Source organism: Actinomadura rifamycini DSM 43936 (assembly GCF_000425065.1).
GTDB lineage: Bacteria > Actinomycetota > Actinomycetes > Streptosporangiales > Streptosporangiaceae > Spirillospora > Spirillospora rifamycini.
In genome coordinates, this window is the sequence record NZ_AULB01000003.1 from 570671 (window position 1) to 625788 (window position 55118).

Here is a 55118-nt window from a genome sequence, read left to right on the forward strand (position 1 = left end):
CGACAGGCCCGTCCACCACAGCTGCCGCAGCGGCAGTTCGGGCTCGCTGTCGGCGTGCCGGGCGACGAACTCCTCGAACCGCCGGGGCGGGGCCTCCCGCCTGCGCACCGCCGTCGAGGGGCACCGGAACGACCGCTCCCACGGCCGTGCCGCCGGGCGGCTCCCGCCGGGCCGCCCGAATGGCGAATCGGGCATGTCCCCTCCCCCGCTGCGAAATCGACCAGGTACTACCCGGACCCGTTCGCGGGAACTCCCCGAAGCCCAACAATTTGCAGACGTTTGGCGGCATAACAGCACGACGCGCCGCCCCCTTTCGGGGACGGCGCGCCGCGTCGGGCCGTCAGATCTGGCCGGCCTTCTCCAGGGCCTCGCAGCAGGTGCCCGTGATCAGCCGCGCCACCACGTACGGGTCCACGTTGGCGTTCGGGCGGCGGTCCTCGATGTACCCCCGCTTGTCCACCTCGACCTGCCACGGGATCCGCACCGACGCGCCGCGGTTCGACACGCCGTAGCTGAACTCGCTCCACGGCGCCGTCTCGTGCATCCCGGTCAGCCGCCGCTCGATGTCCGCGCCGTAGCCCTCGACGTGCGCCTGCGCCCGGGCGCCCAGCGCCTCGCAGGCCGTGACGATCGCGTCGTACCCCTCCCGCATCGCCTTCGTCGAGAAGTTCGTGTGCGCGCCCGCGCCGTTCCAGTCGCCCTCCACCGGCTTCGGGTCGAGCGTCGCCGACACTCCGTAGTCCTCCGCGATGCGGTAGAGCAGCCACCGCGCCACCCACAGGTGGTCGCCGACCTCGACCGGCCCCGCCGGCCCGATCTGGAACTCCCACTGGCCGGGCATGACCTCCGCGTTGATGCCCGAGATCTTCAGCCCCGCCGCGAGGCACGCGTCCAGGTGCGCCTCGACGATCTCCCGGCCGAACACCTCGTCCGCGCCGACACCGCAGTAGTAGAACCCCTGCGGCGCGGGGAAGCCCCGCTCCGGGAACCCGAGCGGGCGCCCGTCCTTGAAGAACGTGTACTCCTGCTCGATCCCGTACCAGGAGTCCTGCACCTCGTACTTCTCCGCGACGGGACGCAGCTCGGCGCGCGTGTTCGTCTTGTGCGGCGTCCCGTCCACCAGGTACACCTCGGACAGGACGAGCTTGTGGTCGCCGCCGCGGATCGGGTCGGGGCACACGAACACGGGCTTGAGCACGCAGTCCGAGCTGTCACCGGGAGCCTGGTTGGTGCTGGACCCGTCGAACCCCCAGTCGGGCAGGTCCGCGCCGTCCGGAAGGATCTTGGTCTTGGACCGCAGCCGGGCGGTCGGCTCGGTGCCGTCGATCCAGATGTACTCGGCCTTGTAGCTCACGTCGGTCCCTCCGCAGGTGTCGGACTTCCACGAACGTGCCAACCAGCCGTTTCACATCCATTGCTCATTTGTGAACGACGTGTAAAACGCGGAACGTCGGTGACGTTTGCCATACTCCGGCTCCATGAGTCACGAGCCGGTCGCAACATCCCCCCACCACCACGTCCGCTTTCTCACGGCCCTCGGCCGCCACGACTTCGAATCCGTCGTCCGCCAATGCACCGGCCTCCTCGGCGACGACGCCCGCGGCGCCGTCGCCGACGCGTTCGCCGCGCACCTCGCCGACCAGGCGACGTGGCCCGACGACCTCGACACCGACCGCCTGCAGCGCGCGTTCCGCGAACTGGACACGTCCGGCATCGTCGCCCGCCTCGACCACGCCTGCTGCCAGAACTGCGGCCTCGCCGAGCTCGGCGGCGAGGTCGCCGCGGGCGACGAGCCCCGCGGCTACGTCTTCGCCCACCGCCAGGACATGGAGGCCGCCGTCGACGACGGGATCCTCACCCTCGCCTACGGCTTCTTCCACGAGGACACGCAACCCCCGGAAGCCCAGGCCGCCATCGGCGAGGACGTCGCCGCCGCCCTCCGCCGCCACGGCCTCTCCGTCGACTGGAACGGCGACCCCCGCCGCCGCATCGACGTCCGCCTCACCTGGCGCCGCCGCCGCTACACCCGCCTGGCCGCCTACCCCGGCTCCCCGCCCCCGACCGGCGGCCCGGTCACCGTCTCCTACGAGAACGGCCCGTCCGGTGGCGGCCAGTCCGAAGACCTCCCCGTGACCCCCGCCGAAGCACGGGACCTCCTCCTCACCCTCACCCCCTACAAGGGCAACTTCATCAACTTCATCACCCCGACGAAGTCCCTGATCGCCACCTACGACCCGGGCCCCCGCCTCAAGTTCGAAATCCCCGACCCCGCGAACCGCTGCTACCACAGCCGCCACGTGACCATCGAAGAAGCCGAACAGATCGTCACCGTCCTCGCCACCGAAGACCGCCAAACCCTCACCGACAACCTGACCACCGAACCCTGGGCCTGACAGCCGCCCCACCCCAAACCGCGCAATCACTCGGGCGATGGACGCCAAGGCCAGCGACCCGGGATGACGACGGGACGGCCGGAGGGCTCGCGCTCGTGGGCTATTGGCACGCTAATGGCACGAAGACCCCGTCTCCATGATCCGGAGCGGGGTCTTTCTGCTGGTGGGCGCGGACGGTTTCGAACCGCCGACTCCTCGCTTGTAAGGCATAGTCACGCGGTGTCTGATCTCCACTATGGGTGCTCGCGCTCAGGTGCCATCGTCCCCCGACATCCGTGGACGTCCCTCCAGGCTCGGGGTCGCTGTCACTCAGTTGGTCACCCACGCGAGTCCCTCCAATAGGACATCGGCAAAGCCCTGGTCATCCTTGCGGTGACCGGGGCTTTTTGTTTGCTTCAAGCCAGGAAGCCCGAACCACGAGGTCTTGGCCCGCTACAGGTACCCAAGAACTGCCGCACCGTTGGCCATGTATCTCCAGGCAGACGCATATCCAGCGGGAACCACACTCCGCGTCTGTCCCTTCCGAAGCCCTCGTGTACAGCTCTCAGACTGTGATGGGCCACTCGTGCGCGCGCCGGCGCGCCGCTGCACGCAGTGCTGTCAGCCGAGCATGGAAGGCGTTGTGCCGGTTCTGGTGCAGGTTCAGTGGCAGATCCAGCTTCGCGAGCAGGGACGATCTCACGTGGCGCGCCAGTTGCCAGCAACCTTGCGCGGGGGACAGTAGGGCGGGACACGGGTTGCAAGGTGCCGCAAGATGCGCGATGGCCTGCGACATGGGCGTGTAGTGGCTACCCTGTCCCCACGTCTGACCACCGCAGCTAGCCCCCCTCATGCGGAATCGACTTTTCCCCTGAACGGCACAGCGCACCCAGGAGCAGCTAGCTGCTTGCTCAAACATTCCGGTAACGCGGAGCAAAAAGCGATAGAAAAGTTGGCTTCGCCAACGACAAACGCCATAACGGGAGAAAATTCTATGTCCACCATTGAACGCACAACAAACAAGCGTCGACGCTGGCCCGCCTGGTCGGGTTCGATCTCAGAACTTCGTCGAATAAGTGTGATATTTGAAGGCCTGTGTGAAGCACGCAGGGCCGCTTTCTTGGCTGCATTCGACAACGAGACCCTTGAAATATTGGAAAATATAGACGACGCCATTGAACGCGATGTCAAACAACACACGAGAGCGCGTCAGCGAGAGGAGATAACACGGTCCCTTCTCGTGATAGCGACGATCGTAGACGGCGATGACAAGGTAGCAGGCCCCGTAGCCGAGATTCTGGAAGAAATAGATCGCCGCACAGTTCAGACAGTTGCTTTTTCACTGAAAAGTGCCAGCCATGAACTTCGAAGAGAAGATGTGTCAATCACGTTTACTCGTTCCGAGACATCCTGGCGTTCAGGCGTTTCTTTGGAAGTACAATCCACCGATCAAGGCTGGGGACGTCAAGTATTTGCCGGCCTCAGTGAGGAGATCGAAAAGGGAGTTCCAGCTTGGTCGTGGGTGCAGACGACCGGCGGGAGCATCGTCATATTTACGCTTATGTGCGCCTCCCTTATTGCCGGATCGTCTCTGTGTCTAATTCCGATCATTTGGCCTCCCAAAGAAGTTTCGCAGGTACTTGCCATCTCAATAGGAATATCATTGATGTCCGTTTACCCAAGCATGTTCCTGTCGGGACACAAGGTTCGCACTTGGCTATGCCCGCAATTCGAACTGCTAGGGGAAACCGGTGGAGCTTCGCAAGTCAGGCGCCTGACATTCTTGACGACAATTGCCATTCCTATTCCGATCGGAATTCTCATCAATCTGATCACCTGAAGCGGTTCCTGTGTGCGCAAGATGCCCGTACGGCTTGAGATTTAATGAAGAAGACGTGGAGCTGGGCACGCCCGCCTGTCGACATTACTAGTCGTGAAGCTTCAACGATGCCACTGCAAGTCGACAGGGGAACCAGCGGCGCGAGCATGACGAACTCACCCCTTGGCCTGAGCCACTCTTCGAGCTGCCCGCTCCCATCCCTGCGCCACCCGTCCGAGACTGTCGCGCACCTGCTGTCGATGCCTTGACGAGGCCAGGGGTGACGGCAGCGATTGCGGGCCCAACTTGCTGCCTACCCCGATGATCTACCGAGGGCGCGCCACCTCTGATCGTTGCCCACGATAGGCTGGACCGCGCCTGTGTAATAGGAGAAACTTGGAGCATGGCCAAGCTCACCATGACATCAAGCCGATGGGACGAACTCACCGCGCTGCTGGAGGATGAGCAGAGACTCCAGGTCGAATACCCCAAGGTGGCCGAGTACCTGGACATGGCCGCACGGCTAGCGGGCACCGGCGACGCGCAGGCCGACGCACAGTTCGACTTGCGCTTTGTTCACTACATGACCGGCGGAAGCACCGTAAGCGCGAACCCGTACTGGGACATCGTGGAACCGCTAGTGACCCAACATGATGGCCGACGAGTAGTGAATGGTGGCCAGCCACAAGGAAGCGCGCGCCTCGCTTTTGCGCAGACACTATTGCAGGCAACCTACGCATACGCGATACCCGCCCCAGAAACAATCGAATGGATGGCACGTCTCTGTTCCGGCCTCCCCATCGTGGAACTCGGAGCCGGACGGGGGTATTGGGCTGCACAGTTGGCCAACTCCGGGCTCACCGTGGACGCGTACGACTCCGAGCCGCCCAACAAGACGAAGAACGTCTCATTCCCCGGGACGGCTGGCCAAGTAGACGTCTGGCATCCGGTAGGAGATTTGGCCGAGTTTGCAACCAATATCCACCCGGCGAACTACGTACTGTTCCTCTGCTGGCCTCCCGGCTGGGGAGACCCAATGTCTTCCGAGGCACTCACACTGTTTGAAGAATCCGGAGGCGAGCGACTCATCTACATCGGAGAGCCTAAAGGCGGTAAGACAGGCAACGATGCCTTCTTTGACGCCCTATCAGCTCGCTGGACAGTAGACTCGACAGACCAAAATTTCGTCTCGTGGTGGACAGACGCGGACATCGCACAGGCGTGGGTTAGAAACTGATCCTGGACACAAAAAGGGGGCGCCGAACTGTTCGGCGCCCCCTTTGCTGTCCCCTACTTGAGGGCCATCCGGAACACGAACGCGTCGTACCGGTCCCTCGGGTACGACACGTCAGAGATCATGACGATGCGATCGTCAGCGGCGATGAACCGCTGGTGGACCGTCTTGACGAGATCGCCGGGCGTGGTCCGGAGCCACTCAGCGTGCACCGCCGACGGCAGCTTGTCGGAGATCGTCTCTTCCAGGAACGCGGCCCCGGAGATGTCGACGACGTCCAGCGGGTGGTAGGTGTCTGAGATCGAGATCGGCCGCCCGCCCTCGGTGGTTCGCGTGAGGACGTGACTGATCTCCTCGCCGGCCGAGATGCCGAGAGCCTCCGCGAGTTCGTTCGTTGCGGGGAGCTGCTGGACCTCACGTTCCACTCGGACCTGCTGATCGGTCTCGTTCTGGAACGAGCGCTCCGCGGTCTCCAACTGGCGCTCCGGCGACACCCGGATGAGGTTGGGGCGGTCAGCGACGAAGATGCCCCGGCGCCGTACGGACCGGGTGAGTCCCTGGCTCTGGAGGAGTTCGAGGGCCTTCCGGACCACGATGTCCGAGACCCCGTTCTGCTGAGCGATCTCGGCATAGCTCGGAAGTTGCGTACCGGGTGCGAGTTTCCCGTCGCGGATGCGTCGTGCGTACTCGCCCGCGATGCGGACGTAGGCCGGTTCTGCCACTGCGCGATCAACCCCTTCGAGTGCTTCGGTGGCGTCTCCACCAGCGTATACGCAGCATCGTATACCTAGGACTTGTGCGTATACGAAGTTACGTATACGCTGCCCCCTGTGACCCACCCCGTCCGGGTGAGTCCCTCGCAGTACGTAGACGTCACAACTGAACACGGCATCGCTGGTCGGAGCCCTGGTGTGTCTGGGTTGACGAGTCACGAGGTCCCTGGATCGGTGCTGGTCAGGCGATGCCCTCTCGTTTCGTAGCGCTTGCGCTGCCTGTCCTGTGCAGGTCGTCGGCTCGGTGATCCGGGCGCGTCGGTCCGTGCGGGGCGGGGAAGGCAAGAGCCACCCCTGGAGGGTCCACTCATGCGGCACAACGGTCAGCCGGTCATCCTCGCCAGCAAGCTGCCCCCGAACCTGATCAGCCTTTCGGAACGCAGTTGCGCGCTCGTTGCGTGCCCGTCCTGCGGTGCCTGGAAGTCGATCAAGCGCGGCATGATCTCCGCGCACCGCGGCCCGCACGTGCCGGGCGCGGACGCGTGGCCGGCCGAGTTCCGGCCGTCGCCGCCGCGGTGCCCGGGAAGCGGGCATCGGGTTCGGGTCGACCTCACGGTCGACGAGCACCGTGAACGGCTCGCGGAGGCGTGCCGCGATGCCGGTCGCCGCCGCGGCACGAAGGTGATGCCGCGTCCCAAGCCCCCGGTCGCTCCGCCGGTGACGCGCTTGGCCGCTGCACGGACCTGAGCGCTTCCGCCCCCGTTCTTCGGCGCCCCCGCCTGCACGACGGCGGGGGCGCCGTCGTCTGTCCGTCCACCCATGCCCGGCCCGGCCGGGCGGGGAGAGAGAGGAGCAACGAACCCGATGATGTTCCGTTTCCACGACGCCCACGACTGTGAACGCGCGTCGGACGGTGTGAGCAGGTACGGCGTGTACCTGCGGCAGAACGTGAGCCGGTTCGCCGACTGGGACGACCTGGTGACCACGGACCCGGCGATGTTCGCGCGGGCCGCGTGGCAGGTCGCGACGTCGCCGGTGATGGCGCCGCCGTACCTGGACTGGACGGCCGAGCGCGTCCAGTCGGTGACGCCGGCGCTCAGCGAGCACGACGAGTCGCTGATCGCGCAGGTTCAGGTGGCGGTGCCGCGCCCGGCCGCGCTGGCCGAGGTGCGGGGATTCGCCGAGTGGGCCCGCGGCAACTGCCGCAACCCCGGCTACCACACCCCCTACGACGACGCGGTGGCGCGGCGCCCGGCGATGCTGACCAGCACGACGCTGGTGTTCGCGATCGAGCCGGGCGAGTTGTACCGGCCGCAGGACGCGCCGGAGCTGACCGTTCGGGACGCCAAGCGGGCGGTGAAGCGGCTGGCCGCGCTGCTGGACGAGCGGGTGGCCCCGATCGTGGCCGCCCTCGACGCCCCGGTCGGGGCGGCGCGGTGAGCGGTCCGCGGCTGCGTCTGGTCAAGGTCCGTCTGTCCGGCGACGCCGACGACGTGACCGAGCTGGCCGAGCTGCTGGCCGGGTTGACCGGTGATGGTTGCGCGGTCGGCTCCCCGTCGGCGCCCTACGCCAACCGGCGTGACGACGGGGTCCGCCGTTACCTCGACGTCGTCCTGACCGGCCCCGCCCCGGACGACTCCACCGACCCCGAATCCACGTAGTACGTGCGGACCCGGGACGCCGACGCCGGCAAGCAGTGACGTCCCGGGGCCCCTCCTTCAGGAAGGAACCTCCCACGATGGCCGACAAGCCCGCGAACGACAAGTCCATCACCTGGCCCAACGGCGAGCCCAAGTGCGTCCGGGACGCCTACGACGCCATGTCCAGCAAGAAGAAGAAGTAGCCCGCCCCCTCACCCCCGAGCGGCCCCGGCTCCGGTCCCGACCATGCGGGACGGGCCGGGGCCGCCGCGCGCTGGAAGGAAGACGCCCTCATGTCGATCTCCTACGCCCGGCCGCGTCCCGCCGTCCGGCGGGCGGCCCCGGCCAAGCACTGCCCGAGCTGCCGCACGCTGCTGGACGGCGGCCCGGTCCTGTTCCGCTGCCCCTGCTGCCAGCGCGCGGTGCAGGCCGCCGACGTGCCCAGCGAGGTGCCCGCCCGCCGCCCGGCGGTGACCGCGTGACCGCCCCGGCCGACACCCGCCCCCGCCCGGCCACTGGCCAGACCACCGGCCGGGCCGGGGGCGCGGCGGGGTACTACGTGGCGGTGCGGACCGGGGAACGGCTCGGCCGCACCGCGCTGGCCCTGGGCCCGTTCTCCTGCCCCGACGCTGCGCTGGCCGAGGTCGACCGGGTTCGCCGGTTCGTCGCCGACCGGTTCGGCGACGGCGGGTGGTGGGGGTTCGACACCGCCCGCGTCCCGGCGCGGCCCGGTCGGCCGCTGCCCGCGGGGACGCTTAACGACGTGCTGTCGGCCGGGTAGGCCGCGATGGCGCGCCGCAGTAACGCCGTGTTCTTCGACCCGTGCGGGACCCGGTACGGCATCCCGACCTACCCGTGGCGGATGGCGCCGCCGCACCTGGCCACCCGCCGCCAGCTCGCCGCCGCCGGGCTCCGCCCCGGCGGGCAGGACGTCGCCGCGCAAGTGCTGTGGCGCCGGTGGCGCGGGCTCGGGGTGGCCTACCTCTACGACACCCGTCGCGCCCTGCCCAAGCGCGTCCCGTCTGCTGCGCAGCGGGCCGCGCTGGCCAAGGCGCTGGCCGCGCGGCGCACCTGCCCGCGCTGCCGCACCGACGTCGGCTACGTCCTGCCGCGGCGGCTGGGCTGCTGCCTGGAGTGCGCGAGCGATTGGGAACGCGCCGCCGCGTGATCTGCGGTTCTGCCCGGCTCCGGAACGCATGCGTCCGGGGCGGGACAGAGCTTCAGACCTGTCCATCTCCCCTTGAACGAAAGGCATCGTCATGGCCGCCAACCCGACCACCGCCACCGCTGCCCCGGTCGTCGTCTCCGGCTCCGGATACGGGCAGTGGGTGCTGCCCGAGGACGGGATCGTCGACGAGATCGCGATCGAGATCGCCGCCGCCGGAACCCGCCCGGTCGCCCTCACCTCCACCGAGCGGGTGCTAGCCGCGGCCCGCATCCTCGCCGCCGGCGGCACCCGCAACGACATCGCCGCCCGGCTCCACGTGTCCGGCACGACCGCCGCGACCCTCGCCCGCCAGGCCCGCGCCGTCCAGCACGACGGCGACGGCGCCCGCCGGGCCGCCTGACCCGTCCCTCCCCTTGCAAAGGAGCCGTTCATGACCGAATCCCCCGCCCCCCTCACGCTGATCGGTGGCACCGCCGCCGCTGACGCCGCCGACCTGGAGTTGCTGCACCGGCAGGCGCGGCGGCACCGCATCGTCCGCGGCGGGCTCGCCGCCGGGTTCGCGCTGATCTCCACCGCGCTGGCCGCGCCCGGCATCGCGGCTGCGCCGCCCTGGTTGCTGGCCGCGGTGCTGCTGGTGGTGCTGGCCGTGGTCGGCGCCGTCCGGCTCGTCCAGGAGGCCGCGCACTGGCTCCGCGCCCGCTACCTGCCGGTCGTGCCGGGCCCGTGGCGGGTGTGGCGGTGGCGGATCGTGCGCCGCTGGTACGCCCCCGGCGCGGTCGTCTGGCGCGCCCGCGGCGCCGACGTCGCGCCCCTGCACGCCGGGCCGCTGTCGGTGCTGGGCTGGCACCACGACCCGGCATGCCGGGAACGGTGGGTGCTGGTCTACGACGGCACCCCGCTGATGTCGGGCGGCGGCGCGCTGTGGCTGCCGCTGACCGGCCTCACCTCGACCCCGCCCGCCTCCCGGACCGGTGCGGGGGGTGGCCGCTGATGTGGGCCCGATGGTGGACCCGGCTGGCCCTGATCGACGTGCTGTTGCTGGCCGGGATCGCCGCCGCCGCGGTGTGGCTGGGGTGCCGGCACCTGACCGCGATGCGGCCCGCCGCGGCGGTGCTGCTGTCGGTGCTGGCCGCCGTCGCCGCGTTCAGCATGCTCGCCCGGCACCGGCGCCCCTGACCCTCGGGGGCCGCGTTTCCCTGTTCACCGATCCCGCACCCCGCCCCCGCACCGACCGGCCGCGGGGGCGGGGTGCGGTCGTTCGAAGGAGACCCTGATGAACACCCACCCCGCGCATGCGGGTGAGCGTTCACCGGCCTAGCCCGAGGCGTTCACCGCGTTCACGGGCGACCGGCGTTCGGTGAACGGGCTCATCGGCGCGATGAGCGAAGAACAGATCCGTTCATCCGAGCGGATGCTGTCGGCCGGGACGTGGCTGATCGTGTGCGGCGCGATGCTGTACTCGGTGCTGACCGTCACCCCGCTGATGCGCGCCCACACCCCCGAAGGCTGGACCTGGACGGCGCCGATCCTGCCCGCGGTGGTGGACGCCGCGGTGCTGATCGTGGTCCGCCTCGACGCGGTGCTGTCCCGCCTGGGCCACGACGGGGGCCGCTGGCCGGTCGTGCTGCGCTGGATGACCGGCATCATGACCCTGTCCCTCAACGTCGCCGATTCGGCGCTGAAAGGCGACCTGGTGGGCGTGGCGCTGCACGCTGTGGCGCCGCTGCTGTTGATCGTGACCGCCGAAACCGGGCTGGCCTACCGCCGCGCCATCACCGCCGCCCTAACCGCCCAAGAGGAACGCCGGCAGGCCGCGCTGGCCGAGCGGGAACGCGCCGCCCGCGAACGCGCCGCGGCCGAGGCCGAGCGGGAGCGGGAAGAGCGCGAGCATCAGGCCCGCCTCGCCCGCGAGCAACGCGAGCACGAGGCCGCCCTCGCGCGCGAGGAAGCCGAACGACGCGAACGCCTGGCGCGTGAGGAACGCGAGCGCGCCGAACGCGCTGAACGCGAACGGCAGGCCGAGCGTGAACGGGCCGAGCGCGAGCGTGAACGGCGCGAGCGTGAACAACGCCTCGAACGCGAACGGGCCGAGGCGCGTGAACGCGAACGTGAACAGGCCCGCCGCCGGGCCGAGCGTGAACAGGCCGAGCGTGCCGAGCGGCAGCGGCAGGCGTTGCTCGCCGCCGGACCGGCCCCGGGCAAGCTGCCCGAACCGCAGGCCCGCCAGATCGTGACCGCCGCCTACCTCGCCGGGCTGTCGGTCCGCCGCGCCGCCGAACGGTGCGGCTGGTCCGTCGGCTGGGTCTCGGGCCGCTACCAGGAACTGCGCGACGCGCACGCCGACGGCAGCGACGACTTGAGCACGCGGCCCCTGGCCGAACTTCCCCAAGGCGCCTGACCGGCCCTTCCGGTCCGTCTCTCGGATCCCGCCCACACCCCCGCCCGGACGGCGCCGCCGTGCCGGGGCGGGGGTGTGGGCGGGGTCGGCGGTACGGACCGCCGGAACCCGCCCGCTTCCCCCTTTTGGAAGGGATGATCCCCATGATTCTGCTGGCGCTGCTGACCGGCGGGCTCATCATTCTGGTCTGGGCCCGCCAGGTCTCCTACATGCTGGTGTTCCTGCTGTGCTCGTGGGGGCTGCTGGCCGCCTCCACCCCCTTCGGAGGCAAGCTCGTCGACGGGCTGAACTCCCTGTCCAGCGCGATCGACGGGCTGTTCGTATGAGCACCCGCGACGCCCGCGAGAACGCCGTCTCGGCCCGGCCCGCCGCCCCCGCGCGGCGGGCGGGCCGGGCCCGGCCCGTGATGCACCAGATGTGGGTCAACCGGCCGTCGCTGGGGACGGTGGCGTGCCTGCTGGCCGTCCCCGGCACCGCCAACGTGCTGCTGGGCTGGCCCCTGTGGCCCACCGCAGCCGCACAGTGCTCGCTGTGGCTGCTGCTGATGGTGGCCGTCTCCGTCCACGAAGTACGCCACCAGGCCCCGGCCGCCCCGCAGCACGACGAACCCGACGCCTCCGGCGGGCACGAGGTGCCGACCCGGTGGGGAACCGGTGAGGAGGAGGGCCGGTGATCGAGCTGCTGTTCCTGGGATCGGCCGCGTTCGCCGGCGGCGCCCACGCCGTCCGCCGCTCCCGCGCCCGCACCCCCGCCCGAGGCAACACCCGCCCCCGGCGCGATTCGCTGCTGGTCAAGGCGTGGAACTCCTCCGGCGCCCCGCACACCAACGAATCGATGCTCGGTGACGCGCTGGCCGACCTGACCGGCCGCGCCATCGGGACGACGGTACGGCGCACCGCGCCCCGCGCCCGCAACCGCGGCCGGGCCGCCCGCGCGCGGGCCGAATCCCGCTGGCAACGCCGCAGAGACGAGGGCCGCACCGTGACGATCTTCCGCCGCCGCAACCGCCCCGGCCAGGACCCCGGAAAAGGGTCCGGCCAGGGTTCCGGCGGCCCCAAGCCCGACGGCAACGGCGGGGCGGGGAAACGGCCGCAGAACGCGCCGCCGCTGCCGCTACCGAACCGTCCGGCGCCCCACCCCAGCAGAGGCCCCGGCGGCGCCGCCCCCGGCTCGCCCGGCTCGGGGGCACCCACCCCGCCGCCATCGCCCCCGACGGCCCCGGCACCGCCGCGTCCCGCCTCGCACGGGTCCGCCCCGTCCGGGGGTGCGGCCGGTGGCTGGGGCCGTATCCCCGCCGGGCGCGGCCGAGGCGGTTCACCCGCCGGTTCGCCCGCACGGCGGGCCGGGGCGCGGCGGGCTCGGGCCCGGATGCGGATGGCCGCGCCGCTGAACCTGGAATCGCCCGACACCGATGTGGAGTTCCTGGACTCCTGCGCCGACCTGCTCCACGTGCTGCGCGGCATCGGGGTGGCGATCGAGGACTTCAACGACGAACTGGACACCCGCCGCCTGCCGCGGATCGTCACCGGCCCGCTGGAACACGTCCACGAAGGGCTGGTGGAGGGCGCCGCCACCGTGGTGCTGGCCACGGTGCTGTTCGAGAACGCGTTCGCCGAGGCCCGCGAGATCGCCGCCGCCGGGATCGAGTTCACCGGCGACGACCCCGAATAGCCCCGCACCCCGCCATCCCATGTCCGAGGGAGAACCCGACGATGCACCACCCAAGCCCACGCAACCCCGGCGGGCGGCGCCACGGCCGCTACACCGTCGAGTTCGACGCGCCCGACTCCGACGGCGAGTTCATCGCCACCGCGCTGGCCATCGCCGCGCTGATGGGCGCGATGGCCGACGCGGTCGACGCCTGGGCCGACGACCTGGCCGCCAAAGGCATGCCGCCCGCGATCGTCCTGCAGTTCCAGCAGACCGCCGACAGCCTGTGGGACGCCGAAGACGCCGCGCGCCGGTCGGCGGGCAACTTCGCCGACTACTTCGAGGACGCCCGCACCATCGCCGCGCGCGGCATCCGGATCGTCGGCACCCGGCACCGCCGCCGCGCCGCCTGACACCCGCAACCCCTGCGAGAACGGCCGCACCCCCACCCCGGGTCACCCGGGGGTCGGGGGGCGGCCGTTCTTCGTGTTCGACCTGGCCAAGGAGTACCCGCACATGCTGAACCGTCCCGCCGGCCGCGGCTTCGGCCGCCCGCAACGCCGTACCTCCGCCCGCAAGACCTTCGGGGCCCGCACCGGTGGCCGCACGGGCCGGATGGGCGGGCGCCGCCGCGGCGGCTACACCGACGCCGACATGATCGACCCGCTGATGACCGCGCTCATCGCCGACCACATGGGCGGGCGCGCGGCCCCCCGCCGCTCGGCCGCGGGCCCGGTGGCCCGCGCGGCGGCGCGCGGCTATGTCCGCTGGGTGATGGCCTCGCCCGACACCCGCGGGCTCGGCACCGGCCTGGCCGCCCTCTACCCCGCCGGGCACCTCGCCCACGAGTACGCCCCCGGCGACGTCCTGCTGCTGGGCGCGTTCGCGCCGCCGGCCGCGCTGGCCGCATGGGTCGCCACCTACAAGACCCACGGATCCCCCCGCTACTCCGGCGCCGTCGCCGCGATCGTGTCCGGGATCCCGGTGTGGCTGGCCACCGCCGCCGCGACCGGCATCACCAACCTGCCCACCCTGCTGGGCTACACCGTCACCGCGTCGGCCGCATGGTCGGCCTACACCTGGTCCGACGTCCTCAAAGAGCGCCGCCGCGCCGCCGAGGTGCAGGCCAAGTGGGAGACGATCGCCGGGCTGGCCGGGCTGGAAGGGTCCCGGCTGCTGCGCACCGAACGCACCCGCACCGGCGTCAAGTTCAAGGTCGACCTCGGGGTCGAGGGCCCGTCGGCGTCCCGGCTCGAACGCGGCGACCTGGCCGAACAGATCGCCCGCTGCTACGGCATCGGCGCCGATCAGGTCCGCGTCAACGCCCACCGCAAAAACGCCCGCATCGCCTGGATCACCATCCAGCTGGTGGACCTGTGGTCGCAGATCGTCCCGCACCCCGCCATCGCCGACGGCGCCCCCGCCCCCGAGGCGGCCGGGAAGGGTCACCGGTCGATCCTGGACGGCCCCTACATCATCGGCACCGACCCCGAGAACGGCGCCGACCTGGAACTGGTCGTCTTCGACGACGGCGGCGCCCGCCACGTCGACATCGTCGGCTCCAACGGCGGCGGCAAGTCCAACGTGCTGTCCAACATCGTCCAGCAGGGCGCCGAATGCCGCGACGTCCTCACCATCGCGATCGACCTCGGCAAGGGCGTCATCCCCTCCCTGTGGAAGGAGCACCTGCACGACCACGCCGGCGTCGGTGAGGAGGACAAGGCCCTGACGATCCTGGCGTGGGTCGACGCGCTGCTGGACGAACGCGCCATCGCGCTCGGGGGCGCCACCCTGACCCCCTCGCCCACCTCACCGGTCGTGCAGGTGATCGTGGACGAACAGGACACCGCGACCGGGTTCCAGTCGTCCGTCGCCGACGCCTTCAAGCCCGTCATGGACAAGATCCACCGCCGGGGCCGCTCCCTCGGGGTGGTGCTCATCACGGCCAAGCAGCGCGACGTGGTCCAGCACACCGGCTCCAAGGAGGGCAAGGCCAACGCCTACACCACCATCGTCGGCCGCGTCGCCAACACCAAGGAGATGTCCAAGGCACTGCCCGACTGGGAGACCATCGGCTGCCCCGACATGTCCACCTACGGCGGCGACGCCCAAGGCGTCGTGCTGCTGGTCCGCCAGGGCGGCATCTGGCAGGCAGGCCGCACCCGCGCACTGTTCGACGACAAGCCCGTGCAGGCGCTGGCCGCCGCCTACGGCCCGGCCGACGCGCACCTGGAACCGCACATCGCCGCCGCGCTGCCCGGCTACGCCGACCACCACCGCGTCCCCACCACCACCGCGGCACCCACCCACGGGGCTCCGCCGCGGCACGCCCCCGGCGGGCGGCCCGCCCCGCCCGACGACCGCCGGACCGCGCCCGGCCCGCCGCCACAGACCGGCCCCGACAGCCTCAACGGCCCCGACGGCGCGGACGGCGACGGCGGGTGGGGATTCGACCCCACCGACGACGCCGCCGTCGACACCGCGGCCAAGGGGCTAGTGGAGCAACTGGACGAGTTCATCGCCGAAATCGTCCCGCCGCCCGAACAGCCCACCCGGCTGGACGACCTCAACGGCGCCCGGCGGCAGATCAACGACACCACCGTCCCCGAAGCGGTCATCAGCGCCGTCACCGGCCTGCTGGCCGAACGCGGACCCAAAGGGGCCCGCCGCACCGAACTGGTGGAGCACCTGAAGATCGGCACCTCCACCGTCGGCAAGTACCTCGGCGCCATGCGCGCGGCCGGGCTCATCACCTCGGCCGGCAGCGGCAAGGCAGCCCGGTACTACCTGCCCGACCACGCCCCGGACGAACACGCAACGTAACCGAAACGGGCGGGCGAACCGTCTACCGAACTGTCTACCAACTGTCTACGCCGAACTGTCTATCCAGCCCATACACGCGCGCACGTGGACGCGGCGCCACCCGCGTAGACGGTTGCGTAGACAGTTCCGCGAGACGGTTCCCCGCTGCACGCTGAGTAACTCCCGCCCGGCCCCGCTCCGGGCCGCGCGGGGGTCTCCGCGGGCCCACCCCCTTCCCTCTTCCGCACCGTCTTGTGGAGGCCCCATGCCGCCAGCACCCACGCCCACACCCGAGATCGCCGTCAGCATCACCCCCACCCCCGCGCCGACCCCGGCCCCGTCCGCCGACGGCGACGGCACCGGCCTGACGGTGCTGCTCATCCTCGCCGCACTGGTGTGGGCCATCGGCTACGCCATCTCGATCAACCTGCACCCGCTGCGCACCTGCCGCGCCTGCAACGGCACCGGCCTGCACCGCGGCGGCATCTTCACCGGCTCCATGCGCGTCTGCCGCCGCTGCGGAGGCACCCGCCGCGAACGCCGCCCCGGCGCCCGCTCCTGAACCGCCACCCACCGCACCACCGACGCACCCCGGCCCGTCTCGGTCCGGGGTGCTTCGCGCTGCCGACGACATCCCGTCCCGCCCAAGGGGGGCACCTCCGTGAGCTACCACCCGGACCACTTCCCGCCCATCGACCAATGGCCCACCGTCCACGAACCCGACTGCCCCACCTGCCAGGCCGCCACCGAGGTGACGTACATCGGCCCGGCCACCTACGCCGACGGCACCGAGGTCACCACCTGGCACTGCCGCCCGTGCCGCACCGACTGGGCCATCCCGGTCACCCACTGGCCGGTGCTGAACGGCCCCGACTGCCCGATCTGCCAGACCCCCGGCACGTTCTGGGCCACCATCGCCGCCGACCACCACGGCGACCTGTGGATCTGCCCCCGCGACCACGAATTCGTCCTCACCCGCGAGGGCCTGATCGTCCTGCCCGAGGACGCAGCATGAGCCATCGGCGGCATCCCATGTCCGTCGCCGTTGTGGAGGGGTTCGCCGGCGCCGGGGGGCTTTCGGAAGGGGCCCAGATGATCGGGCTCGGTCCGGCGCTGGGGTTCGAGGTCAACGCCGACGCGTGCGCCACCGCCCACGCCGCCGGACACCCCCGCGTGCTCGCCGACGTCCGCGCCCTCGACCACGCGGAGTTCGCCGACGCCCAGGGTTGGGTATCGGGGCCGCCCTGCCCCACCTACTCCGCCAGCGGCAAACGCACCGGCCACGTCGACTACCGCACCGTCCTGGACGCGGTCACGGCCCTCGCCGACGCCGACGACCCGCCCGCCGTCCTAGACCACATCACCGCGTCGGTGACCGATCCGCGGACCGCGCTCGTGTTGCTGACCCTCGACCTGGCGCTGTCGCTGCCGAACCTGCGGTGGATCGTGGCCGAGCAAGTCCCGGCCGTGGCCGGGATCTGGCAGGAGTTCGCGGCCGAGCTGGCCGCGATGCACCGGTGGAACTACTGCACCGTCCTGACGCTGCGCGCGGACGACTTCGGCGCCGCCACCCGACGCCGGCGCGTGTTCCTGATCGCCACCCGCGACCACGCCCCCGACCTCGACGGGCTGCCGTACCGGGCCCGGTGGGACTGCGACCGGTTCGGCCCCGGGCCCGTCGAGCACCCGCCCAACCCCATCAGCCCGTTCCCGCTCACCACGATGGCCGCCGCCCTCGACTGGCCGCCCAGCGTGCTGGTCAACACCCGCGGCAACCGCCGCACGTCCGGCGGCAACACCTTCCCCGCCGACCGGCCCGCCCCGTCCCTGACCGGGCGGGCCCGGTCCTGGTACCGCACCGACCTCGGCCCCGGCGGCGGGCACCTCACCCCGCAACAGGCCGGCGTGTTGCAGACCTTCCCGCCCGGCTACCCGTGGCAGGGGTCGCGGACCGCGCGGTTCCAGCAGCTCGCCGACGCCGTCCCGCCCGTGATGGCCGCCGCCGTGCTCGGCGCCGCCACCGGCCGCCCCTGGCACACAGCCGTCCACGACCGCCTCGCCGCCATCTACGGCACCCGCCGCGGCACCGGTGAACGGTTGTGCGGCGACCGGCCTGGCGCGACGCAACTCGACCTGTTCGCCCTGCAACCCGAGGAAGGACAGCAGCATGACCGACCCCGCCCCACCTCCCGGACCGTCGCGGCCTGACGCCGGTGTGCTGGTGCGGTACGCGCTGGCCGCCGCCGCCCGCGGCTGGCACGTCTTCCCCGTCGCGCCCGGCGACAAGGAACCGCCCCGCGGCGTGCGGTGGAGCAAGGTCGCCACCACCGACCCCGACAAGATCCGGCGCATGTGGGCCCACCGCCCCTACAACATCGGGATCGCCTGCGGACCGTCCGGCCTGCTGGTGATCGACCTGGACGTCCCCAAGCCCGGCGAGCGTCCGCCGGACCGGTGGACGCTGCCCGGCGTCAACGACGGCGCCGACGTGTTCGCCGTGGTGTGCGAGCAGGCCGGACAGCCGATGCCGACCGAGACCTTCCAGGTGCGGACCCGGCGCGGCGGGTTCCACCTGTACTTCGCCGCACCCGACGGGATCCGGCTCACCAACACCTCCGCCGACCGCGGCAACGGGCTCGGCTGGAAGGTCGACACCCGCGGCGACGGCGGATACGTCGTCGGCCCCGGATCCTTCGTCGACCTGCCGGACGGCACCGGCACCTATCAGCCGATCCACACCCCCGACCCGGCGCCGCTGCCCGGCTGGCTGGCCGAACGCCTCCGCCCCGCGCCGCTGCCGCCCCAACAGCCCGTGACGGTGCTGCTGGCCACCGGCCGTCGCGGCGCCTACCTGGACAAGGCGGTCACCGCCAGCCTGGACGCCATCGCCGCCGCGCGCGAGGGCAACCGCAACTCCACCCTGTACGGCGCCGCCGTCGCCCTCGGCCAGCTCGTGGCCGGGGGCGCGCTGGACCCCGACAACACCGAGCAACTGCTGACCGCTGCCGCCGTGCGCACCGGGCTGGCCGAGGGCCCCGCCCGCCGGACCATCGCGTCCGGGTTCCGCGCCGGCACTCAACGCCCCAGGAGGGTGCCAACATGACCGACCTGCCACGCCTGCAAGCCGGATCCGGTCCCGAAGCAATCCGCGTGCTCAAGGCCGCGCTGGCCAAGGGGACCCTGCCCGACACCTACGTCTGCGACGGGTCGCTGGTGCACATGGAGACGGTTTCGGGTGGGCAGGCGTCCCCGGCCGCCGACGAAGACTCGCCGCTGCCGGTGACCGCGAGCCCGGTCACCCCGGCCACCCTGGCCGGGCTGCTGGCCGAACACGCCTACGTCTACCGGCTCCGGTCCCGCAAGAACGGCAAGAACGGCAAGGCCGAACTCTACGAAGAAGAGGTCACCCCGCCCCGAGACATCTTGGCCTCGGTGCTGGCCGGCAAGACCTGGCCCGACCTGGCCCCGCTGCGCGGCGTGATCGGCGCCCCGGTGCTGCGCCGGGACGGCACCCTGCTGCAACGCCCCGGCTACGACCCCGCCACCGGCCTGTATCTGGCGTCGAAAGTCGCGCTGCCGACCGTCCCGGACGAGCCCACCCGCGAAGAGGTCGACACCGCCCGCGACTTCATCCTGAACCGGTTCCTGCGAGACTTCCCCTGGGCCAGCCCGGCCGACCGGGCGAACTACCTCGCGCTACTGGTCACGCCGATCCTTCGCCACTTCACCCGGTCGCTGACGCCGTTCGCGCTGATCGACGCGACCATGCCCGCGTCCGGCAAAAGCATCCTGACCGGCGGGCCCGGCATGCTCTACGGCCAGCGCGTCATCCCCTGGGCCTACACCGAAGAGGAACTACGCAAGTCCATCACCGCCGTCCTGGCCGAACAGGTCGGCGTGGTCGTGTGGGACAACCTCGCCGAAGGCACCGTGATCGACTCGGCCACCCTCGCCCTGCTGGTCACCGCCGGGGTGTGGTCCGACCGGCAGTTGGGCGCGTCGCGCAACGTCGCCACCGTCAACGACCGGCTGTGGATGGCCACCGGCAACAACCTGCAAGTCGGCGGGGACATGGCCTCCCGCACCGTCCGGGTGCACCTGGACCCCAACATGCCCCGCCCCGAGCAACGCGACCAAAGCCGGTTCGGCATCCCGCACCTGGACCAGTGGATCACCGTCCCCCGCAACCAGCTCACCGTGCTGTGGCACCTGCTGGTCCTGGTCCTGGACTGGACCGGCAACGGCGCCCCGCGCGCCGACACCGTCTCGATGCGGCAGTTCACCCCCTGGGCGCAAGCCCTCGGCGGGTTCCTGGCCCACCACGGCATCGACGGGTTCCTGGCCAACGCCGCCGACGTCCGCGGCATCGACGAGGACGAAACCCGCTGGCGCGCGTTCCTGGCCTGCTGGCACGACCTGCACGGCTCCACCCCCATGACCGCCGCCGAACTACGCAAGTCCGGCGAGCCCGACCGCATCGGGCTGGACGAACACGACCGCTGGGAAGGCCAGTTCATCACCACCCACACCGGCCGCCCACCCAACGTGCTCGGCCTCGGCCGTCTGCTCACCGGCCAGGTCGGACGCTGGCGCGGGGACTACGTCGTCCGCTCCTCCAAGAACCACCGCGGCGACCGGAACGTGTTCTGGGTCGAACACCACGACGCCGAGCCGGGCGAGGGAGAACCCCATGAGTGAAGCGGCCCGGAAAAGCGCTGAAACATCTCCGCAACGCCGCAACGCCGCACAACCAAGCCCTGACCTGCGGCGTTGGACTGCGGAGATAGCACACATCAGCGGAAAGCCATCTCCGCATCTCCGCACCCGCTGCGGAGATGACCCCCCGAATGCGGAGATGGCCCGAGCCCCACCACTTCCAACTCCGCACCCATCAACGCAGGTCAGGGCCACAAATGCGGAGATGCGGCGTTGCGGAGATGTTTCAGCCCCCTCCCGTACAGCACACCGGCCGCGGTCCCACACCAGGGACCGCGGCCGGTCGTCGTTCACCCCGAAACCAGCCGGCCCCGGCGGACACACCACCACGCACACCCGCCGGGGCCGCTACCTCGTGAAGGAGGCACGACCATCATGACCGCCGACACCCTCCCCGTCCCGGCAACGCTCCGACTCTTCAAGGTCGAAGAGGCCATGGCCCTGCTGTCGCTGGGACGCAACACCATCTTCGAAGAGATCCGCGCCGGCCGCCTCCGGTCGGTCACCATCGGCCGAGCCCGCCGCATCCCCGGCACCGCCATCGCCGACTACATCGCCCTCCTCGAACAGGAAGCCGTGCGGTGAGTCAACAGTCCAGCCCCTCGGACGACTCAAGGAAGGACGAATGACCAAACGACGCGGACGCGGTGAAGGCGGCCTGCACTGGGACGAGAAGCGACAGCGATGGATCGCCTCCGTCACCATCGGATATACGCCCGCCGGAAAGCGCATAGTGCGCAAGGCGAGCGACAAATCCAAGACCAAGGCGCGCGACAAGCTCCGGAAGAAACTCCGTGAGTACGAGGATGGCGTCACGCCCGGGCCCGACAACTACACGGTCGCCGATGCCGTGGACTATTGGCTGAGAAACGGACTCCGCGGCAGGTCAGAGAAGACCGTCGAGATGAACACGACCTACGCCAATAACCATGTCATCCCAGACCTGGGGGCGCGAAAGCTCCGAGATCTCACCGCGGAGGACGTGGACAAGTGGCTCGCAGACAAGGCCTCTGATCTCAGCACGAGGTCCCTGCAGATCATCCACTCCATCCTGCGCCGCTCGGTTCGAAGCGCTATGGCGCGCGACAAGGTGCGAAGGAACGTCGTGGACCTCTGCGAGGTCCCAGAGGGCAGGGCGGGGCGGCCGTCGAAATCCCTGACGCTTGACCAGGCGGAAGCGGTGCTCACCGCTGCGGAGGGCGCAGCGCTCCACGCGTACGTGGTGATGTCGGTGCTGATCGGAGCGCGCACGGAAGAATTGCGCGCTCTCACGTGGTCCCACGTGGACCTGGAGGGCAGGCCCGATGAGAACCCGCCCGTTCCTCCGTCCGTCGCGGTCTGGCGATCAGTGCGCAAGAAGGGGGACACAAAGACTCGGCGCTCTCGCCGGACGCTGGCGATGCCGATGCGATGCGTGGAAGCTCTACGGGCCCACAAAGCGCGGCAGGACGTCATCCGAGAGAAGGCCGGCGAGAGCTGGCAGGACACAGGGTTGGTCTTCGCAACGCGAACCGGCACGGCCCTGAGCGCCGCCAACGTCCGCCGGGACGTCCGGAAGATCTTCGACCGGGCCGGCCTCAACGGCGCGGAGTGGACTCCGCGGGAGATGCGGCACAGCTTCGTATCCCTGCTGTCCGACTCAGGCGTCCCCATCGAGCACATCGCGCGGCTGGTCGGGCACCGAGGGACGGCGGTCACCGAGACGGTGTACCGGCTCCAGATTCGGCCGGTCATCCAGGAGGGTGCCATGGCCATGGATCGCATCTTTCCGGCCAACGCCGAAGAGCCCTAGTCACCCAATTAGTCACTCAGGGGCCGGTCTCTGGATCGAGACCGGCCCCTGACCTGGTGGGCGCGGACGGTTTCGAACCGCCGACTCCTCGCTTGTAAGGCGAGTGCTCTACCCCTGAGCTACGCGCCCGCGTGCTCGCCGGGAAAGCGTACCCCGACCCCGGGGACGATCGCGAAACGGTATCTCGGGGCGGCGGTGGGGGCAGATGTCCGTGAGGTCGGTCGACGGGTGGACCGCATGGGGCCTGCGAACGGACGAGCTCGGGCGGTGGCCCGCGGAGCGTCCGGGGGACGTCCGGGCGGCGGGAGTGCGGCTTCGGCGGCTCTGTGCCGTGGGCCGGACATAGGGGGCGGTTCGGTGGTGCGCGGGGGCGTCGATACGCTGGCGGGGTATGTGTGGGCGTTCGCGGGGATCGGTGAGGGTGCTGTGGGCGCTCGCGCTCGTTCTCGGTGTGCTGCTGATGCACGGGGTGCAGGCGTCCGGGAGTCCGGTGGACGCCGCGGGCATCGCCGTCGCACAGCACCATCCGGCGCCCGACCACGACGGCGGTGAGCACCATCCCGGCGGGCAGGTGTGCCTGGCGTTCCTGAGCGTGCTGCTGCTGGGGTTCGCGCTCGTGCTCGTTCGGTGGCGCCTGCCGGCGGTGCGGGACGTGCGGGGCCGGGGCCACCGGGTCGCGTTTCGCGGCGGGCGCTCTCCCCCGTGCCCGACGCCCTTCCAGTTGGCCGTGCTGCGGCTGTAGAGGTCCGCGCACCTCGACGGCAACGGCACGACAACGGAAGGTTCGATGATGAAGCGTGTTCTCGGGACGATCCTGCTGCCGGCCCTCGCGATCGGGCTGGGGGCCTGCGGGGACGGTGGTTCGGCGGGGCCCGCGCCGGCGAGCGCGGCGTCGTCCGCCGCGCACAACGCGCAGGACGTCATGTTCGCGCAGATGATGATCCCGCACCACCGGCAGGCGGTCGAGATGGCCGGGCTCGCGGCGACGCGGGCGGGGTCGCCGGAGGTGAAGGAGCTGGCCGTGCAGATCGAGAAGGCCCAGGGGCCGGAGATCCGGACGATGGCCGGGTGGCTGCGGTCCTGGGGCGAGCCCGAGTCGGCCGGGCACATGGGGCACGGCATGGACGGGATGATGTCCGACGGGCAGATGGCCGAGCTGAAGGGGCTGTCCGGCGCGGCGTTCGACCGCGCGTTCCTCGAGATGATGATCGAGCATCACGAGGGGGCCGTCACGATGGCGCGGGAGGAGCAGGCGGGCGGCGGGTCCCCGGACGCGAAGGCGATGGCGGGCGCGATCGTCCGCACGCAGCGGGCGGAGATCGCCGCGATGCGGGAGCTGCTCGACGGGATGTAGCCGGTCAGCGGCGGGTCGCGGCGCGGGTCAGGTGCCGGTTGAACCAGTCGGCGGCCTGCGTCGTGACCTCCTCGAGGGCGCCGGGCTCGTCGAACGCGTGCGCGGCGCCGTCGACGACGTGGATCTCGGCGGTGTCGAGGGTCCGGGCGGCGCGTTCGGTCAGGTCGCGGACGGGCGTGTCGGCGCCGCCGACGATCAGCAGGACGGGCGCCCGGACGCGGGGCAGCGACGGGCCCGCGAGGTCGGCGCGGCCGCCGCGCGACGCGACCGCGGCGACGCGGGGGCGGGCGGCCGCGGCGGCCAGCGCGGCGGCGGCGCCGGTGCCCGCGCCGAACAGCCCGACGGGCAGCCCGGCGGTGTGGGGGGCGGCCTCCAGGCCGTCGGTGAGCCGGTCGATCGCGCCGATCAGCCGGAGAGTCAGCAGTTCGAGGTCGGAGCGGAGCGCGGCGGTGACGCGGTCGAGCTCCTCCTCGTGCCCGGTGAGCAGGTCGAGCACGACGGTGCCGAGGCCCGCCGCGTTCAGCCCGCGCGCGACGGTGCGGTCGCGGGCGCCGTCGCCGGTGTGGACGACGAGCACGATGCCGGTCGGTTCGTCCGGGATGTCGAGCTCCGCGTCGAGGGCGGTGTCGGCGAGGTCGAGCCGGACGATGCTCATGTGTTCGGCGGCTCGGCGCTGATGTCGGCGAGGACCGAGTGGTCGTCCCGCTGGATCGCGAGGTCGCCGATGGACACCATGCCGACGGGCCGGTCCCCGTCCATGACGGGCACCCGGCGGACGGCGTGCTCGCTCATCAGCCGGACGGCCGTGTCGGCGGCCGAGCCCGCCGGGACCGTGATCACCCGGGTGCTGCAGATCTCGCCGACGGCGGTCGCGGCGGCGTCGCGGCGCAGGGCGACGCCGCGGACGACGATGTCGCGGTCGGTCACCAGCCCCCGCAGGCGGCCCTCGTCCACGACGAGGACGTCCCCGATGCCGTGCTCGCGCATCAGCTCGCCGACCCGCGCCAGCGGCGTGTCCGGGGACACCGTGACCGGCGCGGGCGTCATCACCTCGTTCACCGTCATACCGTGGGTCATGTCGCGCCTCCCCTCTCGGGGGCTCGCGTACCCAGGCGCCCGGCGGGCATGCGCGTCAGGGCGAGGCGTCCGGCCCGTCCTGCTCGGCGAGGAAGCGCTCGAACTGGGCGCCGAGCTCGTCGGCGGTCGGCATGTCCTGCGACTCGGCGAGCAGGTTGTCGCGCTGCGCCGCGCCCGCGAACGCGTCGTACTGCTGCTCCAGCGCGCGGACGACCTTCTCCACCTCGTCGTTGCCCTCGACCTGCTCGGCGATCTCGGCGTCGGTGGCGGCGGCCGCGGTGCGGACGGCGTCCACCGGCAGCGCGAGGCCGGTCGCGGCGACGATCGCTTCCAGGGTCGCGACGGCCGCCGCCGGGTACGCGGACTGCGAGAGGTAGTGCGGGACGTGCACCGCCAGCCCGACCGCGTCGTGCCCGGCTTCGCCGAGCCTCAGCTCCAGCAGCCCGGCGGCGCTGCCGGGCACCTGCACCTTGTCGAACCAGGTCCCGCGGTCGATCAGCTCGGGCCGGGTCGCGTGCGAGGTGATCCCGACCGGACGGGTGTGCGGCACGCCCATCGGGATGCCGTGGAAGCCCACGACGAGCTTCACCCCGAGCCGCTTGACCAGGTGCAGGACGGACGCGGTGAAGCCCTCCCAGAGCCGGTCGGGTTCGGGGCCGGTGAGCAGCAGGAACGGCGTGCCGGTCTCGTCCTCGACGAGCCGGACGACCAGTTCGGGCGCCTCGTAGGAGGCCCAGTGGTCGCGGTCGAACGTCATCGGCGGCCGGCGGGCCCGGTAGTCGATCAGCGAGTCGACGTCGAAGCGGGCGATGACCCGGTGGTCCAGCGCGTCCAGGATGTGCTCGCGCACGAGCTGCCCGGTGGACCCGGCGTCCACGAAGCCGTCGAGGCTGTGCAGCAGCACCGGCCCGGTCAGCGCCGGCAGATCGGTGTCGAGCTCGTACAGATCCTCAGGGTTCAGCAACTTCTCCCCCACATCATCATGTCGATGTTCTCAACACTAGGACATGCGGGGGTCATCCCTCCGGCACGAGTCGGTCGCTCCCCGGGCGGGGCGGCGGGTCAGCCGAACACGCGGCTGGCGAGGAAGTCCTCGGGGCGGAGGGTGGTGAGATCGGCGCGGCCGACCTCGCCGGGGCGGTCGAGGAGGCGGGCGGCGTGCCGCAGGCGGGCGCGCTCGATGGCGTTGCGGACGGAGCGGGCGTTCGCGAACCGGGGGCGGGCGCGGCGGCGGTCAAGGTAGTCGCGGAAGACGGGTTCGGCGTCGGGGGCGAGGACGTAGCCCTCGCGCCGCAGCATCAGGTGCCCGATGGCCTCCAGTTCGTCCGGTTCGTAGTCGGGGAAGTCGACGTGGTGGGCGATGCGGGAGCTCATGCCGGGGTTGGACGCGAAGAAGGAGTCCATGCGGTCCTTGTAGCCGGCGAGGACGACGACGAGGTCGTCGCGCCGGTTCTCCATCACCTGGAGCAGGATCTCGATGGCCTCCTGGCCGTAGTCGCGCTCGTTCTCGGCCCGGTACAGGTAGTACGCCTCGTCGATGAACAGGACGCCGCCCATCGCGCGCTTGAGGACCTCCTTGGTCTTGGGCGCGGTGTGCCCGACGTACTGGCCGACGAGGTCGTCGCGGGTGACGGAGACCAGGTGGCCGCGGCGGACGCGGCCGAGGCGGTGCAGGAGTTCGGCGAGCCGGACGGCGACGGACGTCTTGCCGGTGCCGGGGGCGCCGGTGAAGCACATGTGCAGGTTGGGGCGGCCGGAGTCGATGCCGAAGCGGGCGCGGGCGCGGTCGACGAGGAGCAGCGCGGCGATCTCCCGGACGCGGGTCTTGACGGGCGCGAGGCCGACGAGGTCGGCGTCGAGGGCGGCGAGGACGTCGTCCACGCGGGAGTCGGCGCGTTCCTTCGCGAGGTCGACGCGGGCGTCCGGGGGGAGGGGCTCCCCGGCGGAGGGCGAGGTGTCCGCCGGGGAGCCGGCCCGGTCGGCCGCGCCGTTCGCGCGCAGGCCGAAGGCGGGGCGTCCGGTCAACGCTCCGCTCCGTAGCGCTCGCCTTCGGGGCGGTCGGCCGCGTAGGGGTGCAGCGTGTAGCGGATCCGCCGGTCGGAGGTCTCCTGCCGGTCGAGGCGGAAGCCGGGCTCGGCGGGCGGGCGCTGCACGATGAACGACAGCGCGGTCGTCTGCCGCCCGTAGCGGGCGTCGTAGGCGTTCAGCCGGACGTAGTGGGACGGGTACGCCCTGCGGCACTCGTTGATCTCGTAGAGGACGCCGGCGGGGTCGGCGAGGTCGAACATCGGCAGGCCCCACATGTCCCAGTACGCGTTGCGCGGGTGGGGGTCGTCGGTGAACTCGACCGAGCAGGGCCAGCCCTGGGCCAGCGCGTAGCCGATCTGGAGGGTGATCTCCTCGTCGGTGAGGTCGGGCAGGTAGGAGAAGGTGCCTTGGGTGATCCGCATCAGATGCTCACCGGGGTTTCGACGGCGTCGGGGGTGTCGGTGGACGCGTAGGTGAAGGTGATGTCGCCCCAGGTGGACAGGGCGACGTCGAGTTCGCGGCTGTGCTTGGCGGCGGCGCGCAGGATGTCGGGGCCCTCGGCGAGGTAGTCGCGGCCCTCGTTCCGCGCCTTGATCATCGCTTCGAGCGCGACGCGGTTGGCGGTCGCGCCGGCGGCGATCCCCATCGGGTGGCCGATGGTGCCGCCGCCGAACTGCAGGATCGAGTCCTCGCCGAGGTAGTGCAGGAGCTGGTGCATCTGGCCCGCGTGGATGCCGCCGGACGCGACGGGCATCGTGCCGGGCAGCGACGCCCATTCCTGGTCGAAGTACAGGCCCTTCGCGGGGTCGGCGGCGATCCTGTCGAGGCGGAGGGTGTCGTAGTAGCCGCGGACGCTGTTCGGGTCGCCCTCCAGCTTGCCGACGACGGTCCCGGCGTGGATGTGGTCGACGCCGGCGAGGCGCATCCACTTGGCGATCACGCGGAAGTTGACGCCGTGGTTCTTCTGCCTCGTGTAGGTGGAGTGCCCGGCGCGGTGCAGGTGCAGCAGGACGCCGTTCCTGCGGGCCCACGCGGCCATCGACTGGATCGCGGTGTAGCCGATGGTCAGGTCGATCATGACGATGACGCTGCCGAGTTCCTTGGCGAACTCGGCGCGCTCGTACATGTCCTCCATCGTGGCGGCGGTGACGTTGAGGTAGTGGCCTTTGACCTCGCCGGTGGCGGCCTGCGCCCGGTTCACGCCCTCCATGCAGTAGAGGAACCGGTCGCGCCATCGCATGAACGGCTGCGAGTTGATGTTCTCGTCGTCCTTGGTGAAGTCCAGGCCGCCGCGGAGCGCTTCGTAAACGACACGGCCGTAGTTGCGGGCGGAGAGGCCGAGCTTGGGTTTCACGGTGGCGCCCAGGAGGGGACGGCCGAACTTGCCCAGGTGTTCGCGCTCCATGACGATCCCGTGGGCCGGGCCCTGGAACGTCTTCACGTAGTGGGTCGGGATCCGCATGTCCTCGAGCCGCAGCGCCTTGAGGGCCTTGAACCCGAAGACGTTCCCGATGATGGACGACGTCAGGTTCGCGATCGAGCCCTCCTCGAACAGGTCGAGGTCGTAGGCGATGCGCGCGATGAACTGGTCGTCGTGCCCCGGCACCGGATCGACCCGGTAGCACTTGGCCTGGTAGTTCTCGTACGCCGTGAGCCGGTCGGTCCACACGACCGTCCAGGTCGCGGTGGACGACTCGCCCGCGACGGCCGCGCCCGCCTCCTCCGGCGGGACGCCCGGCTGCGGGGTGATCCGGAACGCGGCGAGGACGTCGCCGTCCTTCGGCTCGTAGTCCGGGCGCCAGTAGCCCATCTCCGCGTAGGGGATCACGCCCGCCGACCATCTGCCCGAGCTCATCGCCGCTCTCCTTCGCGCTGGGGGACGGGCGCGGCGCTCCGCCCGCGGAAGGACGGCATGCCCAGGGGATGGGGCGGGCGCCGCGCCCCGGTCGGATGACCGTGACGGGACCGAGCGTGCCCACCGGACACTTGCGGTGTCCATCAAGTGTTCTACGGTGACCGTCAAGCATTCGGTTGAACCAGGAGGCCGGGCGTGACGGAGGCGCGGTTGCGGACGCTCGTGGCGCTCGCCGACACGGGCTCGGTGCGGGCGGCGGCGCGGCGGCTGTACGTGACGGAGTCGGCGGTGTCGGCGGCGGTGGCCGCGCTGACGCGGGACCTCGGCGTCCCGCTCGTCCGGCGGGTCGGGCGGGGCGTGCGCCTCACCCCGGCCGGGTCGGTCTACGCGGGGTACGCCCGGCAGGTGCTGGGGCTGCTGGAGGAGGGCCGGGCGGCGGCGCGCGGGGCGGCCGACCCGGGGCGGGGCCCGCTGCGGCTCGCGGCGGTGACGACGGCCGCCGACCAGATCCTGCCCGAGCTGCTCGCGTCGTTCCGGGCGCGGTGGCCGGACGTGGAGCTGACGCTGGAGGTGGGGCCGCGCCGCCAGGTGTGGAGCAGCCTCGCCGCGCACGAGGCCGATCTGGTGCTGGCCGGACGTCCGCCCGCCGACGCCGCCGCGACCGTCCTGGCGCGGCGCCCGAACGAACTGGTCGTCGTGGCCGCGCCGGACGTCGCGGCGGGGTTCGCGCTCGACCGGACGCCGTGGGTGATGCGGGAGCCGGGGTCGGGGACGCGGGCCGCCGCCGACGCCTACCTGGCCGAGCGGGACGCGTCCCCGCCGCGGCTGGTGCTCGGCTCGAACGGCGCGGTGATCGCGGGCGCGGCGGCGGGGCTGGGCGCGGCGCTGGTGTCGCGGGACGCGGTCGGGGCGGAGCTGGACGCGCGCCGCCTCGTCGTCGTGGCGGCCCCGGGCCTGCCGCTGAACCGGCCGTGGCACGCGGTGGGCGGCGCGGCGCCGACGGCGACGACGCTGCTGTTCGTCCGGCACCTGCTGGGCGCGCCGGGCTGGACGGCGGCGGGCCCGGCGGCGGCTACGGCAGGGCCCACAGGGGGATCGACAGCAGGACCAGGCTGACCGCGATCAGCGCGAGGGCGGCCGACTGCCCGGCGTCGCCGTCGGGTTCGTCCCGGTTCCGGCGCAGCACGGCGGCGCACCAGCCGAGGAAGATCAGTGCGGCGACGTCCATCGCCGCGGCGAGGCCCGCCACGCGTCCCTTCCCCTTCCGTTCACCTGCGGTACGGCCAACGTTCCCACATCGGGCGGCCCGGTGTGGCCGCACCCACACCGCGCTTCGCGCGCGCACGCCCCACCGGGACGACAGAATGGGGTTCGGGACCGCGAAAGGGCACCGAAAGGGGCACCCATGACCGCCGACCGCCCGTACGACATCGTCCTGTACGGGGCCACCGGGTTCACGGGCGGGCTGACCGCCGAGTACCTCGCCGGCCACGCCGACCCGGGGACGCGCTGGGCCCTCGCCGGACGCAGCACCGCCAAGCTCGAGAAGGTGCGCGACCGGCTCGCCGAGATCGACCCCGCCTGCGCCGAGCTGCCGCTGCTGCGGGCCGACTCGTCCGACCAGGGCTCGATCGACGAGCTGGCCCGCTCGGCGCGCGTCGTCATCACGACCGTCGGCCCGTACCTGAAGCACGGCGAGCCGCTCGTCGCGGCGTGCGCGCGCGCCGGCACGGACTACGTCGACCTCACGGGCGAACCGACGTTCGTCGACCGGATGTACGTGAAGCACCACGCGGAGGCCGTGCGCACCGGCGCCCGGATCGTCCACGCGTGCGGCTTCGACTCGATCCCGCACGACCTCGGCGCCTACTTCACGGTGAAGCAGCTCCCCGAGGGCGTCCCGCTGCACGTCGAAGGCTTCGTCCGGACGCGCATGCAGGCGTCCGGCGGCACGATCCACTCGGCCCTCGGGATCTTCGCCGACCTGCCCGCGATGGCGCGGGCCGAGCGCGAGCGCCGCGCCGCCGAGGGACGTCCGGACGGCCGGACGGCGCGCGTGTCGCGGCGCCCGGCGCCGAGGAACCGCATCGGGGACGGCTGGCCGCTGCCGATGCCCACGATCGACCCGCAGATCGTCGCCCGCTCGGCCGCCGCGCTCGACCGGTACGGGCCCGAGTTCACCTACGGCCACTACTTCGCGGTGAAGCGGCTGCCGGCGGCCGCCGCGCTCGCCGCCGGGGCGGGGGCGCTGACCGTCCTCGCGCAGGTGCCGCCGGCGCGGCGGCTGCTGACGAAGCTCAAGCCCGCCGGGGAGGGGCCGTCGGCGGAGACCCGCGCCCGGAGCTGGTTCAGCGTGAAGTTCGTCGGCGAGGGCGGCGGGCGGCGCGTCGTCACCGAGGTCCGGGGCGGCGACCCCGGCTACGGGGAGACGGCGAAGATGCTGGGCGAGTCGGCGCTGTGCCTCGCGCACGACGCGCTGCCGAAGACGTCCGGGCAGGTCACGACGGCCGCCGCGATGGGGGACGCGCTGCTGGCGCGGCTCGGCCGGGCGGGGCTTGAGTTCCGGGTGCTGACCTCCCGGTAGCGGGCCCGGCCCGGCCGGGGACCGGGACGACGGCCTCGATCGTCGTGCCGCCCCCGGGCCGGCTCGTCACCGTGACCCGCCCGCCGAGCAGCTCGGCGCGCTCGGTCATGCCGCGCAGCCCGTAGGAGTCGGGACGGCGGCCCGGCGCGAAGACGTCCCGGATGGAGAAGCCGACGCCGTCGTCGGCGACCGTCAGCCGCACCCGGTCGCCGAAGTGCTCCAGCAGCAGGTCGACGCAGGAGGCGGACGCGTGCCGCAGGCTGTTGCCGACGGCCTCCTGCGCGATCCGGTACAGGGCCGTCTGCACGTGGTCGGGCAGCGCGTCCTCCAGTTCGCCCTCGACGGTGACGGTCACGTCGAGGGGGCGCCCGGACGGCCCCGGGCCGTCCCCCGCCTCGCGGGCGAGGGTCGCGAGCGCCGCCGACAGGCCCAGGTCGTCCAGGACGGGCGGGCGCAGGCCCCCGACCGCCGCGCGGGTCTCGGCCGCCGCCAGCTCGCACAGCGACCGCGCCATCATGATCTGCGCGAGGCTCTCGGGATGGTGCTCGGGCAGCGCCCGCTCGGCCGCCGACAGGTGGAACCCGAGGCCCGCGAGCCGCTGCGCGATCCCGTCGTGGATCTCCCGGCTGAGCCGCGACCGCTCGGCCTCCTGCGCCTCGACGGCGCGTTCCGCGAACCGCTCGGCGGCCTGCTCGCGCTCGCGGGCCGCGCGCAGCCGGCGGCACGAGCACAGGACGGGCGCGAACAGCTCGGCGAGCGCCGCGACCAGCGCGACGTCCTCCGGCGGGGCCGGCCCGGCGGACCGGACGTCCAGCACCGCGATGACCGAGCCGCCGCTGTGCATCGGGACGGCCGCGCCCCTGCCGTCCGCGTGCGCGCGCGCCCGTCCGTGGGCCGCCGCCCGCCCGACGTCCCCTTCGCCCAGGGGGACGGAGCGTCCGGCGCACTCCAGGAAGCGGCCGTCGTCGTCCAGGACGTAGACGTCGCAGAACGTCAGCGCGCGCGCCGACCGGACGACGAGCCCGGCGAGGTCGTCCGCCAGTCGCGGAAGCCCGCGGTCGGAGCAGGCGACCTCGACGATCCGGACGAGCAGGTCGGAGCCGCGCCCGGCCAGCGTGTCCGGGACGGTCACCGGAACAGGCCCTCGCGCAGCGCGACCGCGATCGCCGCCGACCGGTCGGCCACCTCCAGCTTGCGGTACAGCGCGCGCAGGTGGCTCTTGACCGTCTCCTCGCTCAGCACGAGCCGGGACGCGATCGCCTTGTTCGACAGCCCGCCGACCAGCAGCGACAGCACCTCGCTCTCGCGCTGGGTGAGGCCCCGGTCGGCGCCCGGCCAGAACTCGCCGCGGGTCAGCCGGGCCGCCGTCACCGCCATCCGCCCCGCGAGCGTGGGGTCGACGACGGTCTCGCCCTGCGCGACCTCCTCCAGCCGCCGCACCAGCTCCGGCCCGTCCACCCGTTTCAGCAGGTAGCCGCCGGCCCCGGCGCGCAGCGCCTCGAAGACGTACTGCTCGTCGTCGTACACCGACAGGAACACCACGCGCACCTCGGGGACCCGGCCGGTGAGCTGCCGGCACAGGTCGAGCCCGCTCTCCGGGCCGAGCCGGACGTCCAGCAGCACGACGTCCGGGCGGAGCGCGGCGACCAGCCGGGTCGCCTCCGCGCCCGTCCCGGCCTGCCCGACGACGCGCACGCGGCCGGAGAACCCGGCCAGCATCGCCTGCAATCCGGCCAGGATCATCTCGTGGTCGTCGACCAGGACGACGCGTACGGGGGCGCTCATCCCGGCACGATAACAACCGGAAGCTACTCGCCAGTAGCCCCCGGGGCGGCCCCGTTCCGGCGTCTCACCCGCGCTCTCCCCTGATTGGGGGAAGCGGCCACGGGACGTCCAGCATAATCTTCATGGCGAAAACTGAATTTCGCAGGACGGAGGAGCGAGGTGCCCCATCGGATCGTGCATATGCTCCGGGCGCGCGGCTCGGGCCGCCGCCCCGTCATGCTCGCCATCGCCGGGGACAGCGCGGCGGGCAAGACCACTCTCACGCGGGGGCTTGTGCAGTGCCTGGGGGCCGACCGGATGACCGCGGTCTGCGTGGACGACTACCACCGCTACGACCGCGAGGAGCGCGCCGGCAAACCCTTCACGGCGCTGCACCCCGACTGCAACCACATCGACATCATGGAGCAGCACCTGCAGCTCCTGTCGATGGGCGAACCGATCCTCAAGCCCGTGTACGACCACTCCACCGGACGGCTCGTCCGGCCGGAACCGGTCGAGCCGCGCGACTTCGTGATCGTCGAGGGGCTGCTCCCCCTGCACACCCGCCTCGCCCGCGCCTGCTTCGACATCACCGTCTACCTCGACCCGCCCGAACCGCTGCGGCACTCCTGGAAGATCGCGCGCGACTGCGAGAAGCGCGGCTACTCCCCCGACCAGGTTCGCGCCGAACTGGACCGCCGCGAGCCCGAGAGCGCCGCCTACATCCGCCCCCAGCGCAAGCACGCCGACATCGTCGTCCGGTTCGCGCCCGTCGCGGGCCGCGTCGACCCGCCCGGCACCCCGCTGTCGGCCGAACTGCTGCTGCGCCCGACGATCGACCACCCCGAGCTGACCGGCGTCCTCGACGCCGAACCCGGCGCCGGGACGGCCATGCACCTGCGGCTGCACCGCGACACCGACGGCCGCCCCGTGGACGCCCTGCACGTGCACGGGTACGTCTCGCCCGAGGAGTCGCAGGTCGTCAAGAAGGCCATCTGGGCGCGGCTCGGCGCCCGCGCCGGCGACGGCCTCGTCGACCCGGACGCCCTCGGCCGGCTCGGCGGCGCCGGCACCAGCGACCCGCTCGCGATCACCCAGCTGCTCCTGCTCTACCACCTGCTCGACGCGGACCACCGCCAAGCCGCCTGAACCGTAGAGTTCGGGCTCCGCGGACGCGCGGGGAGGCCCCGGGGCTTCGGACCTGTGCCCCGGGCCGCGCGGCGCGGCGGCCGGGAGGGCGCCCAGCGGGCGCACGGCGCCCTCCCGGCCTATCCACGGCCCGGTCCACGGGCTCGCGTCCACGCCTCGCGCAGGCGGCCGCGGGCGGCCGGAACCGGACGTCCGGCCGGTGCTCCGCTCCGGTGCCGAACGGGACCGTGCGGGTCAGCCCGCCGGGCCCCGGCTGAGGACCCGGCTCAGCGCGGCCGCGACCTCCGCCGACAGGTCCCGCTCGTCCGCCCCGCCGGGCGCGCCCGCGCGGACGAGATCGTCCCGGACGGCCTCGCGGGTGTGGCCGCAGTCGCGGCACTCCACCTCGCCCAGCCGGCACACCAGCGCGGCCGACTCGCACGCGGTGCAGCGGTCGAGTCCGTCCGCCCAGCCGTGGACGGACTGGCAGCCGGGGCAGACCAGGACCTGGCGGTCCGCCCGGACCCCGCGCCGCCACGGGCTCGCGCCCCGCACGGGATCGGTCTGCCGCGCCCCGCAGCTGAAGCAGGGCATCACACCTCCAGGGGTGCGGGGGCCGGTTCCGGCCACCTGTCCGGAACCGGCCCGTTCGCTCAGAGACCGGCGAGCGCCTTGCGGTACTCGTCGATGTCGCGCGCGTCCGGGATGGCGTTCTCCACCTTCCACCGGACGACGCCCTCGGTGTCGATGATGAAGGTCCCGCGCGTGGCGAGGCCCTTCTCCTCGTCGAACACCCCGTAGCGCTGTGCGACCCCGCCGTGCGGCCAGAAGTCCGCGAGCAGCGGGAACTGGTACTTCTCCTGGTCGGCCCAGGCGCGCAGCGCGAACATCGAGTCCACCGACACGGCCAGGACCTGCACGTCGTCCCCGCCCAGCGTGGGCAGCTCGTCCCTGATCTCGCACAGCTCACCGGTGCAGACGCCGCTGAACGCCAGGGGGTAGAACACCAGGACGACGTTCTTGCGTCCCCGGAAGTCCGACAGCTTCACCGGCGTCCCGTGCTGGTCCTTCAGTTCGAAGTCCGGGGCGCCGTCGCCTACCTCAACCGCCAAAGCCACTCCTGTTTGTTTGCAAGACCCTCGGCGTCGGGCCCTGGGGCCCTCCTTCATCGGGCCTTGCGTGCGATTGCTGCATCGCTCCGACTCGCCCCAGGGGCTCGCTGGGCGACCAGGTTCTCGCTCCGCTCGCTTTCCGCCCCCGGCCTTGCCTTCGGACGCGATCGCAGTGCTTCCCGTCCGCTCCGGCCGGGATGTGGGCTGAGGTCTTGTCCGGAGGTCCTTCGGCGAGTCGTGAACGACTCTACGGTAAGGCACCCGGGCAGAGCGGTAGCGCGCGCCCCGGCTTCCGGCGGGACGGCTGAGGGACGGGCGGCGTGCGCCCGTCCCCCGCGCGTCTACTTCCCTTTGACCTTGGGCGCGGCGAGCCTCGTCCCCGACCATTCCTTGCCGGCGCTGAGGCTGCGCGACTGGGACAGGCCGGCCGTGGTGGCCGCCTCGCCGATGTCGCTGGGCTCCACGTGGCCCTCGCGTCCCGCCTTGGGCGTCAGCAGCCAGATGTCGCCGCCGCTGGTGAGGGGGACCATCGCGTCGGTCAGGCCCTCGAACAGGTCGCCGTCGTCCTCGCGCCACCACAGCAGCACGATGTCGACCACGTCGTCGTAGTCCTCGTCGACCAGCTCGTTCCCCGTGACGGCCTCGACGGAGTCGCGGAGCTCCTCGTCCACGTCGTCGTCGTAGCCGATCTCCTGCACCACCTGGCCCGCCTTCAGGCCGAGCCGTTCGGCCAGGCTGCGCTCAGACTGCGCCTGACCCGCGGTCGCGCTCACGAAAGTCCTCCCATGTCGTTCGTCCGCACGGTGCTCCGTGCACCTGTGCACATCTCCTGTACGGCCCCCCGGAGCGGGCGGCCCGTCCGCACCTGTGCGGTGTTTGCGGGACAGTCCACACAAGGGTGGGCCCCTAGCGCAAGTGTCTTCACGGCATTTGGCGCCCTCATTGGGCCGATGCCGGAATCGGCCGTCACGATGCGGCCACCGAGGGTGTGGTTCGAGCCCGTTTCTTGATACAACCGTCAACCCCTGAGGAAGGACAACCGGACCTGGCGGTCGGGGTTGTCGACGTTGAGGTCCACCAGTGCGATCGACTGCCACGTGCCGAGCGCGAGGCGCCCGGCCAGGACCGGGACGGTCGCGTAGGGCGGGACGAGCCCGGGCATGACGTGCGACCTGCCGTGGCCGCGCGACCCGTGGGCGTGGCGCCACCGGTCGTCCGCGGGCAGCAGGTCGCCGAGCGCGGCGAGCAGGTCGTCGTCGCTGCCCGCCCCCAGTTCGATGAGCGCGACGCCGGCGGTGGCGTGCGGCACGAAGACGTGCAGCAGCCCGTCGCCGCCGGCGTCGGCCGCGAACCTCTGGCATTCCGCCGTGATGTCGTGCACGGCCTCCTTCGATCCGGTGGACACCCGGATCACGGTGCTCTCCATGGCATCGGGTCTACCCCATCGGCGGCGCGGGACCCGTCCGGCCCCGCACCGTCGCTCCCGTTCCCCTCAGCGGGACGCCGTGTGCGCCTCGCGGCGCTCGATGACGGCGTCGGGCCCCGGGAAGACGAGGGTCTCGTGCCCGTCATCGAAGCGGACGAGGTAGGGCGGGCCGCCGTCGTCGCCGCGCACTTCGATGATCTCGCCCGCCCGCTCCGGCATCCCGACGATCTTGCCGTGGACGTGCAGCTTGTCTCCGATGCGTCCGTTCATGTCTCCCCCAAGTCACGGTCGCTTTTCCCGGCCTCCTACGTTCGTTCCCCGCCCGGACGGGCAATCTCACGAGGACGCGCAAAAAAACGCGTCGCCGATCCGGCCTGCGCCACGGCCGCGCGGGCAGCCGGTTACCGGACGGTAGAGATGCGTTAACCGTCGTGAGCGGCGACGATGGACGCGAATGCAGGCGACGAACAGTCGTGCGGAGACCGGCGGCCTCCGGCCGGGGTCTCACCAGCACAGACGGTAAGCACAGAGGGGACCCCGTGGCTTCCGGACGTCAACGCTACTCGATCATCAGCGACGGCCTGCCGAGCCAGCTGCCCGACATCAACCCGGACGAGACCCGGGAGTGGCTGGAATCGCTGGACACGGTCATCAAGACCGAGGGCCGGGGCCGGGCCCGCTACGTCATGCTGCGGCTCCTGGAGCGGGCCCGCGAGCTGCAGGTCGGCGTGCCGGGCCTGCGCAGCACCGACTTCATCAACACGATCCCGCCGGAGCTGGAGCCCTGGTTCCCCGGCGACGAGCACGTCGAGCGCCGCATCCGCGCCTACATCCGGTGGAACGCCGCGATCATGGTGTCGCGCGCGAACCGCCCCGACATCGGCGTCGGCGGGCACATCGCCACGTACGCGTCGGCCGCGTCGCTGTACGAGGTGGGCTTCAACCACTTCTTCCGCGGCAAGGACCACGGCGAGTCCGGCGACCAGGTGTTCCTCCAGGGTCACGCCTCCCCCGGCATCTACGCGCGCGCCTACCTTGAGGGGCGGCTGCCCGAGGAGAAGCTGGACGGCTTCCGGCAGGAGCAGTCGCACCCCGGCGGCGGGCTGTCGTCCTACCCGCACCCCCGGCTGATGCCGGACTTCTGGGAGTTCCCCACGGTGTCCATGGGCCTCACCGCGATCGACGCGGTGTACCAGGCCCGGTTCAACCGCTACCTCTACAACCGCCGCATCAAGGACACGTCGCGCTCGCACGTGTGGGCGTTCCTCGGCGACGGCGAGATGGGCGAGCCCGAGTCGCTCGGCGCGATCGGCCTGGCCGCCCGCGAGGAGCTCGACAACCTCACGTTCGTCGTCAACTGCAACCTCCAGCAGCTCGACGGCCCGGTACGCGGCAACGGCAAGATCATCCAGGAGCTCGAGTCGTTCTTCCGCGGCGCCGGCTGGAACGTCATCAAGGTCATCTGGGGCCGCGACTGGGACCCGCTGCTCGCGCAGGACGTCGACGGCGCGCTCGTCAACAAGATGAACACGACGCCCGACGGCCAGTTCCAGACGTTCAGCGTCGAGTCGGGCTCGTACATCCGGGAGAAGTTCTTCGGCGACGACCCCCGGCTGCGCAAGATCGTCCAGGACCTGACGGACGACGACCTGCGCAAGCTGTCGCGCGGCGGGCACGACTACCGGAAGGTGTACGCGGCGTTCAAGGCGGCCCGCGAGCACGTCGGCCAGCCGACGGTGATCCTGGCGCACACGATCAAGGGCTGGACGCTCGGCTCCGACTTCGAGGCGCGCAACGCCACGCACCAGATGAAGAAGCTCACCAAGGCCGAGCTGAAGGAGTTCCGCGACCGCCTCTACCTGGACATCCCGGACTCCGCGCTCGAGCAGCCGCTGCCGCCCTACTACCACCCGGGCGAGGACTCCGACGAGATCCAGTACATGCGCGAGCGCCGCGCGGCCCTCGGCGGGTTCCTGCCGAAGCGCGTCGTGCGGGCCAAGCCGCTGAAGCTCCCCGGCGACCCGGTGTACGCCGAACTGAAGAAGGGGTCCGGCAAGCAGAACGTGGCGACGACGATGGCGTTCGTCCGGCTGCTCAAGGACCTCATCAAGGACGAGAACATCGGCGCCCGGTTCGTCCCGATCGCCCCGGACGAGTACCGCACGTTCGGCATGGACTCGCTGTTCCCGACGTCCAAGATCTACTCGCCGCACGGGCAGACCTACGACGCGGTGGACCGGAAGCTGCTGCTGTCGTACAAGGAGTCCGAGAGCGGGCAGATGCTGCACGAGGGCATCAGCGAGGCCGGGTCGATGGCCTCGACGATCGCCGCGGGCACGTCCTACGCGACGCACGGCGAGCACATGATCCCCGTCTACATCTTCTACTCGATGTTCGGGTTCCAGCGGACCGGCGACCAGATGTGGGCGCTCGGCGACCAGATGGGCCGCGGGTTCCTGCTCGGCGCCACCGCCGGCCGCACCACCCTCACCGGCGAGGGGCTCCAGCACGCCGACGGCCACTCCCCGCTGCTCGCGGCGACGAACCCCGCGTGCGTCCACTACGACCCGACCTGGTCGTTCGAGCTGGCGTACATCACGCAGGACGCGCTGCGCCGCATGTACGGGACGTCCGAGGAGCACCCGGACGGCGAGGACGTCTTCTACTACCTCACCGTCTACAACGAGCCCTACCAGCAGCCCGCCGAGCCCGACGGCCTGGACGTCGCCGGGCTGCTCAAGGGCCTGTACCGGTACCGGTCCGCGCCGGAGACCGCCGCGGGCGACGGGCAGCCGCCGCGCGCGCAGATCCTCGCGTCCGGCGTCGGCGGCCGGTGGGCGCTGGAGGCGCAGCGGCTCCTCGCCGAGGACTGGGGCGTCGCCGCGGACGTCTGGTCCGCGACCTCGTGGAACGAGCTGGCCCGCGAGGCCCGCGAGTGCGACGAGCACAACCTGCTGAACCCCGAGGGCGAGCAGCGCGTCCCGTACGTCACCCGCACCCTCGACGGCGTCGCGGGGCCGATCGTCGCGGTGTCGGACTTCGCCCGCGCCGTCCCCGACCAGATCGCCCCGTGGGTGAACGGCGACTACACGTCGCTCGGCACCGACGGCTTCGGGTTCTCCGACACCCGCGCCGCCGCCCGCCGGTTCTTCCACGTGGACGCGGCGTCGATCGTCCTGGCCGTCCTCACCCGGCTCGTCCGGCAGGGCGAGGTCAAGCCGGAGACCCTCCCGCAGGCCATCGCGAAGTACCGGCTGAACGCGGAGGTCAGCGACGTGTTCGCGGGCGGCGCCGGCAGCGCCGAGAGCAACACCGGCGGCGAGAGCTAGCCGGCCCGGGCGGGCGGCGCGCGAACGCGGAGGTGGGGGCCGCGTCCGCCGCCGCCCGGCGGCGTGCTCAGGGCGCCGGCGGCGTGAACACGCCGAACCGGTTGCCGGACGGGTCCTCCAGGTAGGCGAAGCGGAGGCCCCGCGCCGTCGCGGCCGTCGCCGCCGCCACCTTCCCGCCGCACTCCTCCGCACGCGCGCACGCCGCGTCGACGTCCTCGACCATGACGACGAACAGCGCGTGCGCCCCGCCCGCCCCGGGCTCGTGCGAGAGCCCGCCGCTCGGCGCGTCCGCGCCCGCGTAGCGGACCAGGTCGTACCCCTCGCTGCCGGGGAAGGCCGAGCCGGGGTCGGCGTCGAACCGCCAGCCGAACATGTCGCCGTAGAACCGGCGCGCCGCGTCCGGGGCGTCCGTGCCGATCTGGAACCACGCGACGGTGTTGAACGCCGGAATCGCCATCGTCTTCCTCCTCTGTTCGGGTGACGCGCCCAGCTTCGAGCGCCCCGGCGACATCCCCCTGTCGGAGTTTTCAGACGAATTCGAGGCGGTGGGTGACGTAGTCGAGGGGGACGTCCTTGATCATGACGTCCTCGTACCGGCGCTCCGGCGCGGTCTCCTCCAGCAGGGCGGCGCGCCGGATCCGGTCGATGCGGAAGATCCGGGCCTCCCCCCGCAGCCGGCACCAGCCGATGAGGTACCAGCGCAGGGACGCGCAGGTGAACGCGACCGGCTCCACGTCGCGCTCGCTCGTCTCCCCGGCCCCGTTCACGTACCCGAGGCGGACGACGCGGCGCGCCGACACGGCCTCCTCCAGCACGGACGGGACGGACGTCGGCGCGTCGGCGCCGTGCGGCGTCAGGAACCGGACCCGGTCGGCCAGCTCCCGCGCGGACGCGCCGTCGTTCGCCGGCATCGCAGAGACGATCTTGTGCAGTGCGGTGCGGGCCGCGCGGGCGTACGGGGAGCCGTCGGCGCGGGCGAGGGTGATCGCGACGGCGACGGCCTCGGCGGGCGTGAAGTTGAGCGGCGGGAGGGTCCGCTCGGGGTCGAGCGTGTACCCGCCGCCCCGTCCGACGTCGGCGTAGATCGGGACGCCGGCCTGCTGCAGTGCGCCGATGTCGCGTTCGATCGTCCGCGTGCTGACCTCGAAGCGCGCGGCCAGCTCGCGGGCGCTGACCCGGCGGGGCGCGCGGGCCCGCAGTTCCTCCACCAGTGCGTACAGGCGATCGGTCCGGTTCACGCCGCGACCGTACGCCCCGCCACCGACATCCCGGCCCGCGTCCCGGCCCGCGCCGGGACGCCGGCCGGGGGTCAGAGGCCGCGGAGGAAGTCGAGGAGGGCCCGGTTCACCTCGTCGGGGCGCTCCTGCTGGGTCCAGTGGCCGCAGCCGGGCAGGGAGACGGTGCCGCGCAGGTTCGGGACGAAGTCGCGGAGGCGCGCGACGGCGTCGGGCGCGGCGACCGGGTCGCGGTCGCCGGCGACGAACAGGGCCGGCGGGGTGACGGGCGCGCGGTGCCAGGCGGCGGTGAGCTCCCAGTTGCGGTCGAGGTTGCGGTACCAGTTGACCGGGCCGGTGAAGCCGCTGTCGGCGTACTCGGCGACGTAGGCGTCGATGTCGTCCGCGGTGAGCCAGGCCGGGAGCTCGTCCGGTTCGGGGAGGGCGTCGAGGACGCCGCCGCCCGCGGGGGCGACGAGGGCGCCGGAGCCGTCGCCGGAGATCGCGTGGAACATGCGGCGGAACGTGGCCGCGCGGTCGCGGTCGAGTTCGGCCTCGGGGGCGTCCGGTTCCTGGAACCGCACCATGTAGAAGCCTTCGCCGAAGTAGCGGCGCATCGTCGCGACGGGCGGGCGGGAGCCGCGCGGGCGGTGCGGGACGGACATCCCGACGACGCCGCGGACCTTGTCGGGGCGCATCTGGGCGACGGCCCACGCGACGGGCGCGCCCCAGTCGTGCCCGACGACCACCGCGCGTTCGGCGCCCAGGGCGTCGATGAGCCCGACGGCGTCCCCGGCCAGGTGCATGATCGTGTACTGGGAGGGGTCGGCGGGGCCGCCCGTCCGGGCGTAGCCGCGCTGGTCGGGGGCGACGGCGCGGAAACCCGCGGCGGCGAGCGCGGTGAGCTGGTGCCGCCAGGAGTACCAGCACTCGGGGAAGCCGTGCAGGAGCAGGACGAGCGGGCCCTCGCCGGCCTCGGCGACGTGCATCCGCAGGCCGCCGTTCCCCTCGACGAAACGGTGCGCGATCTCGGTCATCCGACCAACGTAGACGGCGCGGCGGGGCCCACACCGGTCGGGCCGGGATTGTGTGCCCGGGCCACATGGGTCGCGGGTGGCGGGCTGCGTAGGTTCTGCCCATGACGAGCGTGACACCGGACCTGACGGGGCGGCGGGCCCTGGTCACCGGCGGGGCGAGCGGGATCGGGCTGGCGTGCGCCCGGCGGCTGGCGGCGGCGGGGGCGCGGGTGACCGTGGCGGACCTGGACGGGACGGCGGCGGAGCGGGCCGCGCGGGAGTTCGGCGGCGCCGCGCTGGCGGTGGATCTCGCGGGGCCGGACGTGGCCGGGGCGGGCGCCGGGTTCGACGTCCTGGTCAACAACGCGGGGGTGCAGCATGTGGCGCCGCTCCACGAGTTCCCGCCGGAGGTGTTCTCCCGGATCCTGCGGCTGATGGTGGAGGCGCCGTTCCGGCTGGTGCGGGACGCCCTGCCGGGGATGTACGAGCGCGGCTGGGGCCGGATCGTGAACGTGTCGTCGGTGCACGGGCTGCGCGCGTCGCCGTTCAAGGCCGCGTACGTGACGGCCAAGCACGGGCTCGAGGGGCTGTCGAAGGTGATCGCGCTGGAGGGCGCGGCGCACGGGGTGACGTCCAACTGCGTCAATCCTTCTTATGTGCGGACCCCACTGGTGGAGGGGCAGATCGCGGATCAGGCGCGCGCGCACGGCATGTCCGAGGACGATGTCGTCGAGCGGGTCATGCTGCAAAGGGCGGCCGTGAAGAGGCTCGCGGAACCCGAGGAGGTGGCCGAAATGGTCGCCTACCTGTGCTCCGACGCGGCGGCCATGGTCACGGGTGCGTCGCTGACCCTCGACGGAGGCTGGACGGCCCATTGACAATGTCCCGTATGTCGTGCGGCGTCTTCCTTGAACTGCTCGCCCGCGAGGCGTCCCCCGTCGAGTTCGAGGGACCGCTGGTGCAGGCGCGGGCGGAGGGGGCGCCGGCGGCCGTGCTGGCCGAGCTGGAGGCGGCGAAGCTGGCGGCGCTGCGGGTGCGGGCGGTGATGCGGCGGCACGCGCGGCGGGAGGCGGAGCTCGCGGCGCTGTTCGACACGGCGGGCGATCTGGCCGGGCTGCGCGATCTGGACGCGGTGCTGGAGGCGATCACCCGGCGGGCGCGGCGGCTGCTGAACGCCGACATCGCGTACCTGACGCTGAACGACGACGCGCGCGGCGACACGTACATGCGGGTGACGGACGGGTCGGTGTCGGCGGCGTTCCGGCGGCTGCGGCTGCCGATGGGGACCGGGCTGGTCGGCCTGGTCGCGCAGACCGCGATGCCGTACAACAGCGACCACTACCTGGTCGACGCGCAGTTCCAGCACCGCGGGTTCATCGACGAGGCGGTCTCCGAGGAGGGCCTGGTCGCCATCCTGGGCGTGCCGATGAAGCTGGGCAGCCGGGTGATCGGCGTGCTGACGGCGGCGAACCGCAGCGAGCGCCCGTTCGACCAGGAGGAGGTCGCGCTGCTCGGGTCGCTGGCGGCGCACGCGGCGATCGCGATCGACAACGCGCGCCTGCTGGAGGAGACCCGCACGGCTCTGGAGGAGCTGAGCGCCGCCAACGAGGAGGTCAAGGCGCGCAGCGCGGCCGTAGAGGTGGCGGCGCGCGCGCACGACCGGATGACGGCGGTCGTGGTGCGCGGGGGCGGCGTCGAGGACGTCGCCGCGATCGTCACCGAACTTCTGGGCGGCACCCTGCACGTCCTGGACGCGGACGGCGCGCGGCTCGCGACGACGGGGGCCGCGTCGGCGCCGTTGAGCGACGAGGAGCTCGCCGGGGTGTCGGCGTCCGCGCACTCTGCGCGCGCGCAGGGACGGACGGTGCGGCGGGGCGACCTGTGGACCGCGTCCGTTTCGAGCGGGGACGAGATGCTCGGGACGCTGGTGCTGCGCACGTCCGACGAGGTGTCGGACGCCGACCAGCGGATCCTGGAGCGCGCCGCGCTCGTCACCGCGCTGCTGCTGCTGTTCCAGCGCAGCGTGACCGAGGCGGAGGGGCGGGTGCGCGGCGAGCTGCTCGACGACCTGCTGTCGGAGCGGCGGACGGACGGTGCGGCGCTGGCGGCGCGGGCGCGGCGCGTCGACGTGGACCTCGGGGCGCCGCACGTGGTGCTGTCGGCCCGGTACGAGTCGCGCGACCACCGGCGGCGCGCGGAGTTCTGGGCGTCGTCGTTCGCGGCGGTGGAGCACGGGCTGGCCGCGTCCCGCGGCGAGGAGGTCGTGCTGCTGCTGCCGGGCGAGCGTCCGGGCGACGCGGCGCGGCGGGTCGCCAAGGAGCTGGGCGCGTCGCTGGGGGCTCCGGCGACGGTCGGCGCGGCCGGCCCGGTGCGGGGGCCGGGCGAGGTCGCCGGGGCGCACCGGGAGGCGCAGCGGTGCGCGGACGCGCTGGTGGCGCTGGGCCGCCGCGGGGACGGGGCGGGCGCGTCGGAGCTGGGGTTCATCGGGCTGCTGATCGGCGACGACCGGGACGTGCCGGGGTTCCTCGCCGGGTCGCTCGGGCCGGTCATCGACTACGACGAGCGGCGCGGGACCGCGCTCGTCCGGACGCTCGAGGCGTACTTCGGGGCGGGCGGCGGGCTCGCGCGGACGGCGCAGGAGCTGCACATCCACGTGAACACGGTCAGCCAGCGGCTGGACCGGATCGGGCGGCTGCTCGGCGAGGACTGGCAGTCGCCGGACCGGGCGCTGGAACTGCAGCTCGCGCTGCGGCTGCACCGCCTGCGGTAGGCGCGCGAACGGGCCGCCGCCCCTGAGGGGCGGCGGCCCGTTCCGTGCGTTCACGCGGGGGTTTCGACCTTGTCGCGCGCGGGTTCCGCCGGACGGCGGCGCGCCGCGCGGGCCGCGAGCAGGTCGCGGGCGGTGCCCCAGACGCCGCGCCGGAACAGCAGCACGACGAGGATGAAGATGCCGCCGGTGATGATGCCGGTCTCCTGGAACCCGGCGGTGGCCAGGTAGTCGTTCAGCTCGACGATCAGCGCGGCGCCGACGATGCCGCCCCACAGGGTGCCGATGCCGCCGAGGACGACCATCATCACGGCCTCGCCCGAGGTCGTCCAGTACACGCCCTGCAGGGACGCGAAGCCGTGGCCGATGGCGAACAGGCCGCCGGCCAGTCCGGATAGAGCCGCCGACAGGACGAACGCGAGCAGCTTGAAGCGGTCGACGCTGTAGCCGAGCGCGCGCGCCCGTGCGGGGTTGTCGCGGATGGACATCAGTACGCACCCGAACGGGGAACGGACGATGCGCCAGGCGGCGAACAGTCCGGCCAGGATGAACGGGAGGCCCGCGTAGTAGAAGTAGAACGGGTCGGACAGGTCGAGTCCGAACAGTTCCCTGGGGATGCCCTGCAGCCCGTTCTCGCCTCCTGTGACGTCCCGCCACTGGTTGGCGACGAAGTACACCATCTGCGCGAAGGCCAGGGTGACCATCGCGAAGTAGATGCCGCGCAGCCGGACGGACAGGAACCCGATCGGGAGGGCGAGCAAGGCGGCGAACGCCGCGCCGCCCAGGATCGCGACGGGGAAGGGCAGCCCCGAGTGCAGGGCGATCAGGCCGGTCGCGTACGCCGAGCCGCCCCAGAAGGCGGCGTGCCCGAACGACAGCAGCCCGGTGAAGCCGAGCAGCAGGTCGACGGCGACGGCGAACAGCGCCCAGCAGGCGATGTCCAGCGCGACCGGCGGGTAGACGAACCACGGCAGCGCGAGCGCCGCCGCCAGGCCGACGGCGAGCAGGACGGGTCGTCCCGCGAGCTTGGAAAGGATCACGGCGCCACCTCCGGATTCACAGTGCGGCCTCCTCGCGCCCGAACAGGCCGGCGGGGCGCCACAGCAGCACGGCCGCCATCAGGATGAACACGAGCGTCTGCGACAGCGACGGGACGTAGTAGTTGCCGAGCGCCGACACGAGCCCGACCGCGAACCCGGCGGCGACCGACCCGAACACCGAGCCGAGTCCGCCGATCACCACGACGGCGAACACGGTGACGATCAGGTCGGCGCCCATCAGCGGGTTGACGGCACGCATCGGCGCGGCGAGCACGCCCGCGAGCCCGGCGAGCGCGATGCCGAAGCCGAACACGGGCGTCACCCAGCGCGCCACGTCGATGCCGAGGGCGCGGCTCAGCTCCGGCCGTTCCGTGGACGCCCGGACGATCATGCCGACGCGGGTGCGGGACAGCACGAACCACACCGCGCCGCACACGACGAGCGACACGGCCAGGACGAACACCTGGTACGCGGGGTAGGTGAACAGGCCGAGGTCGATCGAGCCGCTCAGGGCGGACGGGCGCGGATAGGGCTGCGACTGCACGCCGTACTGCCGCTTCACCAGGTCCTGGAGGATGAGCGCCAGCCCGAAGGTGAACAGGAAGTTGTAGAGGGGGTCGAGGGGCGCCAGCCGGCGGATGAACAGCCGTTCCACCGCGACGCCGACCGCGCCCAGGACGAGCGGGACGAGCGGCAGCGCGACCCAGAAGCTCACGCCGAAGGAGTCGAGGAGGACGTAGGAGCCGAACGCGCCGAGCATGTAGAACGCGCCGTGCGCGAAGTTGACGACGCCGAGCATCCCGAAGATGACCGCGAGGCCGAGGGCGAGCAGGGCGTAGAACGCCCCGCCCACCAGGCCGTTGAAGGCTTGCTGCAGCATCCGGCGGCCTCAGAGCTCGCAGGCGGGGCTCGGCTGCTGGAACGCCTCGGCCGCGGGGATCGTCTCGATGATCTTCTCGTAGTCCCAGGGCTCGGAGACCTCGCTCTCCGGCTTGACCTCGGCGAGGTAGGCGTCGTGGGTCAGCAGGTGGTCCTCGGCCCGGATCGTTCCAGTGGAGGTGAACACGTCGTTCACCTTGTGGCCTTCGAGCTCCTTCACCACGGTGTCGGAGGCGTCCGTCCCGGCGCGCTGGACGGCCTCCAGGTACTGCAGGGCGGCGGAGTAGTCGCCCGCGTGGACGGCCGTGGGACGGGCTCCCGTCTCCTGCTTGAACCGGTCGGCCCACGCGCGGTTGTCGTCGTCCTGGTTCCAGTACCAGAAGTCGGTGAAGCGGGTGCCTTCCAGGGCCTTCGGGCCGAGCGAGTGGATGTCGGTGATGAACATCAGCCCGACGGCGAGGCCCACGCCCTCGTCGCGCAGCTTGTACTCGTTGTACTGCTTCACGAGGTTGACGAGGTCACCGCCGGCCTGCATGGCGCCGATGACGTCCGGCTTCGGGTCCAGGTCCGGGGCCTTCAGCAGGAACGTGGAGAAGTTGTCGTTGGGGAAGGGGGTCGGGTCGGACTTCACGACCGTCCCGCCCGCGCCCTTGACGGCCGCGCCGAACGTCTTCTCCATGTCCTGGCCGAATGCGTAGTCGGGGTAGACGAGGTACCAGTTCTTCGACCCGGACTTGGTGAGCGCGGTGCCCGTCCCGTGGGCGAGCATGTAGCTGTTATAGCCGTAGTGGAAGGTGTACTTGTTGCACTGCTCGCCGGTCAGCGCGGTGGTGGCGGCGCCGACCGAGATGAACACGCGCTTCTTGCCCTTCGCCACGTTCGCGACGGCGAGCGCGGCCGACGATGTGGGCACGTCCACGATCATGTCGGCCTTCTGCCGGTCGTAGAGTTCGCGCGCCTTGGTGTTGGCGATGTCGGGCTTGTTCTGGTGGTCGGCGGAGACGACCTCGATCTCCGTCGCGACCGCCTTGTCGCCGTACTTCTTCTTGAAGTCCGCGACGGCCATCTCGACGGCCTGCACGGCGTTCTCGCCCGACAGGTCGGCGTAGACGCCGGACTGGTCGGTCAGCACCGCGAGCACGATCTTGTCGTCGCTGATCTTGCCGCCGCCCCCGCCGGGTCCGCCCGCGCCGCAGCCGGCCAGCAGGGCTCCGGCGGCCGCGAGCGCGGCCGAGCGTCCCATGAGTTTCATCGGGCTCTCCCTAGATTCCGAGGTACTGCAGGAGTTCGCTCTCGCGGGCGCGGACCTCGTCGTTGTCCATCGACTGGACGATCCGGCCCTCGGCGAGCAGGTGGTGGCGGTCGGCGACGGTGGCCGCGAAGTGCACGTTCTGCTCGATCAGCAGGACGGTGACGCCCGCGGCCTTGACCTCGCGCAGGATGCCGCCGATCTGCGCGACGATCAGCGGCGACAGGCCCTCGGTGGGCTCGTCGCACAGCAGCAGCCGGGCGCCGGTGCGCAGCACGCGGGCGAGCGCGAGCATCTGCTGCTCGCCGCCCGACAGCTTCGTCCCGGGGAACCGGCGGCGCTCCCTGAGCCGCGGGAACGTGTCGTAGACGCGGTCCAGCGGCCACGCTTCGGGGCCTTTGCCGTTCGCTGGACGGCCGGGCGGCAGCAGCAGGTTCTCCTCCACCGACAGGGTGGCGAAGATGCCGCGGTCGTCCGGTACGTAACCGAGGCCGCGCCGCGCGCGCTTGTGCGGGCCCAGGGCGGTGATGTCCTCGCCGAGGAATTCGACGGTTCCGGACGCGCCCGCGTGCAGGCCCATCAGGCAGCGCAGCAGCGTGGTCTTCCCGGCGCCGTTGCGGCCGACGAGGGTGACGATCTCCCCCTCGTCCACGTGCAGCGACACGTCCCGCAGCGCCTGCGCCTCGCCGTACCAGGCGGACAGGCCGTCAACTCGCAGCATGGGCGTCTCCGAGGTAGGCGGTGATGACCCGGGGGTCGTGGCGGATCTCGGCGTACGGGCCCTCCACCAGGACCCGGCCGTGCTGCAGGACGGTGACCCGGTCGGCGAGGCTGGAGACGACGCTCATGTTGTGCTCGACCAGCACGACCGTCCGCCCCGCCCGGACCCGCCGGACGAGCTCGACGGTGCGCTCGACGTCCTCGACGCCCATCCCGGCGGTCGGCTCGTCCAGCAGCAGCACCTTCGGGTCGAGGGCGAGCGCGAGGGCGAGTTCGAGCGCCCGCTTGCGCCCGTACGCCAGCGCGCCCGCCGGGGTCTCGGCGTGCTCCTCCAGCCCGACCTGCGCGAGCAGTTCGGCCGCGCGGTCGGCGAACCGCCCGAGCGACCGGTCCGATCTCCAGAACCGCCACCCGAGGCCGGTGCGCCCGGCGAGCGCCAGCTCGACGTGCCGGCGCGGGGTCAGCTCGGCGAACAGGCTGGTGATCTGGAACGACCGCGCCAGCCCGAGCCGCGCGATCCGCTCGGGACTGCTGCCCGCCAGTTCCCGCCCGGCCAGCCGCACGCTCCCGGACGTCGGCTTGAGGAAGCCGGTGAGCAGGTTGAACAGCGTCGTCTTGCCCGCGCCGTTCGGCCCGACGAGCGCGTGCACCGCGCCCTCCGCGACGGCCAGGTCCACGCCGTCCACGGCGCGGAACCCGCGGAACTCCCTGACCAGGCCGCGCGCCGTCAGCACCGGCGCCGGCCGGACGGTAGCGCCCATGCGCCCTCCTCCCATGGTGACCCGGACCACACCGGGCCGCCGTGCTCGGGAACGCTAGGCCGCCGCCGCGAAACGGACTATGTGATCAATCGACACATTCCGCCCAACCGATACGGATGTGACCCACATCACGCGCAGGTCGGAGGCCCGTTCACATGGGACGCCGCGCGCTTATGTGGGCCGGACACGTGGCCGCCGCCCGCCGGGGTCCGCACCATGTCGGCACTCGCCTCCGTCCAGAGGAGCCGGAATGCCGACCACCCGCCCCCTGTCCACGACCGGCCTGTCCACGACCGGCCTGCTCGCGACCAGTCTGCTCGCGACAGGCGCCCTGACCCTCGCGCTGGCCGCACCGGCGCGCGCGCACGAGAACCGCTGCGCGCCCGCACCCGGCGTGCCGGGCGCCCAGAAGCAGGTCGCCGCCTGCCTCGACGACCTCACGACCGCCGGAACCGTCGCGTCGGGCCACACCGTGCCGGGAGACTACGCGGGACTGCACGCGTCCGGAACCCGCAACCCGAGCGGCGTCCCCGGCGTCCAGATCGACGGGTACTTCCCGGACGACTCCGCGTTCAACACCCACCACGGCTGGAACCACGACGCGCAGTTCGTCATCCGCCTCCCCGAGCGGTGGAACGGCGGCCTCGTCGTCGCCGGGTCGCCCGGGAACCGGCGGCAGTACGCCAACGACGCCACCGTCTCCGACTGGGTCCTCGGCCGGGGCTACGCGTACGCGGCGACCGACAAGGGCAACAGCGGCACCGAGTTCCACCGCGACGGCCGCCGCCCCGGCGACGCCGTCGCCGAATGGAACCGCCGCCTGACCGAGCTCACCCGCGCCGCGCAGCGGACGGCGGAGCGCCACTACGGGCGCCGCCCGTCCCGCACCTACGCGGCGGGCATCTCCAACGGCGGGTACCTCGTCCGCTGGCAGCTCGAGAACCGCCCTCACCTCTACGACGGCGGCATCGACGCCGAGGGCACCCTGTGGCGGGCGGACGGCCCGAACCTGTTCACGTACCTGCCGCCGATCCTGCGCGCGTACCCGCCGTACGCCGCGGGGGACGCCTCCGCGCACCGGGCGCTGCTCGACGCCGGCCTCGCCGCGGGCTCCGAGTTCCTCTGGCCGTACCACGACCAGGTCTACTGGGAGCTGACGCAGCGCATCTACCGCGAGGAGTTCGACCCCGCGTACACGGGCGCGGAGGCCGAGTACAACTACGCGTCCCGCCCCCGCGAGGTGCGGCGCGCGGTCGGGCGCGTGTCCCTCACCGGCCGCATCCGCAAGCCGCTGATCAGCCTCCAGGGCACGTACGACGCGCTGCTGCCGATCGGCCGCAACGGCGACGCGTACGCCGCGCTCGTCCGCGACCGCGGCCGGGCCCCGTTCCGCTACTACCGCGTCGCGGGCGCCAACCACACCGACGGCCTCGTCGACGCCCACCCGGGCCGCCTGCGCCCGCTCCTGCCCTGCATGCGCTCCGCCTTCACCGCCCTGGAGACCTGGACGTCCGGCGGGGGCGCCCCGCCGCCGAGCGCCACCCTGCCCGAGCCGTCCGGCGACGTCCTGAACACCTGCTCCCTGACCGGCTGACCGCGCTCCCGGACCGCCCGCCGCGCGCCCCGCCTGCTACGGCGCGTTCGTCCAGGCCAGGAGGTCGGCGGCGGGCAGGGTGTTGACGATCCGGTCGGCGGGGACGGCGCAGCGCGCGGCGCGGTCGCAGCCGTGCGGCTGCCAGTCGAGCTGGCCGGGGGCGTGCGCGTCGGAGTCGATCGCGAACCGGCAGCCGGCCTCGACGGCGAGGCGCAGCAGCCGCTTCGGCGGATCGAGCCGCTCCGGCCGCGCGTTGATCTCCACGGCGACGTCGTGGGCGGCGCACGCGTCGAACACCAGCTCGGCGTCGAACTCCGACTCCGGGCGCAGCCCGCCGCGCCGCCCTCCCGCCTTGACGATCCGCCCCGTGCAGTGGCCGAGGACGTCCACCGCCGGGTTCATGACCGCGGTGACCATGCGCGCCGTCATCGCGACGCGGTCCATGCGGAGCTTCGAGTGGACGCTCGCGACGACGACGTCGAGCCGGTCGAGGAGGCCGGGCTCCTGGTCGAGGGCGCCGTCGTCGAGGATGTCCACCTCGATGCCGGTGAGGATCCGGAACGGCGCGAGCTCGGCGTTCAGCTCGGCGACGGCGTCGAGCTGGCGGTGCAGGCGGTCCGCCGACAGCCCGTTCGCGACCGTCAGGCGCGGCGAATGGTCGGTGAGCGCGATGTACTCGTGCCCGAGCGCGCGCGCCGCCTCCGCCATCTCCCGGATGGGCGAGCCCCCGTCGGACCAGTCGCTGTGGGTGTGCAGGTCGCCCTTCAGCGCGGCGCGGAGCGCGGCGGCGGCCGCGTCGAGCGGCTCCCCCTCGGTGGCCTCCAAGCGCCGCAGGTAGACGGGCGTCCCCCCGCGCAGCGCCTCCGCGACGACGAGGGCGGTGACCTTCCCGAGGCCCGGCAGGTCGGTGAGCGTGCCCGCGCGGGCGCGGGCGTCCAGCTCGTCCGGGGGCGTGTCCTCGACCCGGGCGGCGGCCGTGCGGAACGCCCGCACGCGGTAGGTCGGCTCCCCGGCGCGTTCGAGGAGGAACGCGATCCGGCGCAGCGCTTCGACGGGCTCCACGCCCCGGGGAGTACCCAGGTATGACGCAAGTGTCCCACCCCGGTCTCATCCGGGCGCGGCCCGCCGATCCCTAGCCTGGTCGGCATGGCCGAGACGAAACCCGCGAACGAGCCGGGGCTGCTGCGCATGGTGCTGCTGGACGGGGCGCTGGCCGCCGCGGCGACCGGCCGGGCCGAGCCCGCCCCCCTCGACCGTCCGTGGCCGGCCCCGCTGCGCTGGACCGCCCGCATCGGCCTCGGGCGGTTCCCGTACGGCGTCGTCGTCAACCTGTTCTGGGCCGCCGTCACGATCGGGGCGATCGCCGCGACGCGGTCGCTGCTGGAGACCGAGAGCGCGGAGCGCGGGCGGTTCCCCGGCGACGCAACCCTCCTGCTGATCTCGGTCGCGGCGTGCGCGCCGCTCGCGCTGCGCGACCGGCACCCGCTGGGCGCGTGGCGGCTGAGCTTCGTGGCCATGGCGCTGATCAGCGTGAGCAACTGGCTGACCGTCCCGTACGTCCCGGCCGGGGCGTTCGCCATGGTCGTCTGCCTGTTCACGGTGGCGGTGCGCTGCGCGGGGAACGTGACGCTCGGCGCCGGGATCATGACGGCCGCCGGCACGTGGATCAAGGACCCGGAGACCGGCGCGGGCGCGTCCGTGCTGGTCCTGCTGCCGCTGGCGGCGGGCTACGCGGTGCGGGTGCGGCAGACGTCGCGGCGCGAGCTGGCCGAGCAGAAGCGGCGGCACGCCGACGCGGAGGCCGTGCTCACCGAGCGGCAGCGCATCGCGCGGGAGCTGCACGACGTCGTCGCCCACCACATGTCGATGATCGCGATCCAGGCGGAGGCGGCGCCGTACAAGAGCGACGCGGTCCCGGACGTCACCCGGCAGGACCTCGCCGAGATCCGGTCGACCGCGCTCGACGCGCTCACCGAGCTGCGCCGCATCCTCGGCGTCCTGCGGTCCGAGGACGGCTCCGACACCGCCCCGCAGCCCAGCCTGGAGCGGCTGGACGAGCTGGTCGCGGGGGCCCGCGGCGCCGGACTGGACGTGACGGCGCGGCTGACCGGCGACCTCGCGGGGCTCCCGTCCGGCGTCGGGCTGACCGCGTACCGGATCCTGCAGGAGGCGCTGAGCAACGCGATGCGGCACGCGCCCGGGTCGCGGGTCGACGTCGAGGCCGCCCGCGCGGACGGCGTACTCTCGATCAGCGTCGTCAACGGCCCCCCGGGCGACGGCCGCGACCGCGCGCGGTTCGCGACCGGCGGCGGCCACGGGCTGGTCGGGATGCGCGAGCGCGCCGCCATGCTGGGCGGCTGGCTCACCGCCGAGCCCACGTCCGAGGGAGGATTCGCCGTGACCGCCACGCTGCCGGAGAAGGCCGCCGAGAAGGCGCAGGGCGCGCCGTGACCATCCGCGTGGTGATCGTCGACGACCAGGGCATGGTGCGCTCCGGGTTCGGGGTGCTGCTGAACGCCCAGCCCGACATCGAGGTCGTCGGGGAGGCCGTGAACGGCGAGGAGGGGCTGCGCCGCGTCGCCGAACTGCGCCCGGACGTCGTGCTGATGGACGTCCGCATGCCGGTGATGGACGGGCTGGAGGCCACCCGCCGGCTGCTCGCGGACGGCGCCGGGGACGCCCCGAAGGTCCTCATGCTGACGACGTTCGACCTCGACGACTACGTGTACGAGGCGCTGCGCGCCGGGGCCGGCGGGTTCCTGCTCAAGGACGCGTCCGCGGCCGAGCTGTCGGACGCGGTGCGGGTCCTCGCGGCGGGCGACGCGCTGCTGTCGCCGTCCATCACCCGCCGGCTGATCGCGGAGTTCGCCCGGCTGGGCGGCCCGCGGGCGCCGTCCCGCGAGCGGCTGGACGAGCTGACCGGGCGGGAGACCGAAGTGCTCACGCTGGTCGCGCGGGGCCTGTCCAACGGGGAGATCGCCGAGCGGCTGGTGCTCGCCGAGCAGACCGTGAAGACGCATTTCGGCCGGATCCTGATGAAGCTGGACCTGCGCGACCGGCCGCAGGCGATCGTCTACGCGTACGAGGTCGGGCTCGTCCGCCCCGGCGACTGAGGCCGCACACCGTTGCCCGCACCCCTACCCGGGTCCCGCGGGTCATACCGCGGTGTGAGGCGAAAAGACGGCTCCGCCGGTTGATCTCGGCGACGGTGTCCGATTCCTACCTTCCTTGTCAGTGCTTCACCCCCACTGACCAGGAAGGACGCCCCCCATGCGCTGGGTTCGCAGAACCGCGGCCGCCCTCACGGTGCTCTCCGCGGCGGGCTCGACCGTCGCCGCGACGGGCGCGTCCGGGCCGTACACCGCGCCCGCCCCCGTCCCGGCGCTGTCCGCCGCGACGCTGGACGCCCGGTTCGCCGCCGCCGCCCGGGACATCGCCGCCGCCCGCGCGACGGCCGTCCGGACCGGCGACGAGGACCGGGCCCGCGCGCTGGCGGCGTTCCTCTCCCCCGGACGCCGCTTCCTGGCCTTCGACCCGCGCGGGGACGGGCGCGCCGTCGAGGTCTTCGGCGACCTGCGCGGCGCCGACCGGATCGCGGTCGTCGTGCCGGGCGCGGACAACGCGCTCGCCAACTTCGACTCGGTCAAGTTCGCGGGCGGCGGCGCCCGCGCCCTGTACCGGCGGATGGCCGCCGAGGCGCCGTCCGCGCGGGTCGCCGTGGTCGCCTGGCTCGGCTACCGCGCCCCGGCGACGCTCGGCCCGGGCGTCCTGAGCGCCGACCGCGCCGAGTCGGGCGCGCGGCGCCTCGCGGACTTCCTCGGCGGGCTGGCCCGGGTGAACGGGGACGCCCGGATCGCCCTGCTCTGCCACAGCTACGGGTCGGTGGTGTGCGCCGCGGCCGCGCCCGGGCTCGGCGG

At 72.5% G+C, this 55118-nt stretch carries 63 protein-coding genes and 1 tRNA gene (2 of these 64 running past the window's edge); 37 read left to right on the forward strand and 27 right to left on the reverse strand.

All coding sequences use genetic code 11. The annotated features are described in order from the left end of the window. Window positions 1–195, reverse strand: partial view of a hypothetical protein gene (locus H505_RS39450; protein ID WP_125613525.1) — the start only. Its footprint begins 387 nt before the window's first position; only the first 195 of its 582 coding nucleotides appear in the window; it begins with the start codon at window positions 193–195; its stop codon lies off the left edge, out of view. A 145-nt stretch (window positions 196–340) separates the two neighbouring features. Next, window positions 341–1354, reverse strand: a complete 1014-nt coding sequence (gene glnII, locus H505_RS0102430) for a glutamine synthetase (RefSeq protein WP_026400689.1) — start codon at window positions 1352–1354, stop codon at window positions 341–343. Between the two features lie 124 nt (window positions 1355–1478). On the opposite strand from glnII, the gene H505_RS47230 reads away from it, so the two are divergent. The 3 genes from H505_RS47230 to H505_RS48680 all read left to right on the forward strand — a co-directional run bounded on the left by H505_RS47230 (window position 1479) and on the right by H505_RS48680 (window position 5428). Next, a complete protein-coding gene (locus H505_RS47230) occupies window positions 1479–2393 on the forward strand; it encodes a DUF6891 domain-containing protein (protein WP_051300053.1) in 915 nt (304 codons plus the stop codon). A gap of 754 nt (window positions 2394–3147) precedes the next feature. Continuing rightward, window positions 3148–4212: a hypothetical protein gene (locus H505_RS49645; protein WP_157432863.1), complete on the forward strand. Its 1065-nt coding sequence runs from the start codon at window positions 3148–3150 to the stop codon at window positions 4210–4212. Window positions 4213–4594: 382 nt separating this feature from the next. Then, the gene (locus H505_RS48680; protein ID WP_084549742.1) at window positions 4595–5428 is read left to right on the forward strand and encodes a hypothetical protein; all 834 of its coding nucleotides are present in this window, start codon (window positions 4595–4597) and stop codon (window positions 5426–5428) included. Window positions 5429–5481: 53 nt separating this feature from the next. Here H505_RS48680 and H505_RS0102440 read toward each other — a convergent pair whose 3' ends face one another. Beyond that, the gene (locus H505_RS0102440) at window positions 5482–6147 is read right to left on the reverse strand and encodes a GntR family transcriptional regulator (protein WP_026400690.1); all 666 of its coding nucleotides are present in this window, start codon (window positions 6145–6147) and stop codon (window positions 5482–5484) included. Window positions 6148–6507: 360 nt separating this feature from the next. Between H505_RS0102440 and H505_RS49650 the strand changes: the two genes are divergently transcribed. The 22 genes from H505_RS49650 to H505_RS0102555 all read left to right on the forward strand — a co-directional run bounded on the left by H505_RS49650 (window position 6508) and on the right by H505_RS0102555 (window position 22304). Then, entirely contained in the window at window positions 6508–6885 is a 378-nt protein-coding gene (locus tag H505_RS49650) for a hypothetical protein (RefSeq protein ID WP_157432864.1), read from the forward strand. Window positions 6886–7002: 117 nt separating this feature from the next. Further along, the gene (locus H505_RS0102450) at window positions 7003–7578 is read left to right on the forward strand and encodes a hypothetical protein (RefSeq protein ID WP_026400691.1); all 576 of its coding nucleotides are present in this window, start codon (window positions 7003–7005) and stop codon (window positions 7576–7578) included. Continuing rightward, window positions 7575–7799, forward strand: a complete 225-nt coding sequence (locus H505_RS0102455; RefSeq protein WP_026400692.1) for a hypothetical protein — start codon at window positions 7575–7577, stop codon at window positions 7797–7799. Before H505_RS0102450 ends, H505_RS0102455 begins: the two co-directional genes overlap by 4 nt. Before the next feature lie 272 nt (window positions 7800–8071). Continuing rightward, window positions 8072–8260 carry a hypothetical protein gene (locus H505_RS39460; RefSeq protein WP_034516181.1) on the forward strand — a complete coding sequence of 63 codons (189 nt, stop codon included), beginning with the start codon at window positions 8072–8074 and terminating at the stop codon, window positions 8258–8260. Next, window positions 8257–8559 carry a hypothetical protein gene (locus H505_RS0102470; protein WP_026400693.1) on the forward strand — a complete coding sequence of 101 codons (303 nt, stop codon included), beginning with the start codon at window positions 8257–8259 and terminating at the stop codon, window positions 8557–8559. Before H505_RS39460 ends, H505_RS0102470 begins: the two co-directional genes overlap by 4 nt. A gap of 6 nt (window positions 8560–8565) precedes the next feature. Beyond that, window positions 8566–8946 carry an RRQRL motif-containing zinc-binding protein gene (locus H505_RS0102475; RefSeq protein ID WP_026400694.1) on the forward strand — a complete coding sequence of 127 codons (381 nt, stop codon included), beginning with the start codon at window positions 8566–8568 and terminating at the stop codon, window positions 8944–8946. A 91-nt stretch (window positions 8947–9037) separates the two neighbouring features. Then, entirely contained in the window at window positions 9038–9346 is a 309-nt protein-coding gene (locus H505_RS0102480; protein ID WP_026400695.1) for a hypothetical protein, read from the forward strand. Window positions 9347–9376: 30 nt separating this feature from the next. Then, window positions 9377–9937 (forward strand): hypothetical protein, encoded by a 561-nt coding sequence (locus H505_RS0102485; protein ID WP_026400696.1) that lies wholly within the window; start codon window positions 9377–9379, stop codon window positions 9935–9937. Further along, on the forward strand, window positions 9937–10122 hold the full coding sequence (locus H505_RS0102490; protein WP_026400697.1) for a hypothetical protein: 186 nt from the start codon (window positions 9937–9939) through the stop codon (window positions 10120–10122). Before H505_RS0102485 ends, H505_RS0102490 begins: the two co-directional genes overlap by 1 nt. 181 nt (window positions 10123–10303) lie before the next feature. Then, on the forward strand, window positions 10304–11344 hold the full coding sequence (locus H505_RS0102495; RefSeq protein WP_211238375.1) for a hypothetical protein: 1041 nt from the start codon (window positions 10304–10306) through the stop codon (window positions 11342–11344). A 143-nt stretch (window positions 11345–11487) separates the two neighbouring features. After that, complete coding sequence (locus H505_RS0102500; RefSeq protein WP_026400699.1) at window positions 11488–11670, forward strand: hypothetical protein; 183 nt, start codon at window positions 11488–11490, stop codon at window positions 11668–11670. Further along, window positions 11667–12017: a hypothetical protein gene (locus tag H505_RS0102505; protein WP_026400700.1), complete on the forward strand. Its 351-nt coding sequence runs from the start codon at window positions 11667–11669 to the stop codon at window positions 12015–12017. Before H505_RS0102500 ends, H505_RS0102505 begins: the two co-directional genes overlap by 4 nt. Then, window positions 12014–13015, forward strand: coding sequence for a hypothetical protein (locus tag H505_RS0102510; RefSeq protein ID WP_026400701.1), 1002 nt, complete (start codon window positions 12014–12016; stop codon window positions 13013–13015). Before H505_RS0102505 ends, H505_RS0102510 begins: the two co-directional genes overlap by 4 nt. Before the next feature lie 41 nt (window positions 13016–13056). Continuing rightward, window positions 13057–13407: a hypothetical protein gene (locus tag H505_RS0102515; protein ID WP_026400702.1), complete on the forward strand. Its 351-nt coding sequence runs from the start codon at window positions 13057–13059 to the stop codon at window positions 13405–13407. A 103-nt stretch (window positions 13408–13510) separates the two neighbouring features. Continuing rightward, window positions 13511–15817: an ArsR/SmtB family transcription factor gene (locus H505_RS0102520; protein WP_157432865.1), complete on the forward strand. Its 2307-nt coding sequence runs from the start codon at window positions 13511–13513 to the stop codon at window positions 15815–15817. 244 nt (window positions 15818–16061) lie between these two features. Beyond that, the gene (locus H505_RS39465) at window positions 16062–16358 is read left to right on the forward strand and encodes a hypothetical protein (RefSeq protein ID WP_034516184.1); all 297 of its coding nucleotides are present in this window, start codon (window positions 16062–16064) and stop codon (window positions 16356–16358) included. A 99-nt stretch (window positions 16359–16457) separates the two neighbouring features. Next, window positions 16458–16811, forward strand: coding sequence for a hypothetical protein (locus tag H505_RS50495; protein WP_026400704.1), 354 nt, complete (start codon window positions 16458–16460; stop codon window positions 16809–16811). 17 nt (window positions 16812–16828) lie between these two features. Next, window positions 16829–18004: a DNA cytosine methyltransferase gene (locus H505_RS0102535; protein ID WP_026400705.1), complete on the forward strand. Its 1176-nt coding sequence runs from the start codon at window positions 16829–16831 to the stop codon at window positions 18002–18004. Beyond that, a complete protein-coding gene (locus tag H505_RS0102540) occupies window positions 17964–18899 on the forward strand; it encodes a bifunctional DNA primase/polymerase (RefSeq protein WP_084549746.1) in 936 nt (311 codons plus the stop codon). The genes H505_RS0102535 and H505_RS0102540 overlap by 41 nt, the downstream gene beginning before the upstream one ends. Further along, window positions 18896–20494, forward strand: a complete 1599-nt coding sequence (locus H505_RS0102545; protein WP_026400707.1) for a hypothetical protein — start codon at window positions 18896–18898, stop codon at window positions 20492–20494. The genes H505_RS0102540 and H505_RS0102545 overlap by 4 nt, the downstream gene beginning before the upstream one ends. Before the next feature lie 393 nt (window positions 20495–20887). Continuing rightward, the gene (locus tag H505_RS0102550; protein ID WP_026400708.1) at window positions 20888–21097 is read left to right on the forward strand and encodes a helix-turn-helix domain-containing protein; all 210 of its coding nucleotides are present in this window, start codon (window positions 20888–20890) and stop codon (window positions 21095–21097) included. Between the two features lie 40 nt (window positions 21098–21137). Further along, the gene (locus H505_RS0102555) at window positions 21138–22304 is read left to right on the forward strand and encodes a site-specific integrase (RefSeq protein WP_026400709.1); all 1167 of its coding nucleotides are present in this window, start codon (window positions 21138–21140) and stop codon (window positions 22302–22304) included. Window positions 22305–22358: 54 nt separating this feature from the next. On the opposite strand, the gene H505_RS0102560 is transcribed toward H505_RS0102555, so the two are convergent. Then, a tRNA-Val gene (locus tag H505_RS0102560) sits at window positions 22359–22433 on the reverse strand. Window positions 22434–22719: 286 nt separating this feature from the next. Here H505_RS0102560 and H505_RS0102565 point away from each other — a divergent pair. Together H505_RS0102565 and H505_RS0102570 are read left to right on the forward strand one after the other, a co-directional pair. Continuing rightward, complete coding sequence (locus tag H505_RS0102565; protein ID WP_157432866.1) at window positions 22720–23046, forward strand: hypothetical protein; 327 nt, start codon at window positions 22720–22722, stop codon at window positions 23044–23046. Between the two features lie 45 nt (window positions 23047–23091). Next, window positions 23092–23658: a DUF305 domain-containing protein gene (locus H505_RS0102570; protein ID WP_051300054.1), complete on the forward strand. Its 567-nt coding sequence runs from the start codon at window positions 23092–23094 to the stop codon at window positions 23656–23658. Between the two features lie 4 nt (window positions 23659–23662). Here H505_RS0102570 and H505_RS0102575 read toward each other — a convergent pair whose 3' ends face one another. The 6 genes from H505_RS0102575 to H505_RS0102600 all read right to left on the reverse strand — a co-directional run bounded on the left by H505_RS0102575 (window position 23663) and on the right by H505_RS0102600 (window position 28618). Then, a complete protein-coding gene (locus H505_RS0102575; protein WP_034516187.1) occupies window positions 23663–24313 on the reverse strand; it encodes a dienelactone hydrolase family protein in 651 nt (216 codons plus the stop codon). Then, window positions 24310–24735, reverse strand: coding sequence for a CBS domain-containing protein (locus H505_RS0102580; protein WP_211238376.1), 426 nt, complete (start codon window positions 24733–24735; stop codon window positions 24310–24312). Before H505_RS0102580 ends, H505_RS0102575 begins: the two co-directional genes overlap by 4 nt. 55 nt (window positions 24736–24790) lie before the next feature. Further along, the gene (locus tag H505_RS0102585; protein ID WP_026400714.1) at window positions 24791–25699 is read right to left on the reverse strand and encodes a proteasome assembly chaperone family protein; all 909 of its coding nucleotides are present in this window, start codon (window positions 25697–25699) and stop codon (window positions 24791–24793) included. 98 nt (window positions 25700–25797) lie between these two features. Then, window positions 25798–26760, reverse strand: a complete 963-nt coding sequence (gene cbbX / locus H505_RS0102590) for a CbbX protein (RefSeq protein WP_026400715.1) — start codon at window positions 26758–26760, stop codon at window positions 25798–25800. After that, a complete protein-coding gene (locus tag H505_RS0102595) occupies window positions 26757–27185 on the reverse strand; it encodes a ribulose bisphosphate carboxylase small subunit (RefSeq protein WP_026400716.1) in 429 nt (142 codons plus the stop codon). The genes cbbX and H505_RS0102595 overlap by 4 nt, the downstream gene beginning before the upstream one ends. Further along, window positions 27185–28618: a form I ribulose bisphosphate carboxylase large subunit gene (locus H505_RS0102600; RefSeq protein WP_026400717.1), complete on the reverse strand. Its 1434-nt coding sequence runs from the start codon at window positions 28616–28618 to the stop codon at window positions 27185–27187. Before H505_RS0102600 ends, H505_RS0102595 begins: the two co-directional genes overlap by 1 nt. A 195-nt stretch (window positions 28619–28813) precedes the next feature. Between H505_RS0102600 and H505_RS39470 the strand changes: the two genes are divergently transcribed. Then, complete coding sequence (locus tag H505_RS39470) at window positions 28814–29734, forward strand: LysR family transcriptional regulator (RefSeq protein ID WP_034516189.1); 921 nt, start codon at window positions 28814–28816, stop codon at window positions 29732–29734. Here the strand turns inward: H505_RS39470 and H505_RS49655 are convergent. Further along, on the reverse strand, window positions 29691–29867 hold the full coding sequence (locus H505_RS49655) for a hypothetical protein (protein WP_157432867.1): 177 nt from the start codon (window positions 29865–29867) through the stop codon (window positions 29691–29693). The two genes, H505_RS39470 and H505_RS49655, sit on opposite strands and share 44 nt — an antisense overlap. A 156-nt stretch (window positions 29868–30023) precedes the next feature. Here H505_RS49655 and H505_RS0102615 point away from each other — a divergent pair, with 156 nt between their 5' ends. Continuing rightward, window positions 30024–31202: a saccharopine dehydrogenase family protein gene (locus H505_RS0102615; RefSeq protein WP_026400718.1), complete on the forward strand. Its 1179-nt coding sequence runs from the start codon at window positions 30024–30026 to the stop codon at window positions 31200–31202. Here H505_RS0102615 and H505_RS39475 read toward each other — a convergent pair. Next, a complete protein-coding gene (locus H505_RS39475) occupies window positions 31117–32334 on the reverse strand; it encodes a sensor histidine kinase (RefSeq protein ID WP_051300056.1) in 1218 nt (405 codons plus the stop codon). The genes H505_RS0102615 and H505_RS39475 overlap by 86 nt on opposite strands. After that, window positions 32331–32987: a response regulator gene (locus H505_RS0102625; RefSeq protein WP_026400719.1), complete on the reverse strand. Its 657-nt coding sequence runs from the start codon at window positions 32985–32987 to the stop codon at window positions 32331–32333. Before H505_RS0102625 ends, H505_RS39475 begins: the two co-directional genes overlap by 4 nt. Before the next feature lie 159 nt (window positions 32988–33146). Here H505_RS0102625 and H505_RS0102630 point away from each other — a divergent pair, with 159 nt between their 5' ends. After that, window positions 33147–34115, forward strand: coding sequence for a phosphoribulokinase (locus tag H505_RS0102630; RefSeq protein ID WP_026400720.1), 969 nt, complete (start codon window positions 33147–33149; stop codon window positions 34113–34115). A gap of 234 nt (window positions 34116–34349) precedes the next feature. Here H505_RS0102630 and H505_RS0102635 read toward each other — a convergent pair whose 3' ends face one another. From H505_RS0102635 to H505_RS0102655, 5 genes are all read right to left on the reverse strand, one after another. After that, window positions 34350–34688, reverse strand: coding sequence for a hypothetical protein (locus H505_RS0102635; protein WP_026400721.1), 339 nt, complete (start codon window positions 34686–34688; stop codon window positions 34350–34352). Between the two features lie 59 nt (window positions 34689–34747). Further along, window positions 34748–35206, reverse strand: coding sequence for a peroxiredoxin (locus tag H505_RS0102640; protein ID WP_026400722.1), 459 nt, complete (start codon window positions 35204–35206; stop codon window positions 34748–34750). Window positions 35207–35547: 341 nt separating this feature from the next. After that, on the reverse strand, window positions 35548–35979 hold the full coding sequence (locus tag H505_RS0102645) for a DUF3052 domain-containing protein (protein ID WP_026400723.1): 432 nt from the start codon (window positions 35977–35979) through the stop codon (window positions 35548–35550). Window positions 35980–36224: 245 nt separating this feature from the next. Continuing rightward, window positions 36225–36632, reverse strand: coding sequence for a YjbQ family protein (locus H505_RS0102650; protein WP_026400724.1), 408 nt, complete (start codon window positions 36630–36632; stop codon window positions 36225–36227). Window positions 36633–36698: 66 nt separating this feature from the next. Next, window positions 36699–36902 (reverse strand): DUF1918 domain-containing protein, encoded by a 204-nt coding sequence (locus tag H505_RS0102655; RefSeq protein WP_026400725.1) that lies wholly within the window; start codon window positions 36900–36902, stop codon window positions 36699–36701. A 269-nt stretch (window positions 36903–37171) separates the two neighbouring features. On the opposite strand from H505_RS0102655, the gene aceE reads away from it, so the two are divergent. Further along, window positions 37172–39961 carry a pyruvate dehydrogenase (acetyl-transferring), homodimeric type gene (gene aceE / locus H505_RS0102660; protein WP_026400726.1) on the forward strand — a complete coding sequence of 930 codons (2790 nt, stop codon included), beginning with the start codon at window positions 37172–37174 and terminating at the stop codon, window positions 39959–39961. Window positions 39962–40028: 67 nt separating this feature from the next. On the opposite strand, the gene H505_RS0102665 is transcribed toward aceE, so the two are convergent. From H505_RS0102665 to H505_RS0102675, 3 genes are all read right to left on the reverse strand, one after another. Next, entirely contained in the window at window positions 40029–40418 is a 390-nt protein-coding gene (locus H505_RS0102665) for a VOC family protein (protein ID WP_034516191.1), read from the reverse strand. A gap of 70 nt (window positions 40419–40488) precedes the next feature. Then, window positions 40489–41199 (reverse strand): helix-turn-helix transcriptional regulator, encoded by a 711-nt coding sequence (locus H505_RS0102670; RefSeq protein WP_026400728.1) that lies wholly within the window; start codon window positions 41197–41199, stop codon window positions 40489–40491. A gap of 71 nt (window positions 41200–41270) precedes the next feature. Further along, on the reverse strand, window positions 41271–42212 hold the full coding sequence (locus tag H505_RS0102675) for an alpha/beta fold hydrolase (protein WP_026400729.1): 942 nt from the start codon (window positions 42210–42212) through the stop codon (window positions 41271–41273). Window positions 42213–42313: 101 nt separating this feature from the next. On the opposite strand from H505_RS0102675, the gene H505_RS0102680 reads away from it, so the two are divergent. Further along, on the forward strand, window positions 42314–43069 hold the full coding sequence (locus H505_RS0102680; RefSeq protein WP_026400730.1) for a 3-hydroxybutyrate dehydrogenase: 756 nt from the start codon (window positions 42314–42316) through the stop codon (window positions 43067–43069). Between the two features lie 11 nt (window positions 43070–43080). Next, window positions 43081–44961, forward strand: coding sequence for a helix-turn-helix domain-containing protein (locus tag H505_RS0102685; RefSeq protein ID WP_245592412.1), 1881 nt, complete (start codon window positions 43081–43083; stop codon window positions 44959–44961). A 50-nt stretch (window positions 44962–45011) separates the two neighbouring features. On the opposite strand, the gene H505_RS0102690 is transcribed toward H505_RS0102685, so the two are convergent. Genes H505_RS0102690 through H505_RS0102710 form a run of 5 tightly spaced genes read right to left on the reverse strand, consistent with a single transcriptional unit; the run spans window position 45012 to window position 49607 of the window. Next, window positions 45012–45998, reverse strand: a complete 987-nt coding sequence (locus H505_RS0102690; RefSeq protein ID WP_026400732.1) for a branched-chain amino acid ABC transporter permease — start codon at window positions 45996–45998, stop codon at window positions 45012–45014. 16 nt (window positions 45999–46014) lie between these two features. Continuing rightward, the gene (locus H505_RS0102695) at window positions 46015–46878 is read right to left on the reverse strand and encodes a branched-chain amino acid ABC transporter permease (RefSeq protein WP_026400733.1); all 864 of its coding nucleotides are present in this window, start codon (window positions 46876–46878) and stop codon (window positions 46015–46017) included. 9 nt (window positions 46879–46887) lie between these two features. After that, on the reverse strand, window positions 46888–48129 hold the full coding sequence (locus tag H505_RS0102700; RefSeq protein WP_211238377.1) for an ABC transporter substrate-binding protein: 1242 nt from the start codon (window positions 48127–48129) through the stop codon (window positions 46888–46890). Between the two features lie 10 nt (window positions 48130–48139). Beyond that, window positions 48140–48847 (reverse strand): ABC transporter ATP-binding protein, encoded by a 708-nt coding sequence (locus H505_RS0102705; protein ID WP_026400735.1) that lies wholly within the window; start codon window positions 48845–48847, stop codon window positions 48140–48142. Beyond that, window positions 48834–49607, reverse strand: a complete 774-nt coding sequence (locus tag H505_RS0102710) for an ABC transporter ATP-binding protein (protein WP_034516194.1) — start codon at window positions 49605–49607, stop codon at window positions 48834–48836. The genes H505_RS0102705 and H505_RS0102710 overlap by 14 nt, the downstream gene beginning before the upstream one ends. A 250-nt stretch (window positions 49608–49857) precedes the next feature. Here H505_RS0102710 and H505_RS0102715 point away from each other — a divergent pair, with 250 nt between their 5' ends. After that, window positions 49858–51201, forward strand: coding sequence for a 3-hydroxybutyrate oligomer hydrolase family protein (locus tag H505_RS0102715; protein ID WP_084549749.1), 1344 nt, complete (start codon window positions 49858–49860; stop codon window positions 51199–51201). Between the two features lie 36 nt (window positions 51202–51237). Here the strand turns inward: H505_RS0102715 and H505_RS0102720 are convergent, their stop codons facing one another. Then, window positions 51238–52263 carry a PHP domain-containing protein gene (locus H505_RS0102720; protein ID WP_026400738.1) on the reverse strand — a complete coding sequence of 342 codons (1026 nt, stop codon included), beginning with the start codon at window positions 52261–52263 and terminating at the stop codon, window positions 51238–51240. 84 nt (window positions 52264–52347) lie between these two features. Here H505_RS0102720 and H505_RS0102725 point away from each other — a divergent pair, with 84 nt between their 5' ends. The 3 genes from H505_RS0102725 to H505_RS0102735 all read left to right on the forward strand — a co-directional run. Next, window positions 52348–53652: a sensor histidine kinase gene (locus tag H505_RS0102725; protein WP_026400739.1), complete on the forward strand. Its 1305-nt coding sequence runs from the start codon at window positions 52348–52350 to the stop codon at window positions 53650–53652. After that, complete coding sequence (locus H505_RS0102730; RefSeq protein ID WP_026400740.1) at window positions 53649–54314, forward strand: response regulator; 666 nt, start codon at window positions 53649–53651, stop codon at window positions 54312–54314. Before H505_RS0102725 ends, H505_RS0102730 begins: the two co-directional genes overlap by 4 nt. 157 nt (window positions 54315–54471) lie before the next feature. Continuing rightward, window positions 54472–55118, forward strand: partial view of an alpha/beta hydrolase gene (locus H505_RS0102735; protein ID WP_026400741.1) — the 5' portion only. 304 nt of this gene lie beyond the right edge of the window; the window shows 647 of its 951 coding nt (coding positions 1–647); its start codon is at window positions 54472–54474; its stop codon lies beyond the right edge, outside the window.

Bases quoted from the DNA above. Each gene is read 5' to 3' on its own strand.
- H505_RS0102480 (WP_026400695.1), top strand. From the start codon at position 9,038: ATGGCCGCCAACCCGACCACCGCCACCGCTGCCCCGGTCGTCGTCTCC.
- H505_RS39460 (WP_034516181.1), top strand. From the start codon at position 8,072: ATGTCGATCTCCTACGCCCGGCCGCGTCCCGCCGTCCGGCGGGCGGCC.
- H505_RS0102575 (WP_034516187.1), bottom strand. From the start codon at position 24,313: ATGAGCATCGTCCGGCTCGACCTCGCCGACACCGCCCTCGACGCGGAG.
- H505_RS0102555 (WP_026400709.1), top strand. From the start codon at position 21,138: ATGACCAAACGACGCGGACGCGGTGAAGGCGGCCTGCACTGGGACGAG.
- H505_RS0102580 (WP_211238376.1), bottom strand. From the start codon at position 24,735: ATGACCCACGGTATGACGGTGAACGAGGTGATGACGCCCGCGCCGGTC.
- H505_RS0102600 (WP_026400717.1), bottom strand. From the start codon at position 28,618: ATGAGCTCGGGCAGATGGTCGGCGGGCGTGATCCCCTACGCGGAGATG.
- H505_RS0102540 (WP_084549746.1), top strand. From the start codon at position 17,964: ATGACCGACCCCGCCCCACCTCCCGGACCGTCGCGGCCTGACGCCGGT.
- H505_RS0102490 (WP_026400697.1), top strand. From the start codon at position 9,937: ATGTGGGCCCGATGGTGGACCCGGCTGGCCCTGATCGACGTGCTGTTG.
- H505_RS0102700 (WP_211238377.1), bottom strand. From the start codon at position 48,129: ATGAAACTCATGGGACGCTCGGCCGCGCTCGCGGCCGCCGGAGCCCTG.
- H505_RS0102710 (WP_034516194.1), bottom strand. From the start codon at position 49,607: ATGGGCGCTACCGTCCGGCCGGCGCCGGTGCTGACGGCGCGCGGCCTG.
- H505_RS0102665 (WP_034516191.1), bottom strand. From the start codon at position 40,418: ATGGCGATTCCGGCGTTCAACACCGTCGCGTGGTTCCAGATCGGCACG.
- H505_RS0102675 (WP_026400729.1), bottom strand. From the start codon at position 42,212: ATGACCGAGATCGCGCACCGTTTCGTCGAGGGGAACGGCGGCCTGCGG.
- H505_RS0102570 (WP_051300054.1), top strand. From the start codon at position 23,092: ATGATGAAGCGTGTTCTCGGGACGATCCTGCTGCCGGCCCTCGCGATC.
- H505_RS0102520 (WP_157432865.1), top strand. From the start codon at position 13,511: ATGCTGAACCGTCCCGCCGGCCGCGGCTTCGGCCGCCCGCAACGCCGT.
- H505_RS0102545 (WP_026400707.1), top strand. From the start codon at position 18,896: ATGACCGACCTGCCACGCCTGCAAGCCGGATCCGGTCCCGAAGCAATC.
- H505_RS0102655 (WP_026400725.1), bottom strand. From the start codon at position 36,902: ATGAACGGACGCATCGGAGACAAGCTGCACGTCCACGGCAAGATCGTC.
- H505_RS0102500 (WP_026400699.1), top strand. From the start codon at position 11,488: ATGATTCTGCTGGCGCTGCTGACCGGCGGGCTCATCATTCTGGTCTGG.
- H505_RS48680 (WP_084549742.1), top strand. From the start codon at position 4,595: ATGGCCAAGCTCACCATGACATCAAGCCGATGGGACGAACTCACCGCG.
- H505_RS0102635 (WP_026400721.1), bottom strand. From the start codon at position 34,688: ATGCCCTGCTTCAGCTGCGGGGCGCGGCAGACCGATCCCGTGCGGGGC.
- H505_RS0102705 (WP_026400735.1), bottom strand. From the start codon at position 48,847: ATGCTGCGAGTTGACGGCCTGTCCGCCTGGTACGGCGAGGCGCAGGCG.
- H505_RS0102715 (WP_084549749.1), top strand. From the start codon at position 49,858: ATGCCGACCACCCGCCCCCTGTCCACGACCGGCCTGTCCACGACCGGC.
- H505_RS0102475 (WP_026400694.1), top strand. From the start codon at position 8,566: ATGGCGCGCCGCAGTAACGCCGTGTTCTTCGACCCGTGCGGGACCCGG.
- H505_RS47230 (WP_051300053.1), top strand. From the start codon at position 1,479: ATGAGTCACGAGCCGGTCGCAACATCCCCCCACCACCACGTCCGCTTT.
- H505_RS0102725 (WP_026400739.1), top strand. From the start codon at position 52,348: ATGGCCGAGACGAAACCCGCGAACGAGCCGGGGCTGCTGCGCATGGTG.
- H505_RS49650 (WP_157432864.1), top strand. From the start codon at position 6,508: ATGCGGCACAACGGTCAGCCGGTCATCCTCGCCAGCAAGCTGCCCCCG.
- H505_RS0102650 (WP_026400724.1), bottom strand. From the start codon at position 36,632: ATGGAGAGCACCGTGATCCGGGTGTCCACCGGATCGAAGGAGGCCGTG.
- H505_RS0102550 (WP_026400708.1), top strand. From the start codon at position 20,888: ATGACCGCCGACACCCTCCCCGTCCCGGCAACGCTCCGACTCTTCAAG.
- H505_RS0102615 (WP_026400718.1), top strand. From the start codon at position 30,024: ATGACCGCCGACCGCCCGTACGACATCGTCCTGTACGGGGCCACCGGG.
- H505_RS0102680 (WP_026400730.1), top strand. From the start codon at position 42,314: ATGACGAGCGTGACACCGGACCTGACGGGGCGGCGGGCCCTGGTCACC.
- H505_RS39465 (WP_034516184.1), top strand. From the start codon at position 16,062: ATGCCGCCAGCACCCACGCCCACACCCGAGATCGCCGTCAGCATCACC.
- H505_RS0102535 (WP_026400705.1), top strand. From the start codon at position 16,829: ATGTCCGTCGCCGTTGTGGAGGGGTTCGCCGGCGCCGGGGGGCTTTCG.
- H505_RS0102595 (WP_026400716.1), bottom strand. From the start codon at position 27,185: ATGCGGATCACCCAAGGCACCTTCTCCTACCTGCCCGACCTCACCGAC.
- H505_RS0102485 (WP_026400696.1), top strand. From the start codon at position 9,377: ATGACCGAATCCCCCGCCCCCCTCACGCTGATCGGTGGCACCGCCGCC.
- H505_RS0102625 (WP_026400719.1), bottom strand. From the start codon at position 32,987: ATGAGCGCCCCCGTACGCGTCGTCCTGGTCGACGACCACGAGATGATC.
- H505_RS0102695 (WP_026400733.1), bottom strand. From the start codon at position 46,878: ATGCTGCAGCAAGCCTTCAACGGCCTGGTGGGCGGGGCGTTCTACGCC.
- H505_RS0102505 (WP_026400700.1), top strand. From the start codon at position 11,667: ATGAGCACCCGCGACGCCCGCGAGAACGCCGTCTCGGCCCGGCCCGCC.
- H505_RS0102685 (WP_245592412.1), top strand. From the start codon at position 43,081: ATGTCGTGCGGCGTCTTCCTTGAACTGCTCGCCCGCGAGGCGTCCCCC.
- H505_RS0102450 (WP_026400691.1), top strand. From the start codon at position 7,003: ATGATGTTCCGTTTCCACGACGCCCACGACTGTGAACGCGCGTCGGAC.
- H505_RS49645 (WP_157432863.1), top strand. From the start codon at position 3,148: ATGCGCGATGGCCTGCGACATGGGCGTGTAGTGGCTACCCTGTCCCCA.
- H505_RS0102515 (WP_026400702.1), top strand. From the start codon at position 13,057: ATGCACCACCCAAGCCCACGCAACCCCGGCGGGCGGCGCCACGGCCGC.